49 protein-coding genes (2 of these 49 cut by a window edge) are annotated in these 57,671 nt (G+C 52.5%); 13 read left to right on the forward strand and 36 right to left on the reverse strand.

Annotated elements, in window-relative coordinates; translation table 11 throughout:
- From fliG to FLS37_RS00560, 11 genes are all read right to left on the reverse strand, one after another.
- Nucleotides 1-420 carry the start of a flagellar motor switch protein FliG gene (fliG, locus tag FLS37_RS00510; RefSeq protein ID WP_198314424.1) on the reverse strand. The gene continues 588 nt to the left of window position 1, outside the view, so the window shows 420 of its 1,008 coding nt (coding positions 1-420); the start codon lies at nucleotides 418-420; its stop codon lies off the left edge, out of view.
- A gap of 15 nt (nucleotides 421-435) precedes the next feature.
- The gene (fliF, locus tag FLS37_RS00515; RefSeq protein WP_157313973.1) at nucleotides 436-2,163 is read right to left on the reverse strand and encodes a flagellar basal-body MS-ring/collar protein FliF; all 1,728 of its coding nucleotides are present in this window, start codon (nucleotides 2,161-2,163) and stop codon (nucleotides 436-438) included.
- Between the two features lie 24 nt (nucleotides 2,164-2,187).
- A complete protein-coding gene (fliE, locus tag FLS37_RS00520; RefSeq protein WP_157313974.1) occupies nucleotides 2,188-2,511 on the reverse strand; it encodes a flagellar hook-basal body complex protein FliE in 324 nt (107 codons plus the stop codon).
- 73 nt (nucleotides 2,512-2,584) lie between these two features.
- Nucleotides 2,585-3,913 carry a sigma-54 dependent transcriptional regulator gene (locus FLS37_RS00525; RefSeq protein WP_157313975.1) on the reverse strand — a complete coding sequence of 443 codons (1,329 nt, stop codon included), beginning with the start codon at nucleotides 3,911-3,913 and terminating at the stop codon, nucleotides 2,585-2,587.
- 9 nt (nucleotides 3,914-3,922) lie between these two features.
- Nucleotides 3,923-5,002 carry a chemotaxis response regulator protein-glutamate methylesterase gene (locus FLS37_RS00530; protein ID WP_157313976.1) on the reverse strand — a complete coding sequence of 360 codons (1,080 nt, stop codon included), beginning with the start codon at nucleotides 5,000-5,002 and terminating at the stop codon, nucleotides 3,923-3,925.
- A 27-nt stretch (nucleotides 5,003-5,029) separates the two neighbouring features.
- Nucleotides 5,030-5,644, reverse strand: coding sequence for a chemoreceptor glutamine deamidase CheD (cheD, locus tag FLS37_RS00535; protein WP_198314425.1), 615 nt, complete (start codon nucleotides 5,642-5,644; stop codon nucleotides 5,030-5,032).
- Entirely contained in the window at nucleotides 5,644-6,492 is an 849-nt protein-coding gene (locus tag FLS37_RS00540; RefSeq protein ID WP_157313977.1) for a CheR family methyltransferase, read from the reverse strand. The genes cheD and FLS37_RS00540 overlap by 1 nt, the downstream gene beginning before the upstream one ends.
- Before the next feature lie 178 nt (nucleotides 6,493-6,670).
- Nucleotides 6,671-9,436 (reverse strand): methyl-accepting chemotaxis protein, encoded by a 2,766-nt coding sequence (locus tag FLS37_RS17065; RefSeq protein WP_157313978.1) that lies wholly within the window; start codon nucleotides 9,434-9,436, stop codon nucleotides 6,671-6,673.
- 10 nt (nucleotides 9,437-9,446) lie between these two features.
- The gene (locus FLS37_RS00550) at nucleotides 9,447-9,926 is read right to left on the reverse strand and encodes a chemotaxis protein CheW (RefSeq protein ID WP_157313979.1); all 480 of its coding nucleotides are present in this window, start codon (nucleotides 9,924-9,926) and stop codon (nucleotides 9,447-9,449) included.
- Nucleotides 9,927-9,936: 10 nt separating this feature from the next.
- Complete coding sequence (locus FLS37_RS00555) at nucleotides 9,937-12,015, reverse strand: chemotaxis protein CheW (protein ID WP_157313980.1); 2,079 nt, start codon at nucleotides 12,013-12,015, stop codon at nucleotides 9,937-9,939.
- Nucleotides 12,016-12,037: 22 nt separating this feature from the next.
- Nucleotides 12,038-12,403 (reverse strand): response regulator, encoded by a 366-nt coding sequence (locus FLS37_RS00560; protein ID WP_157313981.1) that lies wholly within the window; start codon nucleotides 12,401-12,403, stop codon nucleotides 12,038-12,040.
- Nucleotides 12,404-12,597: 194 nt separating this feature from the next.
- On the opposite strand from FLS37_RS00560, the gene FLS37_RS00565 reads away from it, so the two are divergent.
- Nucleotides 12,598-13,266 carry a glutathione S-transferase N-terminal domain-containing protein gene (locus FLS37_RS00565; protein WP_157313982.1) on the forward strand — a complete coding sequence of 223 codons (669 nt, stop codon included), beginning with the start codon at nucleotides 12,598-12,600 and terminating at the stop codon, nucleotides 13,264-13,266.
- On the opposite strand, the gene FLS37_RS00570 is transcribed toward FLS37_RS00565, so the two are convergent.
- The gene (locus FLS37_RS00570; RefSeq protein ID WP_198314426.1) at nucleotides 13,249-13,617 is read right to left on the reverse strand and encodes a hypothetical protein; all 369 of its coding nucleotides are present in this window, start codon (nucleotides 13,615-13,617) and stop codon (nucleotides 13,249-13,251) included. The two genes, FLS37_RS00565 and FLS37_RS00570, sit on opposite strands and share 18 nt — an antisense overlap.
- A 162-nt stretch (nucleotides 13,618-13,779) precedes the next feature.
- Here FLS37_RS00570 and FLS37_RS00575 point away from each other — a divergent pair, with 162 nt between their 5' ends.
- On the forward strand, nucleotides 13,780-14,511 hold the full coding sequence (locus FLS37_RS00575; RefSeq protein WP_157313983.1) for a YebC/PmpR family DNA-binding transcriptional regulator: 732 nt from the start codon (nucleotides 13,780-13,782) through the stop codon (nucleotides 14,509-14,511).
- A 47-nt stretch (nucleotides 14,512-14,558) separates the two neighbouring features.
- On the opposite strand, the gene FLS37_RS00580 is transcribed toward FLS37_RS00575, so the two are convergent.
- The 5 genes from FLS37_RS00580 to FLS37_RS00600 form a co-directional block, all read right to left on the reverse strand.
- The gene (locus tag FLS37_RS00580) at nucleotides 14,559-14,699 is read right to left on the reverse strand and encodes a hypothetical protein (RefSeq protein ID WP_157313984.1); all 141 of its coding nucleotides are present in this window, start codon (nucleotides 14,697-14,699) and stop codon (nucleotides 14,559-14,561) included.
- A 109-nt stretch (nucleotides 14,700-14,808) separates the two neighbouring features.
- Entirely contained in the window at nucleotides 14,809-15,375 is a 567-nt protein-coding gene (locus FLS37_RS00585; RefSeq protein WP_157314181.1) for an elongation factor P, read from the reverse strand.
- A 70-nt stretch (nucleotides 15,376-15,445) separates the two neighbouring features.
- Entirely contained in the window at nucleotides 15,446-16,672 is a 1,227-nt protein-coding gene (earP, locus tag FLS37_RS00590; protein WP_232522454.1) for an elongation factor P maturation arginine rhamnosyltransferase EarP, read from the reverse strand.
- Nucleotides 16,653-17,480, reverse strand: a complete 828-nt coding sequence (locus tag FLS37_RS00595) for a lytic transglycosylase domain-containing protein (protein ID WP_157313985.1) — start codon at nucleotides 17,478-17,480, stop codon at nucleotides 16,653-16,655. Before FLS37_RS00595 ends, earP begins: the two co-directional genes overlap by 20 nt.
- 86 nt (nucleotides 17,481-17,566) lie before the next feature.
- On the reverse strand, nucleotides 17,567-18,961 hold the full coding sequence (locus FLS37_RS00600; RefSeq protein WP_157313986.1) for a UDP-glucose/GDP-mannose dehydrogenase family protein: 1,395 nt from the start codon (nucleotides 18,959-18,961) through the stop codon (nucleotides 17,567-17,569).
- Between the two features lie 302 nt (nucleotides 18,962-19,263).
- Between FLS37_RS00600 and FLS37_RS00605 the strand changes: the two genes are divergently transcribed.
- Nucleotides 19,264-19,920, forward strand: a complete 657-nt coding sequence (locus FLS37_RS00605) for an OmpA family protein (RefSeq protein WP_157313987.1) — start codon at nucleotides 19,264-19,266, stop codon at nucleotides 19,918-19,920.
- Nucleotides 19,921-20,110: 190 nt separating this feature from the next.
- A complete protein-coding gene (clpB, locus tag FLS37_RS00610; RefSeq protein WP_157313988.1) occupies nucleotides 20,111-22,693 on the forward strand; it encodes an ATP-dependent chaperone ClpB in 2,583 nt (860 codons plus the stop codon).
- 48 nt (nucleotides 22,694-22,741) lie between these two features.
- On the opposite strand, the gene FLS37_RS00615 is transcribed toward clpB, so the two are convergent.
- Nucleotides 22,742-23,095 carry a DUF4124 domain-containing protein gene (locus FLS37_RS00615; protein WP_157313989.1) on the reverse strand — a complete coding sequence of 118 codons (354 nt, stop codon included), beginning with the start codon at nucleotides 23,093-23,095 and terminating at the stop codon, nucleotides 22,742-22,744.
- 243 nt (nucleotides 23,096-23,338) lie between these two features.
- Here FLS37_RS00615 and FLS37_RS00620 point away from each other — a divergent pair, with 243 nt between their 5' ends.
- A complete protein-coding gene (locus FLS37_RS00620; RefSeq protein ID WP_157313990.1) occupies nucleotides 23,339-24,688 on the forward strand; it encodes a leucine-rich repeat-containing protein kinase family protein in 1,350 nt (449 codons plus the stop codon).
- A gap of 64 nt (nucleotides 24,689-24,752) precedes the next feature.
- On the opposite strand, the gene FLS37_RS00625 is transcribed toward FLS37_RS00620, so the two are convergent.
- Together FLS37_RS00625 and htpG are read right to left on the reverse strand one after the other, a co-directional pair.
- Nucleotides 24,753-25,427, reverse strand: a complete 675-nt coding sequence (locus tag FLS37_RS00625; RefSeq protein ID WP_157313991.1) for a DUF4145 domain-containing protein — start codon at nucleotides 25,425-25,427, stop codon at nucleotides 24,753-24,755.
- A gap of 120 nt (nucleotides 25,428-25,547) precedes the next feature.
- Nucleotides 25,548-27,449 carry a molecular chaperone HtpG gene (gene htpG / locus FLS37_RS00630; protein ID WP_157313992.1) on the reverse strand — a complete coding sequence of 634 codons (1,902 nt, stop codon included), beginning with the start codon at nucleotides 27,447-27,449 and terminating at the stop codon, nucleotides 25,548-25,550.
- Between the two features lie 226 nt (nucleotides 27,450-27,675).
- On the opposite strand from htpG, the gene FLS37_RS00635 reads away from it, so the two are divergent.
- Nucleotides 27,676-28,470, forward strand: a complete 795-nt coding sequence (locus tag FLS37_RS00635; protein ID WP_157314183.1) for a ParA family protein — start codon at nucleotides 27,676-27,678, stop codon at nucleotides 28,468-28,470.
- 22 nt (nucleotides 28,471-28,492) lie between these two features.
- On the forward strand, nucleotides 28,493-29,395 hold the full coding sequence (locus FLS37_RS00640) for a response regulator (protein WP_157313993.1): 903 nt from the start codon (nucleotides 28,493-28,495) through the stop codon (nucleotides 29,393-29,395).
- A gap of 130 nt (nucleotides 29,396-29,525) precedes the next feature.
- On the opposite strand, the gene thrC is transcribed toward FLS37_RS00640, so the two are convergent.
- The 4 genes from thrC to FLS37_RS00660 all read right to left on the reverse strand — a co-directional run bounded on the left by thrC (nucleotide 29,526) and on the right by FLS37_RS00660 (nucleotide 34,353).
- The gene (thrC, locus tag FLS37_RS00645) at nucleotides 29,526-30,959 is read right to left on the reverse strand and encodes a threonine synthase (protein WP_157313994.1); all 1,434 of its coding nucleotides are present in this window, start codon (nucleotides 30,957-30,959) and stop codon (nucleotides 29,526-29,528) included.
- A 144-nt stretch (nucleotides 30,960-31,103) separates the two neighbouring features.
- Complete coding sequence (locus FLS37_RS00650; RefSeq protein ID WP_157313995.1) at nucleotides 31,104-31,568, reverse strand: DUF1643 domain-containing protein; 465 nt, start codon at nucleotides 31,566-31,568, stop codon at nucleotides 31,104-31,106.
- Between the two features lie 108 nt (nucleotides 31,569-31,676).
- Nucleotides 31,677-32,990, reverse strand: a complete 1,314-nt coding sequence (locus FLS37_RS00655; protein WP_157313996.1) for a homoserine dehydrogenase — start codon at nucleotides 32,988-32,990, stop codon at nucleotides 31,677-31,679.
- Between the two features lie 118 nt (nucleotides 32,991-33,108).
- Nucleotides 33,109-34,353, reverse strand: a complete 1,245-nt coding sequence (locus tag FLS37_RS00660) for a pyridoxal phosphate-dependent aminotransferase (protein ID WP_157313997.1) — start codon at nucleotides 34,351-34,353, stop codon at nucleotides 33,109-33,111.
- A 213-nt stretch (nucleotides 34,354-34,566) separates the two neighbouring features.
- On the opposite strand from FLS37_RS00660, the gene FLS37_RS00665 reads away from it, so the two are divergent.
- Nucleotides 34,567-34,935, forward strand: coding sequence for an Mth938-like domain-containing protein (locus tag FLS37_RS00665; protein WP_157313998.1), 369 nt, complete (start codon nucleotides 34,567-34,569; stop codon nucleotides 34,933-34,935).
- A gap of 189 nt (nucleotides 34,936-35,124) precedes the next feature.
- The gene (locus tag FLS37_RS00670; RefSeq protein WP_157313999.1) at nucleotides 35,125-36,138 is read left to right on the forward strand and encodes a diguanylate cyclase domain-containing protein; all 1,014 of its coding nucleotides are present in this window, start codon (nucleotides 35,125-35,127) and stop codon (nucleotides 36,136-36,138) included.
- Nucleotides 36,139-36,323: 185 nt separating this feature from the next.
- Here the strand turns inward: FLS37_RS00670 and FLS37_RS00675 are convergent, their stop codons facing one another.
- The 6 genes from FLS37_RS00675 to FLS37_RS00700 form a co-directional block, all read right to left on the reverse strand.
- Nucleotides 36,324-38,159 carry an ABC transporter ATP-binding protein gene (locus FLS37_RS00675; RefSeq protein WP_157314000.1) on the reverse strand — a complete coding sequence of 612 codons (1,836 nt, stop codon included), beginning with the start codon at nucleotides 38,157-38,159 and terminating at the stop codon, nucleotides 36,324-36,326.
- A gap of 165 nt (nucleotides 38,160-38,324) precedes the next feature.
- On the reverse strand, nucleotides 38,325-39,743 hold the full coding sequence (locus tag FLS37_RS00680; RefSeq protein WP_157314001.1) for a C13 family peptidase: 1,419 nt from the start codon (nucleotides 39,741-39,743) through the stop codon (nucleotides 38,325-38,327).
- Nucleotides 39,744-39,978: 235 nt separating this feature from the next.
- The gene (locus tag FLS37_RS00685) at nucleotides 39,979-41,931 is read right to left on the reverse strand and encodes a glycoside hydrolase family 19 protein (RefSeq protein WP_157314002.1); all 1,953 of its coding nucleotides are present in this window, start codon (nucleotides 41,929-41,931) and stop codon (nucleotides 39,979-39,981) included.
- Nucleotides 41,932-42,319: 388 nt separating this feature from the next.
- Nucleotides 42,320-44,341 (reverse strand): glycoside hydrolase family 19 protein, encoded by a 2,022-nt coding sequence (locus tag FLS37_RS00690; RefSeq protein ID WP_198314428.1) that lies wholly within the window; start codon nucleotides 44,339-44,341, stop codon nucleotides 42,320-42,322.
- A gap of 276 nt (nucleotides 44,342-44,617) precedes the next feature.
- A complete protein-coding gene (locus FLS37_RS00695; protein ID WP_198314429.1) occupies nucleotides 44,618-45,316 on the reverse strand; it encodes a TIGR01621 family pseudouridine synthase in 699 nt (232 codons plus the stop codon).
- A complete protein-coding gene (locus FLS37_RS00700) occupies nucleotides 45,295-45,765 on the reverse strand; it encodes a DMT family transporter (RefSeq protein ID WP_232522455.1) in 471 nt (156 codons plus the stop codon). The genes FLS37_RS00695 and FLS37_RS00700 overlap by 22 nt, the downstream gene beginning before the upstream one ends.
- 132 nt (nucleotides 45,766-45,897) lie before the next feature.
- Here FLS37_RS00700 and FLS37_RS00705 point away from each other — a divergent pair, with 132 nt between their 5' ends.
- Nucleotides 45,898-46,221, forward strand: a complete 324-nt coding sequence (locus tag FLS37_RS00705) for a rhodanese-like domain-containing protein (protein ID WP_157314005.1) — start codon at nucleotides 45,898-45,900, stop codon at nucleotides 46,219-46,221.
- A gap of 97 nt (nucleotides 46,222-46,318) precedes the next feature.
- On the forward strand, nucleotides 46,319-46,624 hold the full coding sequence (locus FLS37_RS00710) for an antitoxin Xre/MbcA/ParS toxin-binding domain-containing protein (protein WP_157314006.1): 306 nt from the start codon (nucleotides 46,319-46,321) through the stop codon (nucleotides 46,622-46,624).
- A 164-nt stretch (nucleotides 46,625-46,788) separates the two neighbouring features.
- On the opposite strand, the gene FLS37_RS00715 is transcribed toward FLS37_RS00710, so the two are convergent.
- Both FLS37_RS00715 and FLS37_RS00720 read right to left on the reverse strand, forming a co-directional pair.
- On the reverse strand, nucleotides 46,789-48,774 hold the full coding sequence (locus FLS37_RS00715; RefSeq protein ID WP_157314007.1) for a U32 family peptidase: 1,986 nt from the start codon (nucleotides 48,772-48,774) through the stop codon (nucleotides 46,789-46,791).
- A 45-nt stretch (nucleotides 48,775-48,819) separates the two neighbouring features.
- A complete protein-coding gene (locus FLS37_RS00720; RefSeq protein ID WP_157314008.1) occupies nucleotides 48,820-49,674 on the reverse strand; it encodes a TatD family hydrolase in 855 nt (284 codons plus the stop codon).
- A 75-nt stretch (nucleotides 49,675-49,749) separates the two neighbouring features.
- Here FLS37_RS00720 and FLS37_RS00725 point away from each other — a divergent pair, with 75 nt between their 5' ends.
- Complete coding sequence (locus FLS37_RS00725; RefSeq protein ID WP_157314009.1) at nucleotides 49,750-50,739, forward strand: TerC family protein; 990 nt, start codon at nucleotides 49,750-49,752, stop codon at nucleotides 50,737-50,739.
- Between the two features lie 86 nt (nucleotides 50,740-50,825).
- Here the strand turns inward: FLS37_RS00725 and FLS37_RS00730 are convergent, their stop codons facing one another.
- A complete protein-coding gene (locus FLS37_RS00730) occupies nucleotides 50,826-52,673 on the reverse strand; it encodes a FimV family protein (protein WP_157314010.1) in 1,848 nt (615 codons plus the stop codon).
- A 303-nt stretch (nucleotides 52,674-52,976) separates the two neighbouring features.
- Nucleotides 52,977-54,026 (reverse strand): DUF475 domain-containing protein, encoded by a 1,050-nt coding sequence (locus FLS37_RS00735; protein ID WP_157314011.1) that lies wholly within the window; start codon nucleotides 54,024-54,026, stop codon nucleotides 52,977-52,979.
- 261 nt (nucleotides 54,027-54,287) lie between these two features.
- Between FLS37_RS00735 and FLS37_RS00740 the strand changes: the two genes are divergently transcribed.
- The gene (locus tag FLS37_RS00740) at nucleotides 54,288-55,148 is read left to right on the forward strand and encodes a PIG-L deacetylase family protein (protein WP_157314012.1); all 861 of its coding nucleotides are present in this window, start codon (nucleotides 54,288-54,290) and stop codon (nucleotides 55,146-55,148) included.
- Nucleotides 55,149-55,277: 129 nt separating this feature from the next.
- Here the strand turns inward: FLS37_RS00740 and FLS37_RS00745 are convergent, their stop codons facing one another.
- Together FLS37_RS00745 and FLS37_RS00750 are read right to left on the reverse strand one after the other, a co-directional pair.
- A complete protein-coding gene (locus FLS37_RS00745; RefSeq protein ID WP_157314013.1) occupies nucleotides 55,278-56,177 on the reverse strand; it encodes a GGDEF domain-containing protein in 900 nt (299 codons plus the stop codon).
- 90 nt (nucleotides 56,178-56,267) lie between these two features.
- A protein-coding gene (locus tag FLS37_RS00750; protein WP_157314014.1) for an exonuclease domain-containing protein crosses the window boundary here: on the reverse strand, nucleotides 56,268-57,671 show its 3' portion. Its footprint extends 30 nt past the window's final position; only the last 1,404 of its 1,434 coding nucleotides appear in the window; its start codon lies beyond the right edge, outside the window; it ends in the stop codon at nucleotides 56,268-56,270.

Consider the following 57,671-nt stretch of genomic DNA (forward strand, 5'->3'; position numbering starts at 1 on the left):
AGGCTCCAGATGAACCAGAATCGTGGCAATAATCTGCGGGTGTTCGTTGCGGATGAGCTCAGCTACGGCGGCCGAATCCATCCATTTAAGTGACTCGATCCCGTTGTTGTCATTGCCCTGCAAGATACGATCCAGCAAATTGGCAGCTTTGTCGGTGCCCAGCGCTTTGGTCAGAACCGAGCGAATGTATTCATCTGCAGCGCCCAGATTGGCACGATTTTGTGTAGCGGCGATAAAATCACCCAGCACCGCATCCATCTCCTCGCGCTTGACCGAATTCATATTGGCCATTTCAAAGCCGAGCTTTTGCACCTCTTTGGGGCCCAAAAACTTGAACACTTCAACCGCAGCATCTTCACCCAAAGACATCAGCAGCAGCGCACTTTTATGTACGCCATCATCATTCAAATTGGCAGCCATGCTGTGTGCTCCCGCTTAGGATATTTTATTGGGGTTAGACTTGTCGTCTTGCGGTGTCATCCATTCACGCAGAATGGTGGCAACCATACGGGGATCATTTTTAGCCAGCTCTTTGGCCTGCTGCAGCAAGTCCGCAAAGGCAGCCATTTTGTTTTGTTCTTCAGGGCTATCATCAGCCCCGCCTTCGATAGAGAACATATTGCCTGAGCCCGGCTCACCCAAGTCAAGCTCAATCGTACGCGCTTCTTCACGCGAACGCGTAAGGTCTTTCATCAACGGCCGGATAACAAAGAACAATAAATAAAGCGATGCAATCGCAATCACAAACATTTTTAGCACATCCATCGCATTGCTCTGGATGTAGTTCAGTGCCTTATCGGGAAGTGCTTTTTCTTCCAGCGGGATGGACTCGGCAAAGGCGGCATTGACCACATTGACTGAATCCCCCCTGTCCTTGTTGTAACCGATTGCTTCGCGAACCAGATTATTAATTTGCGTCATTTCTGCCGCAGTAAATGGCACATAGGCCACTTTGCCATCCTTGTCTTTCCCTGCCTTGTAATTGAGCACAACCGCAGCGGAAAGACGCTTGACGATACCCACGGGCTGCTTGACATGCTGAATCGTTTTATCGACTTCATAATTGGTGGTAGCTTCTTTTCTACTATTGGCAGCAACGCCCGTCGTCACCGCCGATTCACCAGCTTCGCCCGGCGCGGCAACAGGAGCCGTAATCGGTGCTGCTGCAGCACCTGGCGGCTGATTGGATAAAGCGCCGGGCACCCCCATTGCGGCATCTTCCGCCGAACGACCACTCTGATCCATGGTTTGCTGACTACGAATGGCTGCGGCATTGGGCGGAGAATTGGGCTTGAAACTCTCTGAAGTTTGCTCTATTTCAGCAAAATCAACCTGCGCAGTGACTTCTGCGCGTACATTCTCTTTGCCGACAATGGGCGCCAGAATCGTTTCCAGCCGCTCAACAAAACCACGCTCAATCTGCCCGACATACTGCAATTGGCGTTGATCCAGATTACCACGTGAATTCAGGTCGGCTGATCTTGATAACAGATTGCCGTCCTGATCAACCACGGTCACATTCGCCACGGGCAGACCCGGAATACTGGAAGACACCAGATGAATAATCCCGGCTACCTGCCCGCCATCCAGTACGCGGCCTGGATGTAAAGTCAGCACAATCGATGCAGAGGGCTTTTGCTGATCACGCAGAAAGACGGTCTGCTTGGGGGTAGCCAGATGAACCCGGGCTTTATCAACGGCGGAAATTGATTCAATCGAGCGGGTCAGCTCACCTTCAACTGCCCGCTGATAATTGACTTGCTCGGTAAATTGCGAGACACCAAATTTCTGATTATCGAGCAATTCAAAACCGACATTTCCCGCCTTGGGCAAACCTTGAGCGGCCAGTTTGAGGCGTACGTCGTAGATGCTCTCTGCAGGGACAGAAATCATGCCCGCATCGAGTTTGTAGGGGATTTTCATCTGCTCAAGCGACTGGACAATCGCGCCGCCGTCTTTGTCTGGCAGATTGGTAAAAAGAATACGATAAGCTGGTTCACGCGACCATAGCAAAGACCCTGCGATGGCTGCAATAATGACCGCAACCATGACCATCGCCATCATTTTGCGCGCAGGCGGCAGCATATCGAAGCGTTGCCTCAGCCCACCGATATTACTTGCTGTCACCAAGGTGTTATCTGCTGCGACGCCCGCTTCTGCCATACCCTACCGATATCAGTGCTGCAGTTAAACCTGCATATTCATAACTTCCTGATAGGCAGTAACGAGCTTATTACGAACTTGAACCATGGTTTGAAAACTCAAACTGGCCTTTTGCAGCGAGACCATGACATCCTGCAAATTGGCATCTGGGTCACCCGCTTGAAAAGCGACCTGCTTTGTTTGAGCCTCTTGCTGCACTTGGTTTACCTGATCAATGGACTCTTTCAGCACATCGGCAAAATTCGGCCCATCCACCACCTGATTGGGCTGATTGACCGATTGGCCCGATGCCAAGGCGGACATTGATCTTAATTCACCGAGCAGCTGGTCGATTCCTTGCACGCTCATGACTACCTACCTTCCTTGCAAAATTGTAGGGGTGCAAGCCAGTTGCAGCAAGCACTTCCTACACCTTGTCGTGTTAAATTGGCAAACCACCATCTTCTTCGCGGTACTGTGCCAGCTTATAGCGTAATGTTCTTTCGCTCATTCCCAGTTTTTCTGCCGCGATTTTTCGCACGCCGCCTGCAGCCTTGAGCGCCTCAAAAATCATGTTTTTTTCCATGCCTTTGATATTACTTGGCACGGCAATTTCTTCCTGCATCAAGTCATTGGCGGCAATTTTTGCCGCCTGAGCAGGCAAAAAAAGATGCTCAACAGCAATCTCATCGCTTGGCGACAAGATCAAAGCCCGCTGAATGACGTTGTCCAACTCACGGATATTACCGGGCCAATGATATGCAACTAGCGTTTGTTGGGCCGAGGCAGACAGAACGGGTGAGCGTTTTTTCTGCACCGCTGCATATCTAGCAAGCAGATTACGTGCCAATGGCAAAACATCGCTTGATCGATCACGCAAAGCCGGAATCTGCAACGGGAACACATTCAAACGGTAATACAAATCTTCCCGGAAAGTGCCAGCGGCAACCTCTTTGGCCAGATCTCGGTTGGAAGTCGCCAACACCCGAATATCGAGTGCAATCGGCTTCACCCCCCCCACTCTTTCCAGCTCACGCTCCTGCAATACACGCAATAACTTGGCTTGCAAAGCCAATGGCATTTCAGTCACTTCGTCCAGTAAAATCGTACCGCCCTGCGCCTGCTCAAATTTGCCGACATGATGGGTGGCTGCACCTGTAAACGCTCCTTTTTCGTGGCCAAACAGGGTTGATTCGAGTAACTGCTCAGGAATCGCAGCACAATTGATCGCTACAAACGGCTTACTGGAGCGCACACTATGGCGATGAATAAAGCGCGCCATAATTTCCTTGCCAACACCCGATTCACCAGTGAGCATAATCGACGCATCGGATTGTGCCGCGCGCCGAGCTACATCAAGCAATTGCTGCATCACAGCCGATTCGGCCACCAATGCATCTTCACCCAGATCAGGCAATAGATAGCGTTGCACCTGCTCAAGCAATGCGGCAGGCTCAAATGGTTTGGGCAAGTAATGACTTGCACCTGCGTGCAGTGCGTTGACCGCCTGTTCAATCAATCCATAAGCCGTCATCAGAATGACTGGCAAACATGGATAGTGTTTTTTGATTTCGACTAGCAGGGTTTCGCCATCCATAGGCTGCATTTGAACGTCAGAAATCACCAAGCCAACTTGTTGGCTAGCCAAAACAGCCAGAGCAGAAACACCATCCTCAGCGACAACCACCCCATAGCCATCCAGCTCTAGGGTATCTACTAATGCTTCACGCAAATCATCATCATCTTCAACAATCAGTACCGGTAAAGCCATGCCTATCCTTTAAATTCTCAATGCTCGACTACTGTTGGCTGAAATCCAGGACAAGACCCTTTGCGTCATATCTTTAAGCGGCACAATTTCATCAACACCACCCGCTGCAATCGCCTCTTTGGGCATACCAAACACCACACAACTCGCCTCATCCTGAGCAAAATTATGCGCACCAGCCTGATGCATTTCCAACATACCTACCGCACCGTCCTTACCCATCCCCGTTAAAATGACGCCGACAGCATTTCGCCCGGCAATATTAGCGGCGGAGCGAAACAGCACGTCGACCGATGGGCGATGTCGATTAACCGGAGCACCATCCGATAGCTCACAAATATAGTTGGCACCTGACACCCCTAGCAGCAAATGGGAGTGTCCAGGAGCAATATAGGCGTGCCCAGGCAAGATCCGCTCTCCGTGCTCTGCTTCCTTGACTGAGATCCGGCACAATGAATCAAGTCGTTTGGCAAATGAATTGGTAAATGATTCTGGCATGTGCTGCGTAATTAAAATTGCTGGCGCATCGGGCGGAATAGGCATCAAAAAGTCTTTAAGTGCCTCAGTTCCGCCGGTAGAAGCACCAACAATAATCAACTTTTCCGACTTCAGTAGGGGTCGTGAGGTTTTGGGCAAAACTGCATCTGCAGTATGGCTGGGAGGGATTGGTTCCCGCATTAAACATTTCACCTTTGCTTTGGCTGCCATCCGGATTTTGTCCCGAATTTCATCGGAATATTCATTGATTTTACCCGCAATATTCATTTTCGGCTTAGCAATAAAATCCACAGCCCCTAACTCCAGCGCACGCAGAGCCACTTCGGAGCCTTGCTCGGTCAACGATGAAATCATCAACACTGGCGTAGGCTTAAGGCGCATTAAGCGCGCGAGAAAATCCAGCCCATCCATTTTGGGCATTTCAACATCAAGGGTAATCACATCTGGATTCAAATCGCGAATTAGCTCGCGCGCAATCAAAGGATCAGGGGCGGTGGCCACACATTGCATATCACCAGCGGTATCAATCACTTCTTTCAGCAAGCTGCGAATCAAGGCTGAATCATCAACTACCACGACTTTTATCTTTGCCATGTTCTTTACCTCAGATTTATGCTTTGATCAGGTAAATAGCTCAATTTCGCCACCTTGATCCATGTGCGTCAGGCGTGAGCCATAGATTTTTTCACGTTCCACAATGGTATTATTGTGAACTGATTTGAGTTTCTTCACTAAAACTCGGCCGGTTTTTGGAAAAAAATAAACTTTGCGCGGAAAAATGTCGAGCAAATCTTCAGCCACAATCGGTATTTGTTCAATCGACAAAAATGATTTAACAAAGTCGGCATTTTTCAAACCGACATTTGAAACGGTAAAGCCACGTAGCACATTGCCACCACCAAACACCTTAGCTTCAAGCCGATTTTTTTTTGCGCCCTGTTTAAGTAGCTGATTGATCAAAACTTCCATCGCGTAGGTTCCGTACCGCGTCGATAGCCCGTTCACAGTGGCCATATCTTCTTGTGACTCAGGCAGCATAAAGTGATTCATACCACCAATCCCGGAAACCGAATCACGCACACATGCAGCTACGCACGAGCCCAGCACGGTTACCAGCACCATCTCTCGGCACGTGACGTAATATTCACCCGGCAATATTTTGGCCGCTTCAATCGAAAAATTTTTATCAAAATAAATCGTTGGCGCTAAAATTTCTTCATAGTCAGCCATGGCCATTATGTTCTGCTCCAAGCAGCTTTGGCACGATCGGTCAAACGATAAGTTGTTTTACCAAATGAGCGGTACCACTCCGACATATAGTGCAAGTTTTCCGAATGCCCCACATATAACAGCCCATCGGGCTTGAGCAAGTGTCCAATTTTTTCCAGCAAAACCTTTTGGGTTGGCTGATCAAAATAAATCATGACATTTCGGCAAAAAATTGCATCAAACCGCCCCTCTAATGGCCAGCGCGTATCGAGCAAATTGATTTGTTTAAATTCAATTAAATCTCTGAGGGCTTTTTTTGCTCGTACTTTTCCGGCATTGGCTTGAGAGCCTTTTAAAAAAAAGCCTCGTTTCCGCTCTAGGTCCATCTTGTCAAGCTTGTCGATGGTATAGACCCCTTGAGCGGCAGTCGCCAAAACATGGGTATCCAGATCAGACGCAATAATTTCCACCGGTGGCTGCGCCATTTGATAAGCCTCGATCGCAGTCATCGCGAGTGAATAGGGCTCTTCACCCGTAGACGAAGCCGCACACCAAATCCGAAACGGTCGTGACGCACAGCTTTGCATTTGACTTGCCAAGATTTCAAAGTGATGCGCTTCACGAAAAAATGACGTTAGATTGGTAGTCAGCGCATTAATAAATTGTTGCCATTCGGGAGAATCAGGATCGTTTTCAAGCGACTTTAAATACCCCGAGAACGTATTGATCCGTAGCGCTCTCAATCTACGGGCCAGACGGCTATACACCATCTGCTCTTTACTTTCATTCAGCCTAATACCCGCTCGCTGATAGATCAGCTCCACGACTTTGGCAAAATCCGTTTTGCTGTAACTAAATTCATGGTCATTTTGCATACTTTTTCATCATTAGCATGAGGTAAATATTTAGGTACTCCAAACCCGTCATGCGTAGTCCTATTGCCTACGCTAGCCAGCCCTCTACTAGATCCAGTGAGCCATCAATACCCGAAAAAAAAGGGGCCAAACAGCCCCTTCTTTGCCGCTAAAAACAGAGCATCAAATAGGAAAGGGCTTAAAATTCTTCCCAATCATCATCTGCATTCTCTAATTTAGGAATTGTGCGGGCGGCCGTCTTGGCCGCACTGGTTGGACTAGTATGTTTTGGAATATTGCCAGGGATGGCAGACCGACTCGTCTGGCGAACTTGCATCGCCTTACCGCCCAATAATTTAAATATGCCCACTGTTTGCGTTAAATTATTGGCCTGATCTTCCAAGCTTTCAGCCGCTGCAGCAGCCTGCTCAACCAGCGCAGCATTTTGTTGCGTATTTTCATCCATGTGAGTAATAGCCTGATTCACTTGCTCGATACCGGCACTTTGCTCATTGGATGCGGCAGAAATTTCGCTCATGATATCGGTCACACGACGTACCGCGCTCACGACATCCTGCATGGTGTGACCAGCTTGATCAACCAACTTGGAACCGGCCTCGACTTTAACCACCGAATCGCCAATCAGATTTTTAATCTCTTTGGCCGCCCCCGCCGAACGCTGAGCCAGATTGCGCACTTCCGACGCAACAACGGCAAAACCACGCCCTTGCTCCCCAGCTCGGGCTGCCTCGACGGCTGCATTGAGCGCCAAGATATTGGTCTGGAAGGCAATGCCATCAATCACCGAAATAATGTCGACGATTTTTTTCGCCGAATCATTAATATCCGACATGGTTGATACAACCTGACTCACCACATCACCGCCTTTAACGGCAATATCAGAAGCGCCGATAGCTAGCTGATTAGCCTGACGGGCATTTTCCGCATTTTGCTTCACGGTTCCTGTTAACTCTTCCATGCTGGAGGCTGTTTCTTCCAGACTTGCCGCTTGCTGCTCTGTGCGACTAGACAGATTGCTATTACCCGCAGCAATTTCTTGCGAGGCTACATTGATCGTTGAAGCCGCCTCTTGAATATTTGTCACAATCTCAGCCAAACGATCACAAGTAGTATTGCAATCATCCTTCAATTGACCGAGCAAACCACGGTAATCGGCGGTAATTTTTTGCGTCAAATCTCCTTGCGCCAATGCACCCAAAACGCGTGCCACATCGCTAATTCCTGCTTCATTTGAGCTAACCAGCTGATTCATACCTTCAGCTAGCTTGAGCATAAAGCCATCTTTACCACTAGGGTCGATGCGACGGGTGAAATCGCCATTTACCGCCGCTTCCACCAGGGTATTCACTTCATTTTCAACAGCCACTTCAGCGGTTCGATCGACCCATTCAACAACGGAGCCAAGACGCTTGCCAGCCGCATCGAACACTGGGTTGGCAATCAGTACGAATGTTTGACCTGCGACGGTAATTTGTGAGCGGTAAGTGTTGGTCAAATTGGCTAGCAAGGTAGACTGATGGCTTGGATTACGATGGAAGCCATCCATATTGGTGCCAATCAATTTGCTGACATTAAAGTTAGGTAGTACTTTTCTCAGCTCAGGCTCGACGCGAGAAAGCATGGCCGTCACGGCCTTGTTCATATATACAATATTGCGATTTTCATCTGCCAACATCACGTTGGTCGAGGTGGCTTCCAGTGCCCCCAAGATACGCGCATTTTCATCGGCCAGTTTGCGTTCACGATTTTCAGCCGCAATCGCTTCCGTACGGTCTAGCCATTCAACGACATAACCTTCGCGACCATTTTTCTCATTCATTACGGGGTTAACAATTAAGGCAAAGGTGCGCCCACCAACCACAATGCTGGTTCGATGCTCGCTATTCAGACGATCGAGCATTCCGCGTTGATGGCTCGGATTTTTGTGGAAGCTATCAATATTCACGCCAATTACATTGCGCGCATTAAATTGTGGTAAATCTTTTCGAATGTCTGATTCGGCATTTTGCAGTAATTTTTCGACTGCTCGGTTACAGTAAATGATATTGCGATCTGCATCGGAAATCATTACACTGGTTGAAACTGAATCTAGTGCCGTTTTAACTCTGGCATTATCTGCATCCATTTTCGCAGAATCACGCAATTTCAATTGCAAAGTACGAATTTGTGCCAGCAAACTCGATTCTACCGCCCCTCCTAAATTCAAATCTTGGCTTAAATCACCATCAGCAATTTTTCCGACTTGAACTTGAACGTACTCAAGGTCCGCCCCCAACTGGCGACGTAAGCGGCGAATCAATAAAGCACCGATTACAACAGCTACAATCAGACCAATTGCGGCAGTCACTACGATTTGATTTTTTAAAGCCTCAGCAGAGCTTTCTAAATCTTTTGCGCTAACCAAAGCGCCATCCTTTTCTTGTTTGCCAAAATCAAGAATCACATCGCGATATCCATTAAATGAATCACGCAACTCGCCCATTACAAAACTACGGCTCTCTGCAACATTACCAGAGTCAAATAAGGATTTAAATTTCTCTTGCGATGCCACGAAGATTGATCGTTTCTCTTTAAGCTTGTTAATGTAATCAAGTGCTTCAGCATCATTGATGCTTTTTGCCTGATTTTCAATTTCTTCAACTGCTTTACCAATATTGGCTCGAGTAGCCAAAACCCTAGCCCATTCCTCATCCGATTTGGCTTTATCTTCTGGGGTGGCATTACCCAAAATTTGCATATTTCGCAAAGAACGCGCAATGGTATTGACATCATTAATTATTTCTTGCGTTTTAACCAAATGTGGCAAATGATCATCTGTTAGATCTTTCATATCCGCAGCAGTTGTTGTCGCTGCGCGGTATGACACAACGGCCAAAATTACGATAACTAAAACCAGCGTACCAATCCCAAGGCTGAGGCGGCGATTTAGTGTCATGTTCTCCATGTTTCTCTCCTTATGCTGCAACCGCGTCAACCAATGCCATATCGGCACTAGTCATGAGTTTTTCGATATCAACCAGAATAATCATTCTTTCATCCACCGTACCTAAGCCCAAAATATAAGCGGTATCTAAAGCTGCACCAAATTCAGGTGCGTTGCGTAATTGATCGGAGGCCAAGGTCATTACATCTGATACCCCATCCACGACAATTCCAACAGTACGCTGTGCGACATTTAAAATGATCACCACCGTAAACTGATCATAGCTTGGATTGCCAATATTAAATTTAATTCTCAAATCAACAATTGGCACAATATTGCCACGCAAATTAATAACACCTTTAATAAAGGCAGGAGCATTGGCAATACCTGTTACGGCATCATAACCACGGATTTCTTGCACTTTTAGAATATCAATTCCATATTCTTCCTTGCCAAGTGCAAAAACGAGTAGTTCGCGATTGACTTCGCTATCACGTAAAACTTGGTCCATACCCCCTCCGTTAAGCTGCTAATCGACTGATATCAGAAGATGAAAGATGCTGTGCTGTTTTAACTAATGCAGCAACATCCAAAATAAATGCAACATGACCATCACCCATAATGGTTGCACCAGCCACCCCATTAACGCGCCGATAATTAGTTTCTAGATTTTTCACCACCACTTGATGCTGCCCTAATAAATCGTCGACAAATAGGGCTATTTTCTGCCCTTCTGCTTCCAAAATAATAACTAAGCCTTCTTCGAAAGATTTTAATTTGGCAGGCAAATTGAAAATATCGTAGAGCGCAATTAATGGTAAATATTCGCCACGCACATTGATCACATTGCCGCGCCCAGCCATAGATTTAATTTCTTCTGTTTTCGGCTGTAGCGATTCAATAATAAATGTCAATGGAATGATATAAAGCTCATCCGATGCTGAAATTGACATGCCATCCAAAATGGCCAAGGTAAGTGGCAGGCGAATACTCATCGTGGAGCCAACACCCGTCATGGATTGAATTTCAACTCGTCCACCCATGGCTTGAATGTTTTTGCGTACCACATCCATGCCTACCCCACGCCCTGATACGTCGGTAATCTCTGCTGCGGTAGAAAAGCCAGCTTCAAAGATCAGCATCCAAACTTCGTTGTCCGACATATTGTCGTTTACGTTCATGCCACGCTCTTTGGCCTTATTTAGAATGCGTTCTCTACTTAAGCCGGCACCATCATCACTGACCTCAATGACGATATTGCCGCCCTGATGGAATGCTTTGAGCGTTAATGTTCCTTGGGCTTGCTTATTGCGGCTTAAGCGTACATCAGGCATTTCAATGCCATGATCCAAGCTGTTACGCACCAAATGCGTTAATGGATCACTGAGCTTTTCAATAAAGCCTTTGTCGAGTTCGGTGTTTTCACCAATCATGCGCAACTCAACTTGTTTGCCCAGCTTGCCAGCTAAATCACGCACCAAACGAGGATAGCGATTAAATACAAATGAAATCGGCATCATCCGAATCGACATCACCGATTCTTGTAATTCGCGCGTATTGCGCTCAAGCTGAGCAACGCCGCTAAGCAGTTTTTCGTGCAAAACCGGATCGAGTTGCAGCGAATTTTGCGCCAGCATGGATTGGGTAATGACCAGCTCGCCGACCAAATTGAGCAACTGATCAACCTTTTCCACGCTGACTCGGATTGAAGACTCCGCCGCTTTATCTGTTGCTCTTTCGTTCTGGAGACGACTGATCGGTGTTACTGCAGCAGGCGTTGAACTAACGGCAGCGACGACGGCTTCCTCTATGATAGGTTGGAAAAATCCATATCCGGCCTCCTCGGCCGTCGCTGCTGTGGCTTCAGACAAGGCAGCGCCTAGCGTGTCATCAAAAAACCCAAACCCTTCATCAACGCTTAAATCCGACTCGGCTGGCGTCAGAAAGAGGCCAAACTCAGACTGGCATTCGGCACTTGATGTAATCGAAACCCGATTTGGCTCAATCATGAACGACATTGAATCAAGTATTTTTTCAGGATTTTCAGTGGTCTTGATACGGTACAACCAAGGCGAATAAGCGTCGCCAGGCGTAAAATCGTCAATGGTGCCAAAGCGATCTAGCTCACGACACAGCAGAGTTTCATCAAACGTCTCACCGGGCTGAATCACGATGGTCAGCTCGTCCAGTTCTACCATCGTCGTGTCTTCCTGAGAGGTCAGCAATTGAGTGAGCCTAGCCTTGGTTGCGCTCATCGCCAGTTCATCAGGTTGGCCCTGTCCACGATGCGCGGACAGCATGTCCTGCAATACATCCCCAGATTGCAGGAAAGCATCTACCATTTCCGCAGTTAGCGTAATTTCGTTTTTACGAATTTTATCCAGCAGGTTTTCCAGCACGTGCGTCACATCGGTCAAATCTGCAAAACCGAATGTTGCTGCGCCTCCTTTGATCGAATGTGCAGCGCGAAAGATGGCATTCAAGTCTTCCGAATCTGGTTCAGCCACATTGATATTGAGCAGCAATGACTCCATATTGGCCAAGTGCTCGGCAGCCTCATCAAAAAAAACCAGAATAAACTGGCCCATATCAATCGACATAGCTCCCCCTCGCTAGAGACCACTAGCCGATGACTTTGCGGACAACTTCCAGCAGTTTTTGTGGATCAAACGGTTTCACCAGCCAGCCAGTGGCACCGACTGCACGCCCCTGCTGTTTCATCGCATCGCTCGATTCGGTGGTGAGCATCAGGATGGGCGTGCTGGCATATTGAGGCAGCCCGCGCAAGGTGCGAATCATCGTCAAGCCATCCATGCCCGGCATATTCTGATCGGTGAGCACCAAATCCACCTGCCCGGATTTGGCCTGTGCGACACCTGCATTGCCGTCCACAGCCTCGACCACCTCGTAACCCGCGCTACGCAAGGTGAAGCTCACCATTTGCCGAATTGATGGCGAATCATCTACCGCCAATATTTTCTTTGCCATATTGCCCCCCGTTCACACAGATAGAACCAGATACCACTTTGTACTCAGGTATAAATTTCTTGAGCCGATTCTTTTTATAGGCAAGACTTGTCATCATCGCCATTCAAAACCTACATGGAACGTCAAAATTATTTTCAGGCAATGTCATTGAAACAATATGATTTGCAATAAACAACCAGATAAAACTGAACACAATGAAAGATAATAATCAGCTGATTCTGTACTCATTCCGCCGCTGTCCTTATGCAATTCGGGCCAGGATGGCCTTGAGTCTATGCAATATCGAGGTGCAGTTGCGCGAGGTCGTGCTGCGCGACAAGCCACCCGAGCTATTACATAGCTCGCCCAAGGGGACAGTACCAGTGTTGCTGCTGGGTAATGGCCAGGTCATCGAGCACAGCCTGGACATCATGTTATGGGCTATCGAGCACACGGCAGCGGATAGCAGCCTGACTCTGGCACTGGACGCGCAGTTAGAGTTAATCGAATTGCACGATCAAAGCTTCAAACCATTGCTTGATCGCTACAAATACCCCGAGCGTCATTTGGAGCTATCCGCACAGCAGCATCAATACAACGCCATGTATTGGCTTGAAACCCATATCATTACTAGGCTGAAAGAATATACCCACCTTTTTGGTAATCACTTAAGTCTGGCTGATTTGGCGATTGTGCCTTTTGTCCGCCAATGCGCTGCAGTCGATAGTGCGGCATTTGCGCGCAGCACCAGCACAGCCTTGCAACACTGGCTGGCACGGCTGACTGAATCAGCTCTATTTGAATCGGTCATGAGCAAGTATCCGCAATGGCGTGCCGGAGATCCCCCGATCTGGTTTGGTGGCACCTCAAAGCCGCCGCTGTGAACGTCGCCGGGATAGTGGTAAATCACCATAGGCCTCGCGCTCGAAATAATTATCGCGATAAAAACGCCGCCCGCGCAGCCATTGCCAGCAGCTTGAACCCAGATACAAGGGCCAGAACATCAGGCCCCAGCGTTCATACTGACGGACGTGTACCCGCTCGTGCACACGCAAGCGCGCCATTTGACTGGCATCGGCAGCAATCACCACATGACCTACAGTAATCGCAGCGAAACGCCAGCGTGCACAGCGCCAACGCGCAGGCGCGCTTACTTCGCATACGCCGCAATACCAGACACAACGCGCACCCAACAGACGCAGAGGCAAGGCGAGCAGCAGACCGATCAAGGTCATCGGCAAAGCCCATACATATCGCACCACACGCTGACAACGCCAATTCATCATTTGTCCCTAATCAAAGCCAGATGCTGTTAACCCCGCATGCGATATTTTGACCTGCTCACGCTCATGCTAGAATAGCGCCCAATTAATTAAACCAGATTGAACGGGTGCAGCATGGCAGGTCATAGCAAGTGGGCAAATATTCAGCATCGCAAAGGTCGTCAGGACGCCAAGCGCGGCCAGATTTTTACCAAGCTGATCAAGGAAATCACCGTTGCTGCCAAAATGGGTGGCGGTGATATCACGATGAACCCGCGCCTACGTCTGGCAATCGACAAGGCCAAAGCGCAATCGATGCCGAAAGACAATATCGAAAGCGCTATCAAGCGTGGCACCGGCTCGCTTGATGGCGTTGATTACATCGAAACCCGTTATGAAGGTTATGGCCTAGGCGGCGCAGCAGTGATGGTCGATTGCCTGACCGACAACCGCACCCGTACCGTGGCCGACGTACGCCACGTATTCAGTAAATACGGCGGAAATATGGGCACCGACGGCTGCGTGAGCTTCCAGTTCAAGCACTGTGGTTATCTGATTTTTGCGCCGGGCACTGACGAAGACGCACTGATGGAAGCGGCGCTCGAAGCGGGTGCAGATGACGTAACGACCAACGATGACGGCTCAATCGAAGTGATCACGCCGCCGTACGAATTCGTGAACATCAAGGAAACGCTAGAAGCAGCCGGTTTCAAAGCCGAAATGGGCGAATCAACGATGAAACCGCAAGGCGAAACCGAGTTAACCGGCGACGACGCGATCAAAATGCAGAAATTGATCGATATGATGGAAGCGCTCGACGACGTACAAAGCGTTTACACCACGGCGGTATTTGACGAAGAAGAATGATTTCACGCTTCGTTTGAAAAAGAAAGCCGGCTTTAACACGCCGGTTTTTATTTAAACAAAAAATAATAAATCACATAAAACCAGCTACAAAAGCCATGAAGAATGGCCCACAGGATGGAGTGATTGGCGCTCCAAGATAACGCTACGGCAATCACGGTGCCCAGACTAAAACCGCCGAAAATCTTCATGATTCACTCCTTGCAAATCGTGGTTGCCGAATGTGGTCATCCGCGATCAAATGGGGTCAGACAGAAAAAAAGCCACCGGGTTCGGTGGCTTTTTTGCGTTTCATCACGCTTAGTTAGCGCGTTTTTTGAATTCCATGGTGCGAGTGTCGATCTCGATTTTGTCACCGATATCGATAAATGCAGCCACCTGGATGTTCATTTCTGAACCCACCAGTTTTGCTGGTTTCATTACTTTGCCTGAAGTGTCGCCACGTACTGCTGGCTCGGTGTATTCAACTTCACGCACTACCACGGTTGGCAACTCAACAGAGATCGCTTTGCCGTCGTAGAAAGTCACTTGGCATTTGTCTTCCATGCCGTCAACGATCAGACCCAGCGTGTCGCCCAGGTTGTCAGCTTCAACTTCGTACTGATTGAACTCTTCGTCCATGAACACGTACATTGGATCAGCAAAGTAGCTGTAGGTGCAATCGAGGCGGTCGAGTACAACCACTTCCATTTTGTCATCTGACTTGTAAACGACTTCAGAACCAGAACCTGACAACAGGCCTTTGGATTTGATTTTAACTACTGAAGAGTTACGACCTGATTTTGAGAATTCGGTTTTTTGAACAACCAGAGGTTGGCCGTCAACCAAGATAACGTTACCAGCGCGAACTTCGTGTGCAGTTTTGATTGCCATTGCGTATTACCCGAGTTTTAACGATTCTGATGCAAAATCGCTGTTTGAAAATAGAAAAATCCCGCTATTTTACCTTGGAATTGACGAATCTGACCAGATTAGTCGCGACATCCCCCAGTTCAAGCAAATTTTTCCGCCAGGCGTGAGCGTGCTCTTGCAAGAGATGCCGTCCGGCAACAAGCTCTTGCCACGCAGCACTGAGATCTCCACCGTGATTCCACGCTTGCATCATTGCGGCCAGCGCCATGAGCGCTGGCGTGGGCTGATGGCCCAGATAACGCACCAGAAACGCGTCCAGTTTGTCGCGATGTGCATCATCTTCCTGCGGATAGATATGCCAGACAAACGGCTTGGCCGCCCATTGCGCACGCAGGAAAGAATCTTCTCCGCGCACAAAATTAATGTCGCAGCTTAGCAGCAGGCGATCATAGTCATCCTGTGCCAGCATGGGCAGGGGAATGATCTCCAGTGCGCCGCGCCTAGATACACCACCAGTGTATTGCCCTGCAGTCAAATCCAAATCCTTCATAGCAAGCAATACCCTACCCTCTGGCACAAAAAGCCGGATGGACTGACTGCTGTTTTCCAGCACCGACAACCATTGCTTCAATGCAAGAGGCTCATAGGCAAAGAGCGAAATATTCAAAGCAGGTGCCAGATGCTGCGGGCATGCGGGCGACAGGCTGACCAGAAACTGCGCAGAATCAGCGTCACGCCAGGCCAGCTGCAAGGCTCTTTGCCTTTGCTCGCTAAACACACCGCCTGTGCGCTTGGTAAAACCCGGAAAGAAAAAGTACTTGCTCAAGCCCTGCACCGGCGATGGCAAACCGTGGCAACCTTCAACCCAGTCTTCGGCGCTCAGGTATTCCAGATTAATCCAGACCGGAGCTGTGGCTCTGGCCTGCATCTGGGCCAGATAAGGTGCTGGAATCTCGCAAGCGAATGCTTCAATCACCACGTCGGCGGCATGGACAAGAGGTGGGAAATCGGTATCCCAGCGCAGCACCAGTACGCCTTCCAGCTGCTGGCGCGCTTGAGTCGGATCGATTTCGGGGCGGATTTGCGCAAAACTGGCCAGATCATCGACCCAAAGTGTGACAGCAAGGCCAAATTCCTGATGCAATTGCCGGGCAAGCCGCCAGCACACGCCAATATCGCCAAAATTGTCGACCACACGACAAAAAATCGCCCACGCAACTGCTGCTGTCATCACCATGACCTGCTTGACCCACTCAAAGCGGTAGTTTACCAGCAGGGCGATGGATGGCGACCTAGCGCCGCTGCACTGCATAGCGTTCGCGATCAGGAATATGGATCAGCGATGGGTAGAGGCGCTGGATTTTGATGACATACTGGCGGGTTTCTTTATAGGGCGGAATGCCACGATAACGATCTACTGCGCCCTCGCCGGCGTTGTACGCCGCCGAAACCAGATCAATCCGCCCCTGATAGCGATCGAGCAATAGCCGCAAATAGCGCACCCCGCCTTTGACATTTTGACTGACATTGAAAACATCCTGCACATTAAACCGTGCGGCAGTGCCCGGGATCAGCTGCATCACGCCCATTGCCGATTTGGGCGACACCGCATAGGTTTGCAAGCGCGATTCCACCAGAGCAATACTGAGCGCGAAATCCGGGTCTACCCCGTGCCAGCGGGCAATCTGGGCAATAATGCGCGCGGTTTTCTTTTGCTCGTGGCTTAAGGTAATCCGCTGAACGGCACCATGGGGTAAGGGTGATTTCTCCGGTTGAACGTCGGCCAGCAGACAAGCGGGTAGCTGATGATTTTTCAGCAGAATGGTATCGAGCATATCCTGCGCCTGCCTATGACCTTGCTCGGCGGCAATCGAAAACAGGCTGGCGGCAGCTTGGCGATTTTCCGGCACGCCCAGACCAAACGCGTACAACACGCCCAGCCGGTATTGCGCTTCGGTATTGCCATGGCGTGCGGCAACACAATAATGCACCGCCGCTTGCCACGGATCGCGCGATTCCAGATCAGGCCGGGGCAGAAACTCGACAATCCCCCCCCTTGCAGTCACGCTCAGGACAGCAATACCCAGCAGAAGCAATAAAGATCGAATAATCAACGACATAATTGACAACTACGTCAAGCAGATTCTTCAGATTATGCCAATCGAGCAACGATGTCAGCCCGGCAAGACCAATGGTCTTCTGCGCTTTAGAGCACTGAGACGACATCGCCACTCGGTAAGGGCGTCGCTTGCGACACAGTGCTGGATCGGACCGCAATCTGCTCGCGACCAATCGGGAAATAGCTGATTTCTTCGGCCTTCATCCGTTTGGGTTCGTACAGATTGCGCCCATCAAAAATCGTCGCCGAACGCAGCGATTTCTTGATGCTGGCAAAATCCGGGCTGCGAAATGCTTTCCACTCGGTCGCAATCACCAGCGCATCGGCATTGTGTAATGCATCCATATGCATAGGCGCAAAACTGATTCCCTCGAACCCGGCAAACAGTTGCTGGGCCTTGGTATTGGCCACCGGATCATGCGCGCAAACTGTTGCGCCCCGAGTTAGCAAGCCCTGAATCAGCGTCAGGCTAGGCGCTTCGCGCAAATCGTCGGTATCGGGCTTGAAAGCCAAACCCCAGATCGCAAAGTGCAGGCCACGCAAATCCGGGCCAAAATGCGCCTGAATCTTATTCAGCAGCACATGCTTTTGCTGATTGTTCACCTCATGCACTGCCTGCAGGATTTTGAGCGGCTCGCCGCATTGCTGCGCAGTTTGCTGCAGTGCCTGCACGTCTTTTGGAAAGCATGAGCCACCATAACCCACGCCGGGATACAGAAAATGATAGCCAATACGGGGATCAGAGCCGATGCCCTTGCGTACCAGCTCGATATCCGCCCCCAGCACTTCGGATAGATTGGCCAGCTCGTTCATAAAGGAAATCCGCGTCGCCAGCATGGCATTGGCCGCATACTTGGTCAGCTCGGCCGAACGCAAATCCATACATAAAATACGGTCATGATTGCGCACCAGTGGCGCATAAATGGCCTGCATCAGATCTTTGGCCGTTTCGTCCTCGGTGCCAATCACAATCCGGTCCGGGCGCATAAAATCATCCACCGCCGCACCTTCTTTCAAAAATTCGGGATTGGAGACCACGCTAAAACTGCTGCGCTGCCCACGCTGATCAAGCTGCGCCTGCACCGCGCGCCGCACCAGATCGGCCGTACCGACGGGAACGGTCGATTTATTCACAATCACTTTGTACTCGTTCAGGTGATGACCGATATTGGCTGCAGCCGCCAGCACATATTGCAAATCGGCCGATCCGTCTTCACCGGGCGGCGTGCCGACGGCAATAAACTGGATCGTGCCATGCGCCACCGATTGCGCCACATCGCTGGTAAAGCGCAAGCGATTGGCCTGCACATTGCGCCGGATCAGCTCGTCCAGCCCCGGCTCGTAGATGTGCACAATGCCTTCCTGCAGCTGCTGTGTTTTCTGAATATCCAGATCCAGACACAGCACATGATTGCCGTATTCCGCCAGACAGGCACCTGTGACCAAACCGACATAACCCGAACCAATCACCGTAATCCGCATTTGAGCTACTCCACTGTAGGCTGATGCGTTTTTACCGGACTTGAATGACGGTTCTGCGACAAAATTGGGAAATCTCGATGACAAGCGCCCAGAGTCAGGCGGTAATTGAACTTCACACCCACCCTTTCATCCAATTGACAACACGGACATGACAAGTAAAGCTAGATTGAATTTGCTGGAAGGTAATCAACAGATGTGAGTTCATTCACCGGCAGAGCGGCAATTTGATACAGATTATGTCATCGCAATATGTTTAGATTCGCCTACCCACTTGGATTGGATTTTTAATAAGGATGCACACAATGAAAAAACTCATGATGCCAGCTCTGCTGACCATTAGCCTGAGCATGGCTGGCTGCGCGAATATGACACCCGAGCAGCAAGGCGCCACCATTGGTGCTGTCGGCGGAGCGATAGCTGGTGCGGTCATCAGCTCGGCCACGGGCGGCAAACACGTGGCGCGTGATGCAGCCATTGGTGCAGCGATTGGCGGCATTGGCGGCTACGCATGGTCGGCGCATATGGAAAAGCAGCGCAAGGAAATGGAAGCGGCCACGCAGGGCACCGGCATTGAAGTGAGCAAAACCGCCAATAACGAGCTAAAGATTGACGTTCCGAGCGATTTTTCGTTTGATACCGGCAAATACGCCATCAAACCGAATATGCGCCCGGTGCTCGACAAGCTGGGCCAGACGCTGAATCAAAATCAGGTGACGCGCGTACGCATTATTGGCCACACCGACAGCACAGGCACGGACGCCATCAACAATCCGCTCTCGGTCAATCGCGCCGGTGCAGTGCAAGCGTATCTGGTCAACCGTGGCGTGGCGGGCAACCGGATGAGCATTGATGGTCGCGGCTCGTACGAGCCCGTGGCGGACAATAACAGCGCAGCGGGCCGCGCACAAAATCGCCGCGTCGAGATTTTTGTCGCCGAACCGGCACCAGCCAGCAAGTAAGCCCGTTAGCTCAACCGAGCAAGCGCAATCTCCAGAAACAGTCTGCCATGGCAGGCTGTTTTTTATTTTCAAAATATTTATTTTAAAATCATTTACTTAAGCAATATCAAACTCAAGCCGCTCTGCGCTTGAATTTCAAATGCCTTGCATCCATGTATGGGTTAATCAACCCAATACCTGGAGACGCAAAATGCGTATCGACAAACTAACTACCAAGTTTCAACAAGCGCTCGCTGACGCGCAAAGCATGGCTTTCGCCAATGACAACGCCTATATCGAGCCACAACATTTATTGCTTGCGCTGCTAAACGATAACGATTCGGGGGCCGCCGCCCTGCTCGCCCGCGCTGGCGTCAATATTCACCCACTGAAATCGGCACTGGAAAGCGCAGTGCAGCGCCTGCCTAAAATCTCCGGTGGCGATGGCGATGTCACCGTCGGCAAGGACCTGGGTCGCCTGCTCAACCAGACCGACAAAGCGGCGATGCAGCGCAATGATCAATTCATTTCCAGCGACCTGTTTCTGCTCGCACTCGCCGACGACAAAGGCGAAACGTCACGACTGCTGAAAGAAAACGGCAGCAAGAAAGAAGCCATCGCCGCAGCGGTGGATGCCGTGCGTGGCGGTGAAAACGTCAGCAGTGCCGATGCCGAGCAACAACGGGAAGCGCTCAGCAAATACTGTCTCGATCTGACCGAACGCGCCCGCGCCGGCAAGCTCGACCCGGTGATCGGTCGCGATGACGAAATCCGCCGCGCGATTCAGGTTTTGCAGCGCCGAACCAAAAACAACCCGGTATTAATCGGCGAACCCGGCGTCGGCAAAACCGCGATTGTCGAAGGCCTCGCGCAGCGCATCATCAACGGCGAAGTGCCCGAATCGTTAAAGCACAAGAGGGTATTGTCTCTGGACCTAGCTGCGCTGCTGGCTGGCGCGAAATACCGGGGGGAGTTTGAGGAACGCCTCAAAGCTGTTCTGAATGAACTCGCAAAAGACGAAGGCAATAATATTGTCTTTATCGACGAGCTGCACACGCTGGTGGGCGCCGGCAAAGCCGAAGGCGCAATGGACGCCGGCAATATGCTCAAACCCGCGTTGGCGCGCGGCGAGCTGCATTGCATCGGCGCGACCACACTCGATGAATACCGTAAATACATCGAAAAAGACGCCGCGCTCGAGCGCCGTTTCCAGAAAGTGCTGGTTGGCGAGCCAAGCGTTGAAGACACGATCGCGATTTTGCGCGGCTTGCAGGAAAAATACGAAATCCACCACGGCGTCGATATTACCGACCCGGCGATTGTCGCTGCGGCCGAGCTGTCGCACCGCTATATCACGGATCGTTTCTTGCCCGATAAGGCCATCGACTTGATCGACGAAGCGGCGGCCAAAATCAAAATGGAAATCGACTCCAAACCCGAAGTGATGGACAAGCTCGATCGCCGCATTATTCAGCTCAAAATCGAGCGCGAAGCGGTGAAACGCGAGAAAGATGAAGCGAGTAAAAAACGCCTTGGTCTGATCGAAGAAGAAATTGCTAAGCTCGACAAAGAATATTCCGATCTGGAAGAAATTTGGAAAGCCGAAAAAGCCAGCGTGCTCGGTAGCCAGGCGATTCGCGAGGAAATCGACAAGCTGAAAAATCAGATGGAAGCGCTCAAACGCGCCGGCGAATGGCAGAAAGTCTCCGAGCTGCAATACGGCGAATTGCCAGCGCTGGAAGCGAAATTGAAAGCGGCCGAAGCAACAGAAACCGGCGGCGAGAAGGCCAATAAACTGCTGCGTACACAAGTCGGTGCCGAGGAAATCGCCGAAGTCGTTAGCCGCGCGACTGGCATTCCGGTCAGCAAAATGCTGCAAGGCGAGCGCGAAAAATTGCTGCATATGGAAGACGTATTGCACGACCGCGTCGTCGGCCAAGATGAAGCTGTTCGTTTGGTGTCAGATGCCATCCGCCGCTCGCGCGCGGGTCTGGGCGACCCGAACCGGCCGTATGGCTCATTCCTGTTCTTAGGGCCAACTGGCGTCGGAAAAACCGAGCTTTGCAAAACGCTGGCGAATTATCTATTCGACTCGGAAGACCACATGATTCGCGTCGACATGAGCGAGTTCATGGAGAAACATTCGGTCGCCCGCCTGATCGGCGCGCCGCCGGGATACGTTGGCTACGAGGAAGGTGGCTATCTGACCGAGCTGGTGCGCCGCAAACCGTACAGCGTCATCCTGCTCGATGAAGTCGAAAAAGCGCATCCGGATGTATTTAATATCCTGCTGCAAGTGCTCGACGATGGCCGCCTCACCGACGGCCAAGGCCGCACGGTGGATTTCCGCAACACCGTCGTGGTGATGACATCGAACCTAGGCAGCGATCATATCCAGCGCCTGGCCGATTCGGATTATCAGGTCATCAAGCTGGCGGTGATGGCTGAAGTGAAAACCCATTTCCGTCCCGAGTTCGTCAACCGGATCGACGAAGTGGTCGTGTTCCATGCTTTGGCGCAGCAACACATTCGCAATATCGCCAAAATCCAGCTCGAAAAACTCGTTGGTCGTTTGGCGCATATGGAAATCGGCATGGAAATCTCTGACGCCGCGCTTGATCTGATCGCCGAAGCGGGTTTCGATCCGGTCTACGGCGCGCGGCCACTGAAACGTGCGATCCAGAGCGAGCTGGAAAACGTCTTGGCCAAACGGATTCTTGCCGGTGATTTTGGCGCCAAGGATACGATACGTGTCGACGCGAAAGATGGCGCAATCCTGTTTGGCAAAGCCTGAATCTGGCTAAGCCATCAACAAAGCCCGCATCAGGCGGGCTTTGTTCATTTAATCAGGCAGTCGGCGCACCGGGCGGTTACTGATTTTGTCCGATGGCCCACGCGTGGTGTCGGTTTTGCTCGATGGACTGCTGACCGAGCCCCCACCCGCTGGCTTGGCGGCCTCTCCCATACTGCTCACCGTGCCGCCCTTGCTATTGTCCTGATAAGCCGGAACAAACTGTCTTTCCGGAATATCCACGGTACTGATGGTGCCCTGATCGTCCATCGGCACTTCGACACCAGTACAGGGCCGATCCGAATAAACCACGCGCCCTTTTTCATCTAGACATTTAAATGGCTCTGCCCAAGCCAGCCCCGGCAACAGCAGCACAATCAACAGCCAGCACATATATTTCATCATGCACCTCCATTCATCCACATTTGAAGCGTGGCTGCGATCTGACGGATATGCGAGTGTATTGGCCGATTCGTATAGCCAAACGGTCATTACATGGCACACTTGATGACTAGCCACCATTAAAACCACAGGTATACCTCTAGAAGCAAAGCTTGAATTGACTCGCATGGACATACCCAACAGCTACCTGATAAAAGCAAAATCCATTACCATTGCCGTCCCCCACCGTGAACGCAAACAGACTTTATGCATACTCTGGCGCAATTGCAGCAAGGACAGCTTAAAGGCCTGAGCCGCCTCGATCTCAGCTGCAATCTGCGCGAGTTTCCGCGCGAAATTTTTGCGCTGGCCGATACGCTGGAAATCCTCAACCTCTCCGGCAATCAGCTTGCCAGTCTGCCAGACGATTTGCCGCGACTACACAAACTGAAAATTATTTTCTGCTCGGATAATTGTTTTACCGAGCTGCCCGCCGTGCTGGGGCAATGTGCCAATCTGGCAATGATCGGTTTTCGCGCCAACCAGATTGCCCACCTCCCCGCCGCCGCGCTGCCGCCCAAGCTGCGCTGGCTCACGCTCACCGAAAATCAGATTACACAATTGCCCGATGAGATCGGCCACTGCACGCAGCTGCAAAAGCTGATGCTGGCTGGCAACCGCCTCAGTGCCCTGCCCGCCACGCTGGCCAATTGCCACAATCTGGAGCTGGTGCGCATCGCGGCGAACCGATTTGAAGTATTGCCAGAATGCCTGCTGAATCTGCCCAAATTGGCTTGGCTCGCTTTTGCTGGCAACCCGTGTGCCGATCGTGTTGAAGCAGCGATGGTGGCGTGCAATAGCGTGCCGAAAATCGATTGGCAGCAAATTCGCTTGGGCGAGCTGTTGGGTGAGGGCGCTTCGGGGCAGATTTTTGCGGCTGACTGGTATGAAAATGGCCAGCGGTCTGGGTTTGAAAACGGCGATTCGCTTGGGCGAAAGGTCGCGGTGAAACGCTTTAAATCAGCCGTCACCAGCGACGGCGTACCGCGCAGCGAAATGGACGCCTGCATTGCCGCAGGCGCGCACCCCAATTTAATTCCGGTACTGGCTCAGATCGACGATGTGGCAAACCCCGCGCTGGTGCTGGGGCTGATTGATCAAGACTACAAAACCCTCGCTGGCCCACCGAGCCTGCAAAGCTGCACCCGCGATATTTTCGCACCCGATGCGCAATACAGCGTGCCGGTGATTTTAAATATCCTAAAGGGTATTGCCTCGGCGATGATGCAGCTCAATAGTCACGGGCTAATACATGGCGATGTATATGCGCATAATATCCTAACCCACGCCGATGGTACTTGCCTGCTCGGCGACTTCGGCGCCGCATCCTTCATACCGCCCGAACACCAAGCAGCCCTCGCCGCGATCGAAATGCGAGCATTTGCTTGCTTGATTGAAGATCTGATTAGTCGTTGCAATTCCGTAGAGCCAGCTGATTTGCAAAGACTCGCTAAGCTTCAAGGTTTACATCTGCAATGCGTGAATAACTCCCCAGATCAACGACCAAGTATGGTGCAGGTGGTAGAGCAATTGACTGAAACCGCCAGCTCCATTTGACGCCACAAGAGGGAGTGTGAAAATCACACAGAGGTTTGCGCACTTCTAAAATCTACGACCGAACTTATACCGCTTTATTTTTTGCGTCTTTATCCTCTGCTGCTTTTCTAAGCCGCTCAGGCGTTTTTTCATAAAGAGCTTGAAGCTCTTTGGGCTCAGATATGCCTTTTTTTACAATAAAATTTAAGAGATCAAACATTTTTTCTGCCACTTGATCAAAGTCCTCGTCCGACATTTCTCCCGGATGAACCGCATTATTTCCAGTAATTCTGAGTGTATCGGCAACTTTAATGATCATTGGGGGGAGTGTGTTTTTTGCAGCTAAAGAACGAATATCGGTATCAATATTCTTGCCTGGCTCCCCCAAGTGTTTGCATAGCTTTTGTAGTCCAAGTCTTAGTAGAGCTGCTGCTCCTCGTGGTGAACGCGAAAAAATGCGGGCCGCTTCTTCATAATCTCGCTTCACATCAGCTGGCATGTCTACATCTGCCTCTGGGGCGATAGAAGAATCTGGGTAAATCATTACGCCATTCACTAATTCCTCAAGGGGGATATAAGGAGAGTAAGTTTTTCCTTGCTCAGCACTCCATATAGAACGTGAGTGGCATTTCGAGCACTGGGCAGCAGCAAACAATAATGGTTCTGTGGTAAAAACTCTATTCCAGTGCATATGTGAGAAAGTTGCACAAAAGGGGCAGTGAAATGCATCCGCTTTAAACCGTGGTACTGTGTAGTTCATTTGACTGTTCTCAAAGCTATCACCGTTAAACTGCTAGATTTAAAAAACCGACCCGCAGGTCGGTTTTTGTGTGGGTATTGCTCTGTAGTCCAATAATAGATTGAGCTACAGACTTATACCTTAGTTGTGCAACGCCAGCATCAAACCATTCAGGCGTTTTACGAACGCAGATGGGTCTTCCAGTTGGCCGCCTTCGGCGAGTAGCGCTTGATCGAACAGCAATTGCGTCCAATCGCCAAACTTGTCGCCAGTCGCTTCGGCTTTCAGTTTGCCCACCAGTGGGTGCGTTGGGTTCACTTCCAAGATGGGCTTGCTGCCTTGTACGTCTTGGCCGGCGGATTTGAGCAAACGCTCCAGATTCGCGCTCATATCGTTGTTTTCAACCACGAGGCACGCTGGGCTGTCGGTCAGGCGGTGCGTCACGCGAATGTCTTTGACAGAATCGCCCAACACGCCTTTCATTTGCTCCAGCACGTCTTTCAGTTCGGTCGCCGCAGCTTCTTGCTGTTTTTTCTCTTCTTCGTCGGTAAATTGCTCCAGATCGAGTTCGCCTTTAGCGACTGATTGCAGTTTTTTACCTTCGAATTCGGTCAAACCGCTAAACGCCCATTCGTCAACGCGGTCGCTCAGCAACAAGACTTCGATGCCTTTTTTGCGGAAGACTTCGAGGTGCGGGCTGTTTTTCGCCGCCGCGTATGAATCGGCGGTGATGTAGTAGATCAGCTCTTGGCCTTCTTTCATGCGGCCCAGATAGTCTTTTAGCGATACGGTTTGATCGCTATTGTCGTTGTGCGTTGATGCAAACCGGCACAGACCAGCGATGCGTTCTTTGTTGGCAAAATCTTCGCCGACGCCTTCTTTCAGCACTTTGCCGAATTCGCGCCAGAACGTCGCGTATTTCTCTTGGTCTGCCGCTTCTTCCGAATTGGCCAAGCCTTCGAGCATGCCGAGCACTTTTTTCACGCAGCCCGATTTGATTTGCTCGATGTCTTTGCTGTGCTGCAAGATTTCGCGCGATACGTTCAGTGGCAGGTCAGACGAATCGATCACGCCGCGGATAAAGCGCAGGTATTGCGGCAGCAATTTTTCGCTGTCTTCCATGATAAACACGCGGCGCACGTACAGTTTTACGCCGTGACGACGCTCGCGGTCGTACAAATCGAACGGCGCGCGTTTTGGTACGTAGAGCAGCTCGGTGTATTCCTGACGGCCTTCGACTTTGGCGTGGCTCCACGCCAGCGGATCGTCGTAGTCGTGTGCGACGTGTTTGTAGAATTCGGTGTATTGTTCGTCGCTAATTTCCGACTTGCTGCGCGTCCACAAAGCATTGGCTTGGTTAACGGTTTCTTCGCCTTCAGCAGGCTTAATCGAGCCGTCTTCGTTGTAACCGGCTTGCGCTGGCATCAAGATTGGCAGCGTGATGTGGTCGGAATATTTGCGGATGATTGAACGCAGTTTCCAGTCATTCAGGAATTCGTCTTCACCTTCTTTCAGGTGCAGCACGATTTCAGTACCGCGGCTGTCTTTCGCCACGTCTTCGAGCGTAAATTCGCCATCACCGGCAGAAACCCACTGCGTTGCGCCAGTTTCACCGGCACGGCGCGTGGTGAGGGTGACTTTGTCGGCGATGATAAACGCCGAGTAAAAACCCACACCAAATTGACCGATCAGGTGCGCGTCTTTTTGCGCGTCGCCTGAGAGCTGGCTAAAGAATTCTTTGGTGCCCGAGCGCGCGATCGTACCGATGTTTTTGATGACTTCTTCGCGGCTCATGCCGATGCCGTTGTCGGCGATCGTGATCGTTTTGGCGTCTTTATCAAAAGACACGCGGATTTTGAGTTCGGAATCGTCGCCGTACAGGCTGTCGTTATTGATCGCCTCAAAGCGCAGCTTGTCGCAAGCGTCGGACGCGTTGGACACCAGCTCGCGCAGGAAAATCTCTTTGTTCGAATACAAAGAGTGAATCATCAACTGCAGCAGTTGTTTAACTTCGGCCTGAAAGCCTAGGGTTTCTTTACTCATGGTTTTATTTCCCTAATCGTGGGTTGCAGACAATGGTGGATAAATGGGGCTGGTCGGCAGCTCTTCAAGACCCTGTATGCAGCAGGGAGATTGATTTGGGCTGATTGGGGCTAGGTAAATGATTTAAATCGTTGTTTTGTCGCGCACTGGCACTTTACTGACAAGAGTTGTGAGCAAAAGCTTGATATAGTGTCGTCAATCGAGGAAAACGGCAGAGGTCGGTATGTTGCGACGCGTGGTATTTAATCAGAAAGGCGGAGTGGGTAAATCCACCATCACCGTCAACCTAGCGGCAGTGGCCGCAGCGCAAGGTAAGCGCGTATTAGTCGTAGACCTAGACCCACAGGGCAATAGCAGCCATTACCTCCTGGGGGCATCTGCGGGTGAAGCCACACCCACGCTGGCCGATTTTTTCGAGCAGGTGCTTAATTTCTCGCTGTATGCCAAAGGGCCAGCGGAATTTATCCACGCCACACCGTTTCCCAATCTGTATCTGATGCCCTCGCATCCGGGCATTGCCGAGCAGCAGGTTAAGCTTGAATCACGCTACAAAATCTATAAATTGCGCGAAACGCTGGCCGAGCTCACCGGCCAGTTTGACGAGGTGTATATCGATACGCCGCCTGCACTTAATTTCTTTACTTTGTCGGCCTTGATCGCCGCCACAGGCTGCCTGATTCCGTTTGACTGCGATACGTTTTCGCGCGATGCGCTGCTGGGCCTGATCGCCCGCGTCGAGGAAATCCGGCAGGATCACAATGATCAATTGCAGATTGAAGGCATTGTGGTCAATCAGTACCAGCCACGCGCCAGCTTGCCGCAGCGCCTGGTGCAGGAGCTGGAAGCGCAACATTTGCCGGTACTCAAAACCCGGCTTTCCAGTTCGGTTAAAGTGCGCGAATCGCACGACAAGGCCGCGCCGCTGATTGCGCTGGATGCCAAGCATAAACTGGCACAGGAATTTGCCGCCCTTTACGGCGAATTGTCAGCTGCGGCGCAAGGCGAGTATATTAACGAATAATGATATTGAGTGGGCTAGCGAGATGACACCATTGAGCAAACCGGGCCGCGTCCTGATTGTTGACGATGAACCGTTTAATCTGGAAATCCTGTCCGAACACCTGAACGATGCCGGCTACGAGACCGCCACCGCAATGGACGGCGAAGAAGCTTGGGAAGTATTGCAGGCCGACCGCGTCGGCTTTGACACCATCCTGCTCGACCGGATGATGCCGCGGATGGATGGCATGCAGGTACTGGCCAAACTCAAGCAGCACCCCGAGTTCCAGCATATCCCGGTCATTATGCAGACCGCCGTTGGGGCCGCCGAAAACGTGCAGGAAGGCCTGGCCGCTGGCGCGTATTACTATCTGATCAAGCCATTCCAGCGCGAAATGCTGCTGGCCATTGTGGCCGCTGCCGTTGGTTTTCATACCGAGCGCAGCCAGCTGGAACGCGAGATTTCGGAGCACGCCGACTCATACAAGCTGCTGGTCAACGGGCATTTTCGCTTTCGCACGCTCGATGAAGCACGCCAGCTCACGCTGCTGCTCTCGCGCGCCTGCCCCGACCCGCAGCGCGTTGCACTGGGCTTATCCGAATTGCTGGTCAACGCCGTCGAACACGGCAATCTGGCGATCAGCTACAGCGAAAAAACCCGCCTGCTGCAAACCAACCGCTGGCAGGACGAAGTGGAAGCACGCCTGATCGATCCGAAATACAAGGATCGCATCGTGAATGTCAGCTTTAATAGCAACGCCGAAGAAGTACAGATCCGCATTCAGGACGAAGGTGCCGGTTTTGAATGGCAACCCTTTCTGGAATTCTCACCCGAGCGAGCGTTCGACCCACATGGCCGCGGCATCTCGATGGCACGAATGATGTCGTTTGATAGCGTTGAATATCAGGGCAAGGGGAATGATGTACTGGTGCGGGTGAGGAAGTGACCGTAGGATGGGTTAGGCGGAAAGCCGTAAGCCACCATGATTGCTGGCGCACAAAAGTTAAAGTAAAAAAAACCCGCAAATAGCGGGTTTTTTTATTGGGTATTGCCTTGCAGATCAATCTGCAATTAGCTTAGCGGGCAATACGTTCGACCAAATACGCTTTAATCTGAGCTGCATCCGCATCAATCGCATCAAAACGCTGTGGCAAATCTTCCAGACCAACCAGACCCGCTGGGCGTGCTGGTGGTTGGTTCAGCGCTTCCACCATTGTCGTTTCGAATTTGGCTGGCAGCGCCGTTTCCATAATCACCATCACCACGTCGTTGCGGCGGTGTGCTTTAGCGGCTTTGTAGCCATCGGCAGTGTGCGGGTCGATCTGGATGCCGAATTTTTCGAATACTTCACGAATGTGCGCTACGCGGTCGGCGTGGGTGCTGGCTTCAGATTTAAAGCCGTATTGGTCGCGCATTTGTGCGAACAATTGCTCGCCAATCTCAAAGCCGCCGCCGGTTTCGACCGATTTCCACAGCGCCGCCAGTTTGCCCGCGTCGCGACCAACCAAGTCGAACACAAAGCGCTCCAAGTTCGATGCTTTGGTGATGTCCATTGATGGGCTAGAGGTTTCGTAAGTGCGATCCAGACCACGCGGATGGTAGCCGCCGGTTTTGAAGAATTCGTCGAGCACGTCGTTTTCATTGGTCGCGACGATCAATTGGCCGATCGGCAAACCCATCTGGCGCGCGATGTGGCCGGCGCAGATATTGCCGAAATTGCCCGACGGTACGCAGAAATCCACCACGTCGCCGACGTTTTTCGCCGCTGCGAAATAGCCTTTGAAGTAGTAAACGACCTGCGCAACGATGCGGCCCCAGTTGATCGAATTCACCGCGCCAATTTTGTATTTGGCTTTAAATTCGGCGTCTTTATTAACGTCTTTGACGATGTCCTGGCAAGCGTCGAAAAAGCCATGCACCGACAAGTTGTAGATATTTTCGTCTTGCAGGCTAAACATCTGCGCGCGCTGGAAGGGGCTCATTTTGCCAAACGGGCTGAGCATAAACACATTGACGCCCTTCTTGCCGCGCATCGCGTATTCCGCCGCCGAGCCAGTATCGCCCGAGGTCGCGCCCAAGATATTCACTTGCTCGCCTTTCGCAGCTAACACGTACTCGAACAAATTGCCGAGCAATTGCATCGCCATGTCTTTAAACGCCAGCGTCGGGCCGTTCGACAATTCTTGGATCACTAAGGTGTCATCGAGCTTGATGATCGGCGTGATTTGGTCGGCATCAGCGGCATTGCGGCCATTGCAGTACACGGCCGCGGTGTAGGTTTTTTCGATCAGCGCTTTTAAATCCGCCGCTGGAATATCGTCAACAAAACGGCTGATCACGGCAAACGCCAGATCGCGGTAGTTTAGTTTGGACAGCGCTACCAGTTCGTCTTGCGAGAATTGTGGGTAGCTTTCCGGAATCGACAAGCCGCCATCGGCCATCAAGCCACCAAGCAGGATATCGCTAAATTGTTGGGCGGCAACGCCACCACGGGTAGAAATGTATTTCATGGGTATAGGCCCGTAGATATTTATATGATTGGTCTGCGTGTTTATACCCATTTGGGTATTTTTCGTAGGGTGTGAAACGCGAAGCGTTGCGCAACAAAGATGGCTCATCTGCGTGCGCGAATCAAGATTCGCACACCCTATTGGCTAACTCCAGTCGATAGGCTCCAGTTTATTGGGTAGATACAAGGGATGAGCTGGCTCACCTGATTTATTTAGTCGCAATATTTTTAATTTGATTGGAAAACCTCTAACTTGGGCTGAGCGCGATAAATGCTTTCCATCATTTCCCCAAGCGGCCACAACAACACCAGCATTTTTTGCAACTCTTAGTATCCACTCATCGTTCTCGGATCCAATTGGTTCTTCATTGCAAAATAAATTCGATGGATCTCTGGAACGATATGCAAATAAATTCACCATGCATAGGCCACCATAACCCCATCCTTTGGCAAAATTAACGCAGCGCCTAATTGTTGGATCGTCTTCCGTTTCATCTGCAATTGATGGATTTAACCCAATAAATACCGCATATGGTTTATGTTCATCCCAAATGCGCCACAAAACATAACGATATTTTCTGCAGGATGACAACGTTGCCGTTGATTCCATTTGGACTCTCCGAAATCAAGTTACGTAGGGCGTGTTAGCATCGCATAACCCACCTTTCATCTCAGGTGGTGGGTTACAGCCTTCGGCCTAACCCACCCTACGATGCAATCAACCGTTGAGGTGTTCCAAACGCAGCTTCACCACTTTGCCATTGGTGCTGCTCAAGGCTTCAATTTTGGCTATCGCGGCGTTAACGTTTTTCTCAACCGCAGTGTGAGTCACGATAACAATCTCGGCAGCTTCTTCAATTGTTGCGGCTGGTTTTTGCAGCATTGCATCCACCGAAATTTGACCGTCGGCCAAGATGCCGGTGATTTCGGCCAACACGCCCGGCTGATCTTTCACTGACAAGCGCAGGTAGTAGCAGGTTTCCACTTCGTCGATCGACAAGATCGGCAAGTTTGCCATCGCCGTTGGCTGGAAAGCCAAATGCGGTACGCGGTGTTCTGGGTCGGCGGTGTGCAGACGGGTGATATCGACCAGATCGGCAATTACTGACGATGCGGTTGGCTCAGCGCCAGCGCCCGGGCCGTAGTACATTGTGGCGCCAACCGCATCGCCTTTGACCAGCACGGCATTCATCACGCCATCGACATTGGCAATCAAGCGGCCAGCAGGAATTAGCGTTGGCGACACGCGCAATTCGATACCGTTAGGGCGGCGGCGTGTCATGCCGAGCAATTTGATGCGATAGCCCAATTCGGCGGCATATTTGATGTCGGCAGCGTCAAGTTTGCTGATGCCTTCCAGATACGCTTTGTCGAACTGCACTGGAATACCAAATGCAATTGCGCTCATGATGGTGAGCTTGTGCGCGGCGTCGTGGCCTTCGATGTCGAAAGTCGGGTCAGCTTCAGCGTAACCGAGGCGCTGTGCTTCGGCCAGCACGTCGGCAAACGCCGAGCCTTTGTCGCGCATTTCGGTCAGGATGAAGTTCGATGTGCCGTTGATAATGCCGGCTACCCATTCGATTTTGTTCGCGGTCAGGCCTTCACGCAGCGCCTTGATCACGGGAATACCGCCAGCTACCGCCGCTTCAAAAGCGACAATCACGCCTTTTTCCTGCGCTTTAGCGAAGATTTCATTGCCGTATTCGGCGATCAGTTTTTTGTTGGCTGTGACTACGTGTTTGCCATTTTCGATGGCGGCCAGCACCAAGTCTTTGGCAATCGTGGTGCCGCCGATCAATTCAACAACGATGTCAATGTCGGGATTGTTCACCACATCCATCGCGTTATCGGTCAAGGCCACGCCTTCGCCGACGAGTTCGCGCGCGCGATCCAGATCGCGGTTCGCCGCCATCGTCACCACAATCGGGCGACCGGCGCGGCGGGCGATTTCTTCGCCGTTACGCTTCAAAACGGTGGCAGTACCGCCACCTACAGTCCCCACGCCACACAGGCCGACATTGATTGCTTTCATTGTTGATCCCTCGTAGGTCGGGTTAGCGAAGCGTAACCCGACAAATGATTAAATTACTATTGATGACTTACTAATTGATAACGGTGGGTTACGCCTTCGGCTAACCCACCCTACGTGATTATTTCGTGGCAAATTCGCCCGTGCTGTGGCGTTTTCGCCAGTTCTGCAAGAAGCGTGCAACACGGTTGATCGCTTCGGTCAGATCATCCAGATTGGGCAAAAACACCACGCGGAAATGGTCGGGCTGATGCCAGTTAAAGCCGGTGCCTTGCACCAGCAGTACTTTTTCTTCGGTCAGCAATTCAAGCATCAATTGCTGATCGTCGCTCACCGGATAAATCGCCGGATCAAGGCGCGGGAACATATACAGCGCGGCTTTGGGTTTGACGACGCTCACGCCCGGAATCTGGCTGAGCATCTCATAGGCCAGATCACGCTGCTTGGCCAAGCGCCCGCCTTCGCGCACCAGATCGTCAATGCTCTGATAGCCGCCCAACGCAGTCTGAATCGCGTATTGCGCCGGTACATTGGCGCACAGGCGCATCGTCGCCAGCATATTGAGGCCTTCGATGTAATCCTTGGCTGGTTTTTTATCGCCCGACACAATCATCCAGCCCGCGCGGTAGCCGCAAGCACGGTAATTTTTCGACAGGCCATTGAAGGTGAGGAATAGCACGTCGTCGGCCATCGAGGCAATCGAGGTGTGCGTTACACCGTCGTAGAGCACTTTGTCGTAAATTTCGTCGGCGTAAATAATCAGGCCAAATTCACGCGCCAGATCGACGATTTGCTGCAGCAGCTCGTCCGGGTACAGCGCGCCGGTCGGGTTGTTCGGGTTGATCACCACAATCGCGCGCGTTTTATCGGTGATCTTGGCGCGCATGTCTTCAATCGACGGATACCAGTGATTTTGCTCATCGCACAGATAATGACGCGGCTTGCCGCCCGCCAGGCTGACCGCTGCAGTCCACAACGGATAATCAGGCGCAGGCACCAGCACTTCGTCGCCATTATTGAGCAGCGCCTGCATGCTCAGCACGATCAGCTCGGACGCGCCGTTGCCGATGTAAATATCATCCACCGTCACATCTTTGATGTTTTTCTGCTGCGTGTAGTGCATCACCGCTTTGCGCGCCTGGAACAAGCCCTTGCTATCGACATAACCAGCGGCGTTGGAGAGATTGCGGATCACGTCTTGCACCACTTCTTCGGGCGCATCAAAACCAAAGTTGGCCAGATTGCCGATATTGAGCTTGATGATGCGGTGGCCGTCTTCTTCCATCTGCCGGGCTCGCTCTGGAATTGGCCCGCGAATTTCGTAGCAGATATTCAGTAATTTGTTCGATTTGAGGATGGCTTCCATCGTCACGGCCCACGCAGGATTATTTTAGGGGAAACCCCGTATTCTATCGAAAGATTCGCCCGTTGGAACAAACAATTAAGTATCAAAACGCACAGCACAGCGCTTTTGCAATGATTTAAAATGCACAAAACAATGTAAAGGCCAAAAGTTCTCGCGCAAGGCGAAGCAATAATGCGAGGGGACATGGCCTGATGACTTAACTCAAGGATCACCATGAAGCTGCATCAGTCCAAAGTCGATCATCTGAACCAGATTACCGCCTACGATCACGAATCTGTTCATGTGAATCAGGAGCGTTTTGCCGGCAGCCTGCTGGTACTGCCCGACGCAGTGCATGTCTGGCGACCAAGCTCATTTAGCGATCTGAGCGAGGCCGATTTTGCCGCGCTGCTCGAATTCAAACCCGAGCTGGTACTGCTTGGCACTGGCGCGAGCATCCAGTTTCCGCACCCCAAACTTTACACCGCCCTCTCCGCCCACCATATCGGCGTCGATACCATGGGCACGGGCGCGCTGTGTCGCACATTCAACGTGCTGGTAGCCGAAGATCGGCGCGTGATGGCGCTGGTGTTGCATAGCTAGGGGTATAAAGCCAAAGCCATTAACCATACTGGCGTTCAAGAATATACCCTAGATGATGTCGGTTGAGCATCTGCTACAGTATTCAAGACGCTGAATCCCTTGCTTTCAAGCAGGTGCTAGAGAATACTTACAAAAATGTAGCAGTCAGAAATTCATCCCCGCCTATCCATTGCAATACGGGATTTGAAAATGCAGGAAAATGTGATTCCCACGCTGGCCACTGCGCTTGAAACCGAGAAAACGTTTGAAGGCGTGGTACGTCAATTGCTCGGCATGCTTGAATTAGTCACCGATCTTGAATCAAGCTATCTGACTCAAATCGATCTGGACAAAGGCGTGCAAAGCATTTTGTATTCCCGCAACAGCAAGGCGATGCAGATTCCCGAAGGATTGTCCGTCCCCTGGGGCGACACCTTATGCAAACGTGCGCTGGAAGAGAAAACCCCGTACACCGATGACGTCGCCCAGTGCTGGGGCGACTCTGAAGCCGCCAAAGCCCTGGGCATTGCCACCTATGCCAGCACGCCTATTTATCTGGAAGATGGCAGCTTATACGGCACCTTGTGCGCTACCAGTGCTGAACCCAAGCCGCTGACGGGCAAAGGCCAGCAGTTTCTAGCGCTATTTGCCCAGCTTATTGCGCAATACGCGCAAAAAGAGCGACTGGTGCAGCAACTTCAATCGGCCAACTCGGCGCTGATCACCTATTCCTACACCGATCCATTAACAGGCCTGCATAATCGCCGTGCCATTATGGAAGAGCTCACGCGGCTATTCGCGCAAGCCCAGCGCAGTGGGCAACATATCGTGCTGGCCTTTATTGATCTGGATGGGTTTAAACAGATTAACGATGTGCACGGCCACGACGCGGGAGATGCGTTTCTCGTGCAAGTTGGGCAACGCCTCACCACCGGGCTTCGCGGCGGCGATTTGCTGGGGCGTCTGGGTGGCGACGAGTTTGTCGTCGCCGGGCTGGCTGCCACGGCAAGTGCTGCGGCTGGCGACGTCGTGGCCAGCCTGCAAGCACGCATTGGCCCGCTGCTGATCGGCCACTATGATCTGGGCACCAGCCAGTTGCAATATCAGGGCGCCAGTATCGGCGTGGTCATGGTCGACCCACACATCCACACCCCACAACAAGCCATGCAACAAGCTGATGCCGCAATGTACGTCAGCAAAAAACAAAGGAAAATGATGCATTAACACGACAATCTGCCGTACTTGATGCGCTGGCCCTAGATTGGGACGACCAGCTACTGGGCCTATACCTCGCCACGTATAGGCTCATAAAGCATATTTTTTATTATCTACAGCAAGATACCCAACAAAAGTATATTCAATTACAGTGATCAGGCGAAAACATGGCACACGCGATCTGAACACAAAGCTTAATCCTCTTCCCCCAAAAATCCACCGCTCTGGTGCGCCCACAGTCGGGCATAGATGCCATTGTGTGCGAGCAATTCGGCGTGGGTGCCTTGCTCGACGATGCGACCTTGGTCAAGTACGATCAGTCTGTCCATCGCCATAATGGTCGAGAGCCGGTGCGCGATGGCGACGACGGTTTTGCCTTCCATCAGCGTGTAAAGGCTGGCCTGAATGGCCGCTTCGACTTCGGAATCGAGCGCGCTGGTGGCTTCGTCGAGCAGCAGAATCGGCGCGTCTTTTAAAATCACCCGCGCAATCGCAATGCGCTGGCGCTGGCCGCCCGATAGCTTCACGCCCCGCTCGCCCACATGCGCGTCGTAGCCGCTACGCCCTGCCGGATCGCTCAGGCTGCTGATGAAATCATGCACTTCGGCGCGCTGCGCGGCGCGGATCATGGCCTCCTCGCTGGCGTCAGGCTGCCCATACAGAATATTGTCGCGCACCGAGCGATGCAGCAAGGAGGTATCTTGCGTCACCATACCGATCTGGTGGCGCAGGCTGTCTTGCGTTACTTGCGCGATGTCCTGGCCGTCGATACGGATCTGGCCAGACTGAATATCGTAAAAACGCAGCAGCAGATTCACAATCGTCGATTTGCCCGCGCCGGAGCGGCCAACGAGGCCGATTTTCTCGCCGGGTTTGATGGTGAGTTGCAGCTGATCGATCACCGCTTTGGCTTGACGATCATTGCCGTAATTGAAACGCACCTGATCAAATTCGATCAGCCCTTGCGTCACTTGCAGCGGCTTGGCGTCCGCAGCGTCAAGCACCGTGGAGGGTTTGGATAGCGTATTGATACCGTCCTGCACCGTGCCGATGTTTTCAAACAGCCCGGCCATTTCCCACATGATCCAGTGCGACATGCCGCTCAGGCGCAAGGACATCGCAGTGGCGGCGGCTACTGCGCCCACCCCGACTTCACCTTGCGTCCACAGATACAGCACAGCACCAGCCGTCGAAGCAATCAGCAACATGCTCAGAATATGATTGGTGATTTCGAACAAGCTCACCAGCCGCATCTGGCCATGGACGGTATGCATGAATTCTTTCATGGCCGATTTAACAAACCCGGCTTCGCGCTGCGTGTGCGAGAACAATTTGACCGTACTGATATTGGTGTAGGCGTCGGTAATCCGGCCGGTCATCAATGATCTGGCGTCCGCTTGCGCGCGCGACACGCGACTCAGGCGCGGCACAAAATAGATCATCGCGACGATATAGAGCGCCAACCAGGCAAAAAACGGCAGCATCAGCCGCAAATCAAAACCGCCAGCCACCGCCGCCATGGTGACAAAGTAGATGGTGACAAAGACCAGAATATCAGTGGTGGTCAGCACCGTATCGCGCACGGCCAGCGCGGTTTGCATCACTTTGGCCGAAATGCGTCCGGCAAATTCATCCTGATAAAAACTCATACTCTGGCCGAGCATCTGGCGGTGAAACTGCCAGCGCAAACGCATCGGAAAATTGCCCGCCAAGGTCTGGTGCTTGATCAGCGTTTGCAGCGCGATCAGCAGCGGGCTGGCGAGCAAAATCCCGAGCAGGAGCAGCAGATTGTGCTTTTCGTTTTGCCACAACAGGTGCGGTGATGTGCGACTCAGCCACTCGACGACATTGCCAAGCATGCTGTAGAGCAGCGCTTCAAACGCCCCGCACAGCGCGGTAAACAGCGCCAGTAGGGCAATATAAAGCCGCATGCCGCGTGTGCAGCTCCAGACAAAACCGATAAACGTCGCCGGATGCTTGGGCAATTGATCCGGATAGGGGTGGATGAGTTTTTCAAAAAAGGCAAACATACGGCGACCATCGCAAGACAGGAATGGGATTGATTCTAAGCGATAAGCGCGATTGAAAGCGATGAGTAAATTTTACTTTTTCCAGCGCACAAGAAAAAGGCAATACCCAATTGGGTATTGCCATGTAGATCATATCTGAAAACACCTGTAGCGATATACCCTTTACTAAGGTTTAAAGCGCGCTTCCAGTTGCGCCAGCTTGGCGCGGATATTGGCGCCCATGCTGATTTGCGGATTGGAGTAGCCATCGTCTTTGCCAGCCGCGATTTCGCGCTGGCGAATCAGCTCGCGGGCACTGTGATGCGCAGCTTCAAACGAGCGCGTTTTGCTGCGCAATTGCTCGTCAAACATGGCGCGGCCAAAAAAAGTCAGCTCGGATTTGCGGCCACAACCGTAGGAGGTGTTATCCGCGTCGGCGGCGGTCAGCACCAGCGTATCGGCACTGGCCAGCGGCGCAATCCAGCTGCCCGAGTAACACGCCGAAACGGCAATCACCCGGTGGCGCACGCCCGCCTCGTCCAGCCAGCGTTTGAGTTGCTGCGGCGTCACGCTATCGACCTGCATCGGCCAGAATCCCGCCGCCAGTTGCCCATCCTGCCCGCCGTGCGAAGTGAGATACACAAACAGAATATCTTCGTTCTGATCCATTTTACCGGCGATGGCGGTAATGCTACGCCGCAGATTCAGCGGCGTTGCCCACGGCCACTGCCCCAGTGTTTCAACGTGATTGATTAGCTCGATCCCGCGCCCGGCGGCGTCAAAGCGTTGCGCCATCACGCTGGATACCATGCCCGCTTCCCGGCGGAAAACGTCTTCGTCGGCTTCGGGGGCAAAAGCAATGGTATAGAGATCCACCACACCAGCGCGTTGGGGGGCAACTTCGCCCAGCTTGGCATGCAGCAGCGCAGGCTGCGCTTCCATCACTTCCTGCGTCAGCACCAGACTTGGGCGATCGGCATAGCCCTCGGCATCGGCATCCGGGGCGGGATACCAATAGGACATGGCCACGCCGGAGAAATACAGCGCCGAGAGCGCCAGTAAAATCAGCAACACCAGCGCAAAACGCAGCGAGTGGTGATTGCTGGCGTGCCAGAACACGGCCAGCTCGGCGACGGTGATCCATAAAAATGGCAGCGCATAGATGATCCACTGCGCGGTGTAGCTTTGGGCAAGGCCGTAGCGAGCCAGCAGCTGCGAGACGGCGTAAACCAGTCCCCACAGCAGGCTGGAAAACACATACAGCAATAAAATCAGGCTGAGCATTTTCACCTGCCGCGGCGGCACCGGCGCAGGCGGCTGCGCCACATACGCGAGCCAGCAAATCACCAAAAAATAGGCCGCGTTTTGCAGCCCGGTGATCCAGGCAAATTGCTGCGGCCCGCTGCTGCCCAGCCACGCCATCAGAATGCTAACCCCCTGATCCAGAGCAAATAGCAAGAAAATCAGCCACGGCGAAGCAGGCAATTGCTCCCAGTGCGGTGCGCGAAAGATCAGGCTGCGTGCCGTCTCGCGCCATAGGGCGTGCAGCGTGGGATGGGTCGTGGCGGTCTGGATGGGCAAACTGGCATTCAGCGTGTCGGACATTGTCATTTCCATGCTCAATCGAAATGCCAGTTTATAACAAACCTTGTCAGCAATTGAGCTGCTCACTCATTTGCTTCAGGAGTGTGGCGTTTTGGGTATTCATGGGTATACCCTGCCAGCAATTACTGGATATGGCCCACATAAATATACATGGCTATGTATGTAACTACATCAGCCCGCTGGTCAAAAAAACGGCAGCCTAAGCTGCCGTTTTATCATCAATCACCGGTCGTGATTATTTGGTGTTATCAATCACAATCTGGCCATTGTGTTTCACCTGACCACGGAACATATAGTCAACGCAGGCTTTGTAATCGCCTGGGTTAGCCAGGCTAAATGGCATCTGGTAATCAACCAGCGAGCAAGCCCACGATACGCCGCCCGGATTGTTGGCGTTGTAGCCCCAGTTTTTATCCAAGTAAGCTTTGGTTGCCGCTGCAGAACCAGGCTGGAAGCCTTTCATTGCGGCGCAACCCAGTGCTTCGTTGGCCGGGATGGTGACGCCCATTTCACGAGCAAATTCGCGGTAAGCTGCGATCCGGTTCTGGACTTGCGGTTTCTCTGCACCGCCGCCGCCACATTCGATACCGCCATTAATGATGTGCACCGTCGCGCCAAAGCCCGGGCTCATATTATTGGCCACGTCGACTGCATTCGGCACCCAAGTACCATCAACAACCCAGGTCATCGGTGGTTTTGGCGATTGTGGGTAAACCGCGAACCAGATTGCTGAAGCAAAGTTCAACCAGGTATCAGCAACGCGGCCTGGGTTGTCGAGCAAGACATTGACATCACCGTACAATGATTTGCTGAACGCGCCAAAGTTATAGTTCCATGACAATTGTTTGCTGCCACGGCCGAAGTAATCGATGTTTTTACCTTGGGCATTTTGTGCACAAGGATAGAAAATCGAGAAAATCGAGCTACCCGCGCCACTGAAGCAGTCTTGGTAGCTACCAACGGCCGAGCCTTCGTTGTAGCCATTTTCACGCAGATACCACAGCGCCTGTTTATACGTAGGCAGCGCGGTGTTTTGCTCCATCGTCGCCAGTACGGCGTTATTGTGCTCTGGATAAGTGCGTGCCGTCGCAGGCGTCAAAGCAGGCCAGTTGGCGCCGGTTTCTTGCGTGAAGTGAGCAAACGACGTGGCGAGCAATTTGCGGCAAATCGCATCGGCATCGCGGCCGTCGCTGTAGTTATCGCAATACGCCGGGAATTTCGCGACACCTTTGATGAAGTTCAAATAGGTGTAGTTGATATGACGAGCCGGAAACAGCGCGTCAAATTTGGCTTGACCCAGTACGCGTTCAACGCGTTTCACATTGTCTGGATTATTGGCTCCGCCGACGGTGACAGCTTCTACCTGGGCATCAGGCAAGACCCGCAAGGCGGCGCGAATACGGGCGATTGCACCAGCGTCAGTACCGGCCTGGCTGGCCAGTGCGTTTTCATCGGCAGTGAATTTCGCATTCGTTGGGTAACCCGCCGGAGCGGCGATATACATAATTTGCGGCTTGTACGCTGCAACTGGGCCTGGTGTTACGGGTGCCGTTGGCACCGGAGTTGCAGTACCGACTGGCGTTGCCGTTGGTATGCTCACTGGTGTTGCAGTCGGTGCTATTGTTGGTGCTGTAGTCACTGTTGGTGCTGGTGTGGCCGTTGGTGCAGGCGTCGTTCCGCCACCACTACATGCCCCCAGATCCTGCCATGGCGAATCCCATGAATTGGCCACTGTTTTGGGTACGTCGCTGGCTGAGGCGTACCACTGAGCTTTCCAGGTGCGGCCGTTATAGCTCACGGTGCTATTGGCGCTGTAAACCTGAGCAGTCCACGCGGGTGCGCTGCAGCCGCCGGCTACCGGTGTCGCTGTTGGCGCGCTGGTCGGCGTCGCGGTGGGCGCTGTTGTTGGTGTTGCTGTTGGTACTGTCGTGGGCACTGCAGTCGGCGCTACTGTTGGCGCAGCAGTAGGTGCAGCGCTTGGTGTTGCCGTCGCGACTGGCGGTGGCGTTGTCGTACCACCGCTCGTTACAAGCTTCCACAGCGTAGGGGTTGAGGCCGGATTCCAGTTCGCGCCAACATAAGCGGTATGTGTAACCAGTGCGGTGTAGTTCGACCCCAAATAATTAACTTGGGTACCTGCAGTATACGTTTGGCCTTCTTGCCAGTTGGCGGCAAAAACGGCGCTCATACTGATAGCAGCCATAGTTGAAACTGAAATAAAATGTAATGTTTTCACTCTTCCATCCTCTTGTTTTTATTGAAAATAATCAGAAATACAGAGGCATTCTTTAATGAACAAATTGCCATGTCAAACAGTATGTCGATTGAATTTACACCGTGTGGCAAGTGGCATTAACTTACATTTATCCGCCAACGAGCGAACGCTTGTAAGCTATAGTAGGAAGAGCGCTGCATGGCCAGCAGGGTGATGGAGTGGATTTATAGTCGCAATGAATTGGATACCAGTTGGCTGTTGTAGTTTGTCGATAAGACGCTACAGATTTTTCCGTGAATTTGCTCAGCATCAAGACAAAACGGCAGCCAAGGCTGCCGTTTTTGTTTGGGATGAAAGCAAATTACTTGGTGTTATCCACCACTACCTGACCATTGAACTTCACCTGGCCGCGGAAGAAGTAATCCACGCAGGCTTTGTAGTCGCCCGGATTGGCCAGGCTAAATGGCGTTTGGTAAGTGGCCAATTGGCAAGACCAGGACACGCCACCCGGATTGTTCGGGTTGTAATTCCAGCCCTTGTCAAGATAGGTTTTGGTCGCAGCAGCCGAGCCATCGGTGAAGCCTTTTGACGTACCGCAAGTCAGTTGCTCGCCGGTAATGTCAACGCCCAGCTCTTTGGTGAACTCTTTGTACGCCGCAATGCGGTTCAGCGATTGCTGTGACTCAGAACTACCTACGGTGCCGCCGGTTTTGCTACTTCGTCCGCATTCAATGCCACCGTTGATGATGTAAGTCGTCGCACCAAAACCAGGTGACATGCCGTTGGCTACATCAACCTGATTTGGCTGCCAAGTACCATCAACCACCCACGTCATTGGTGGTTTTGGCGATTGTGGATACACCGCAAACCAGATCGCTGACGCGAAGTTCATCCAGGTATCTGCCACTAAGCCAGGCTTGTCGAGCAAGACGTTCACGTCGCCGTACATCGATTTGCTGAATGGGCCGTAGTTGTAGTTCCAAGACAATTGCTTAGAGCCACGACCGAAGTAGCTGAAATACTGGCCTTGTTCGTTTTTACCGCATGGGTAGAAGATCGAGAAGATCGAGCCGCCCGCGCCATTAAAGCAATCTTGGTAGCCACCTACGCCTGAACCTTCTTGCATGCCTTGTTCACGCAGGAACCACAGGCCTTGACGGAAGGTTGGAATCGCCGTGTTTTGCTCCATTGTTGCCAACACCGCGTTGTTCTGATCGGCGTAGCCGCGTGCGGTTGCAGGCGTCAAAGCTGGCCAGTTCGCGCCGGTTTCTTGCGCAAAGTGAGCAAATGACGTTGCCAACAGTTTTTTACAAATCAGGTCTGAATCGCGACCATCGGTGTAGGTCTGGCAATACGCTGGGAATTTCGCCACGCCTTTGAGCAAGTTCAGATACGTGTATTTCACGTTGCGTACAGGGAAGAAGTAATCAAACTTCGATTCAGGCAATACACGTTCAACGCGTTTGACGTTGTCTGGATTGCCCGCCGCACCTGGCACGACGGCATCAACCACCGAATCAGGGCGAACCTGCAAGGCTTCACGGATGCGCTCTATTGTTTTCGCGTCCGAGCCAGCCTGGCTGTATAGCGCTTGTTCGGCCGCCAGGAATTGCGCATCGCTTGGGTAGCCCGCAGGTGCCGCCACAAAGGTGATTTGCGGTTTATACGCTGCCGGTGCAGTAGTTGGCGCTGCAGTTGGGCCTGCGCTTGTCACTGGTGTTGAACTTGGCGTTGGCGCTACCGTCACGGCAGGCGTTGGGCTGGCAGTGGCAACCGGGCTGGCCGTTGGCTTCACCGTCACCACGGGGGTGGAAGTTGGTTTGGCGGTGACGACCGGCGTGGCAGTCGGTACTGGCGTGGCGCCACCGGTGCCGCAAGTACCGCCCGCTTTCCACAAAGTAGGCGTTGCCGCCGGATTCCAGTTGGCGCCAACATATGCTGTGTGTGCTGAAAGGGAGGTATAGCTCGCTCCGCCATAGCTGACAACGTCTCCAGCCTTATACGTATTACCTTCTGCCCATACTCCACAAGAGCCTGGCAGGGCTGTAGGCGCTGCTGTTGGTGCCGTAGTTGGTGCGGCGGTCGGTTTGGCGCTTGGCGCTGCCGTAGGCGAAACAATCGGCGTACTCGTTGGCGCGCTGGTCACATTGGCAGTCGGTGCTGGCGTTGCACTGCCAGCCTGCAATTCCCAGGGGCCCCACTGCTCGGTGCCGGGCACATTGCCCTGCGTCCACCATTTTGCTTTGTAATCTTTACCCTGATAGCTCACCACCTGACCACCGGTGTATACCGTTTTGCTATCCCAGGCCGTTGCCGCCATCACTTGCACCGAGCAAATGGCTGCGGGAATAGCCGCCAACATCCAACGATTCAATTGGAACATAGATCCAGTCTCCATCCTTTTATGGGTGTCACCGATCCGGCGCACCTTTGGTTTAGGCGGCTATTTGCCGCTGCCAAATACTAACGAATCAGGATGGAAATTGCCTAGTGCCGATTGTCACATCTGTTGCATTATTTTACTTTTTTTCGTTTATTACACTCTTGTAATTTCAAAAAATAAAAGAGTCAATAATTCATTTGATCTAGCGCAAAAAACTGCTGTTTCTTTCCACTATATCAATAATTTAGATTTTTCTAATTTACTCAATCCATTCTTTTATTTGGGCCAGGCCAATTGGGCTGGCTGCGCAATATTTTCCAATTGGGCACAAAATAAATCGGAATGAAAATGAATTCCGCACTCGGGCAATGCGGTATAGCAGTAGGTATGCCCGGCAAATTCAAACTCCAGCGAATAGGCGTGCAGATACCCCCGGTCAGCATCGGTACCACCATAACGCGCATCGCCCAGAATCGGGCTACCCAGGCTTTTCATCGCCACGCGCAGCTGGTGCGTGCGCCCACTCAGGGGTTTGAGCACAAATAGGCGCAAGCCATTGCCTAGGCCAAAGCTGAAAAATTGCGTCGTCGCCAACAGGCCGCCTTCGCGAACGAGCTTCCAGCAGCCATTGCGGCCTTTGTCCATGCCACCCTGAATTTTGCCCTGCTTTTTGGCCGGTTTTTTATCGCTGAGCGCCAGATAATATTTCTGCATCCGGTGTTCGCTAAACAGCGCCGAAAACTGCCGCGCCGCTTCGGCGTGCCGGGCCAGCACCAGCAGGCCGGAGGTCATTTTATCGAGCCGGTGTACCGTCAGCAGCCCGGAGAAGCCACTTTGCTCACGCACCAGATCAATCAAGCTTTCCTGCGCCTCGTTCTGGTGAAAATCCAGCCCGGCAGGCTTGTTGATCACAATAAAATCATTTTCAACAGCAATTACCGTGATGGCCGACATCAGGACGATTTCCCCAGCCATTGATCGCCAAAATTAACCAGCAGCGCACCCAGCACAATCAGCCCGGCGCCCAGCAGACGCGGCCAGCTTAAATCGCGCAGCGGCAGACCCAGCCAGCCAAACCGGTCAAACAGCAGCGAGGCCACCACCTGGCCACCAATAATCAGCGCCATCATCGACGCCGCCCCGAGCTTTGGCGCAATCAGCGTGGTACCAAATACGAACATCGCGCCCATCACGCCCCCCAGCAGCATCCAGGGCTCGGCTTTGGTGATCGACAACAAGCCGCTCATTTTCTGCCCGGTCAGCGCCGACATCAGCAGCAAAGTCAGAATACCAACGGCAAACGACACCAGCGCAGCAAGCAAGGTGCTGCCGCCAATCACGGTTTTCAGCTGGTTATTCACAGCAGCTTGCAGCGGCACGATCAGTCCGATCAGCAAGGCAAACAGGGCATAAAAAGATTGCATGCGCACAACGTCCATACAGGGAGGAGCGCCAATTCTACTGTGATCACGGCGCTTTGCCGCAGAATTTGCTATTCATTGCGGCCGGAAAAAGTAGAATAAGGGGATTCTCTCATCGAGCTACAGGTTTTTTTCATGCATCATATTACGGCTGTCGAACTTAAAAACTGGCTGGACGACACCACGCTGGAAGCACCCAAATTGCTGGATGTGCGCGAAAGCTGGGAGCTGGCGCTATGCCAGATTGCGGGCAGCGAGCATATTCCTATGGGCAATATCCCCGGTGATCTGGCCCGGCTGGATCCGGATGCCACCTATGTGGTGATCTGCCATCATGGCGTACGCAGTTATCAGGTTGCTGGCTTTTTGGAGCGGCAAGGTTTTGAAAAAATGATTAATCTGGATGGCGGCATCGCCGCATGGGCCGAGCAGGTAGACCCGGCGATGGCGAGATACTAAAATGGAATGGCGGTTTTTTTCTAGCCGCCCCACTATACCCATCTGGTGTATAAACCAAAAACTCAAGCAAGGAAAGCTCCTCGGAGCTATACCCCATATGAATCGTATACCGGAATTTCTGGCTCTCCTTGAGAGCGAATTGGTCGATCAGCCGGATTTATACGCCGATCTGCGCGCCGTCATGCAGTTTGAGCCCTATAGCCTGCTACCCTGGCTACCCCTGCTGGACGCCGCCGCTCACAAGCTGGGTGATATGCCCACCGTCGTCAAATGGCTCACCTGCCCGCATATTGATCTGGATGGCGCAGCACCAGCCTCGCTCGTCGGTAGCGACAACGGCGTCGCCCGCGCCCGCACGCTGCTGGAACAATACGAGCCGCTGCCACCATGGCGACAGCCATGAAAATCAAACATCAGCGACAGCCATGAAGATCAAACATCAGTGGCAGTCATAAAGGTAAATCCACGCGACAGCGCTTAAGCCATCAATAGGCCTAGCCACCACCAGCCGGATTAGCCAATCAAATGCCCCGACTGTTGCTGGCGTGGCTTTGGCTAGCTAAAATTTTAATGCCCATAGCCTTCGGGCTTGGCTTTGTAAAACTCAATGGTTTGCACATTGGCGGTGGTTGGTGGCGGCGCTTTTAGAATATGCGGTTTCATCTTGCCGACCACGTGCATCTCACAGGGTTTGCAGTCAAAATCGAGGCGATAGCTTTCCGAGCCTGAGCTTAAAGTCATCGAATCGGCCTTGATCTGGCCTTTAACGCCAATCACACCTTTGGCCTGTTTCGGGCACAAATTAAAGCTAAAGCGCAGGCAGTGTTTGGTCACCATTAACGGCACTTCACCCGCTTCTTCGTGCGCTTCATACGCCGCAGCGATCAATTTAACGCCGTGCTGAGCATAAAATTCGCGCGCTTTGGCATTGTACACATTGCCCAAAAATGACAGCGTTTCATCGGGGTATTGCGCTGGAGGCTCAACTGGCGCTTTGCGTTCAGGCCTATACCATGCTGCAATTCGCGCAGCTTCCAATTGCTCAACCGCATCGCGGCGCAAGGCGTTAATCACCGAAGCTGGCGCAAACCAAGGTTGCGATAAATTGAGTGCGACGTCTTCCGCATAAAACATCGTATTACCGAGCTTGGCCAGATTATCACGCAGCGTGCTCCACGCTTTGTCGGCGTTTTGGGCGACTTCTAGCGTCAGTGGCGCGGCCACTGTGGCGCTACAGCCGTCGGCGTCGGTGATATTGAGCGACAAGCCCGATTCGGTCTCGCTGAGGGTCAACCAGACGCCGATTTTGCGCTCAGCCGATTTTTTATTTAGCGCCTGCTCCCACGCGTGATCGCGGTTGCGGTGGATTGGCGTGCCGGCTTTCAAACCGACCAATTCACTCATCATTTCATTCGGGAACACCCGCCAGATACCCGCGGCTTTATTCGCGGCTTCGACTGTATTGGCTTGCACGCCAACCACTTCACGTTTTTTCATGAAGTTTAATCCGTCGCCATTGCTCATCGCGTCGTTCTGATCGGCGACTTCCAGCTCGAAATACTTGTCGGTGACTTTGGTCACGGTACCCAGCGGCACGCCGACGTATTTGGGCGAATCAAACGCGCCGATGTCTTCTTTGCGCGCGGTGGCAAAATAATCGGTGTGGCCGCGGTGGAATGATTTATCAACATCGGGGCGAAAGAATATATCGCTGCGCCCGCTGGAGGCGGGCGCGAATTCGCTGCGCTGCTCCATGATTTCGTCGAGCAACAAGCGGTAATGTGCCGTGATGTTTTTGACGTACTGCATGTCTTTATAGCGGCCTTCGATCTTGAACGAGCGCACGCCGGCGTCGATCAGCGCTTCCAGATTATTGGTCTGATCGTTGTCTTTCATCGACAGCAAATGCTTATCAAACGCGACGACACGGCCGTTTTGGTCGGTCAGCGTGTACGGCAAACGACAGGCTTGCGAGCAATCGCCACGATTGGCGCTGCGGCCGGTGTGCGCGTGGCTGATATTGCATTGGCCCGAAAACGCCACACACAAAGCGCCGTGAATAAAATATTCAATCGTTGCTCTGTCGCCCATGTAGTCGCTGATTTGCTTGACCTTGCCCAAGCCAAGCTCGCGCGCCAAGACGACTTGCGAGAAACCCACATCAGCCAAAAACGCCGCTTTTTCCGGCGTGCGAATATCGCACTGCGTGCTGGCGTGTAGCTGAATCGGTGGAATATCGAGTGACAGTACGCCCATATCTTGCACGATTAGCGCGTCAACACCGGCTTCATACAGCTGAATAATCTGCTGGCGCGCCGGTTCTAATTCGGAGTCATGCAAAATCGTATTGAGTGTGACAAAAATACGCGAGTGATAGCGATGTGCAAATTTGACTAGCTCGGCGATGTCTTCAATCGAATTGCTGGCGTTATGCCGCGCGCCAAACCCTGGACCGCCGATATACACCGCATCCGCACCGTGCAAAATGGCTTCGCGGCCGATTTCGGCGTTTTTAGCAGGAGACAGCAGTTCGAGTTGGTGGGGCAGCAGCATGGGTGATTCCGGAATGAAACTTCAAGGCGCGGAAGTATAGCGGAATCAAGGGCTTGTGCGGCAATTTATGCGATCAGGGGGACAGGAAAGAAGGGAAAAAAGGGGCAGCCCCAGAATTCGATAGGTGTTTTCACGGCTTTGTTTGGCTACCTCAGCCAGAGTGCATTGGCGCAGATCAGCTAAGGTCTGGGCGATTCTTGGTAGCTGGGCTGGCTCGTTCCGGCCGGGCGGGCTTCCTGGCTGCCCACTTGCCAGCCAGCTTGGCGCAATATCGGGCGAATCGGTTTCCAGCACGATGGATTCAAGCGGCAAACTTTGCGCCAAGCGGCGAATTCGTTGCGAACCGTTGTAAGTCATCGCGCCACCAAAGCCCAGTGCGAAACCCAGCTTGATAAATTCATCCGCCTGCTGCTCGCTGCCATTAAAGGCGTGCGCGATGCCGCCCTTCACCCGCCATTTGCGCAGGTATTTCAGCACCTGATCCTGGCTGCGCCGGATATGCACGATCACCGGCAAGTCAAAATCACGGGCGATTTTAAGCTGGGCTTCAAAAAAATGGATTTGTCGTGTCGGATCAAGTTCGGGCAGATAAAAATCCAGGCCGATTTCCCCCACGGCCAGCGCCAGACCCCGCTGCAATTGTTCGCGCAGAATCACCAGGTGCTCGTCACGGTGCTGCACTTCATAAATCGGGTGCAGGCCCAATGCGATCAATGCGCCATAGCGCTGCTGCATCAGCAAGGTTTGCGGGAAGGTCGCAGCGGTAATTGCCGGTACCAGCCATTGCCCTACCCCTTGCTCACGCGAGCGCGCCACCACACTATCGCGGTCATGCTCGAACTCGGCGGCGTCAAGATGGCAGTGGCTATCAATGAAACTTATTGTATATTCTGCACTCATAGCGTGAATAATACGCACGCGCGCTTTATAGATAAACCAACACTGATTAAAAATGCCGTACGGCAAGGGATAGATATGGAATTTTTTAGTGCTCTGTGGGTTGGCTACCCACTATGGGTCTGGCTGATGTTTTTTGGCTTGGTCATCGGCCTGCTGGCTTTTGACCTAGGCGTGCTGCACAAGGATCAACATGAAATCAGTGTTAGCGAAAGCCTGAAGCTTTCGGCTTTCTACATTTTTATGGGTCTGGCTTTTGGTGGCTGGCTGTGGTGGTACAAAGGCTCGACAGCCGGCATGGAATACGTGACCGGCTATCTGATTGAAAAATCCCTGTCGATGGATAATGTCTTTGTAATTGCCCTGATTTTCACCAGTCTGGGCGTACCACGGATGTATCAGCACCGTGTTTTGTTCTGGGGCATTCTGGGCGTGATTCTGATGCGCGCCGTGATGATCGGTCTGGGCGCAGTGCTGGTAGCCAAGTATCAGGGTGTACTGGTGCTGTTTGGCGCTTTCCTGATTTTCACCGGGATCAAAATGCTGATTGCCGACGACGAACACGGCAAACTGGAAGACAACAAGTTCTACCAGTGGATACGCAGCCATATGCGCTTTACCCCGACATTGCACAATGAAAAATTCTGGGTGCGCGGCGAGGACCACGGTCTGGCCAAAGGCTGGTGGGCAACACCGCTGTTTCTGACGCTGATTCTGGTCGAAACAGCCGATCTGGTTTTTGCAGTCGATAGTATTCCGGCCATTTTCGCGATCACGCAAGATCCGTTTATTGTCTACACGTCGAATATTTTTGCGATTCTGGGCTTGCGTGCGCTGTACTTTGCGCTGGCCGCAATGGTGCATCGCTTCCATTATCTGAAATATGCGCTGTCCATCGTACTGGTATTTATCGGGGTCAAAGTCGGTCTAGTGTACTTCAACCATGAAGGCCTGGTTGATTTCAAAATCCCGACAGGCGTTTCATTGGGCGTCACCTTCGGCTTGCTGCTGGCAGGTGTACTGTACTCGCTGTGGAAAACGCGTAACGAGCCGTTTCCGGAAGCCTGATCGGTCAGCCTTGAAAAGCACATAAAAATGAGCAGCCTTGGCTGCTCATTTTTTTTCATCCGTGTTCGGCCAGCAAATATTGAGAATCAGCTTTTCTTTGCTTGCTTCTCATCGTCAAACTGGATGTCTTCAACGTTAAATTCAAACTGATCCAGCGATGACATTTCGCTGGGGTTTTTCAGCACCGCAACGGGCGGAATCTGCGGTACATCAGCGCCTGTTTCAATCAACGGGGCTGCCGGAGGCGCTTTGTAAGCGGCCTTGGCCTGTGGCTGGGGCTGCAACAAAGCCATCAGATCAGCCTGATCCTGTCCCGCTTCGTTGACGACTGGCGCGGATTCAATCATCGATTCAGCAGCAGGCTCTGTCACGGCGGCGCTCAGCCCGACAATCGCTAGATCAACCTCTGCCGGCTCGGTTTTTTCAGCTGGTTCAAGCCGGGTAAACAGCGGGCATTCCGGTGCAAGCTTAAAGCCAATACTGCGCACCAGCTCCCAATCGTCGTCTGCCGGAGTTGGCGTTTGCGCACGGAATTTGTGCGCCAGCTGGATATAGTCCGACTTCATGCCTTGCTGGCGATAAACGCGGAACAGCATCAGCCAGCGTTCAACGTCAAGCGGGTCGGCATCCAGCAATTGCTGCATCAATTCAATCGCACGCAAGGTATCGCCTTGCACCAGATACAGTTGAACCTGATCCATACCGTTCACGTCTTCGTCGATCACTTCAAAAGCCGAATCGGCGTGACGCACCAGGGACAACTGAGTTTGTTCGGGTGTACGCGGAACAAAATTGGTTTTGAGCACGCTCATGATACTGTCGCTGATACTGACTGAGTCGGCATCATTTCTTTCATTACGACGCAGCCACCACCAGATAGCAGCCCCCAGCGTGCCCAAACCAATGAATAAGGGCCAGTGCCAGCCGCCCTCTTCTTCGGTGCTGCGTTTTTTGACGGCAGGAGCAACCTGGATTGCGGACGCAGCAAGCGGCTGCGCCGGTAATGCAGTAGGCGTCTGGGTCACGACGGCACTAGCTCCCTTCATCGCCAGCGCACTTTGTGCCAGGCGCTGATCCAGCGCTTCAATTTCCAGCTGCAGTTTTTTCCTTAACTCGCTCAACTCGGCAATTTTGGTTTCCAGCTCTTTGATTTGCACATCAGGTCTGGCCTGATCCGACTTGGGTGCGACAGCTGCGCTGCGTTCTTCGCCTTCAATCCGCAATTTTCCTGCCACATTCGAATTATCGGCCAGCCCCATGGGTCGATTGTCCATGGCGACGGGTTTGGCTTTGTGCCGCACCGGAATATTGACGCGGCTACCGGCGGCGACCGTATCCATCTCGGCCAACTCGGGGTTGCTGCGTTTGAGCCTTGCCAGATAGCGTTGGTATTCCGGTGAATGGGTCGGGTAATAGCGCTGGGCAATATCTTCCAGACTGGTATTTTGCCGCACGGTAATTGCCGTCGTGCCTTTGGTTGCGCGACGCCCTTCTATCGAAGTGGGCAACTTGCTGATGGCCGTTCTGTCGCTGACCACGGGCACATCAACAATGGGCGCAGGATCAAGAAACACCAGAAAATCACGCGTTAGATTGATATTGTTGCATTCAACATGAAAGGCAAAGCCCACAATGGGCTCGTCGGCATTTTTGCCAGAAACCAGCCTGATAACCCCACTGCTGCCATCGCCGTACGGAATCAGCTGGATGCTGGCAGCTCCGATATAGCTGGCGTCGCTGCTGCCTTGCCGTAACTGATAGCAATCTTCCAGCAATTGCTCGTCGCTACCCAAACGGTAAGGAATATCAGCCATAAACCGCTGACCAATATAGGATTTGAGCTGCAGTTCACCCAAAGTCATGGCGTGGCTACCTTGCATGGCCAGAAGCAAGGCAATGGGGGCAAAGATCAATGGCGAGAATGTTTTGTTCATTTTGACCCACCTGCTTGAGCAAATTTGCATCCCTTTGTTTTTAGCTGACGTATTCAAAAAGCCAAAGCCAATATGTGGATAATTTTCAAGGCCAGCCTGCGTGTAATGGCGAGTCCAAACGCCGCACACAGCAGCAAGCTGCAGCGCAATACCGGCCATCGGCAAGTCGGCTTGAAAATCGCAACGTGGGCCGAATTACGCCTATATGTGCGGGGTAAAAATGCCAAAAGCGGCATCGCTAGCCGCTTTTGTCTATTACATACTCCACTCATGTATATGAATAGAGAAAATAATTATCAATCCTCAGGAAGATATACCCCCTTCTTTATTGCGAACAGCCCAGGAATGCAGCACGGCCAGCACAATCAGCAAGGCGGCGACACCGCCGGTGATGACTTCCGGAATATGAAAGCGGGCGGCGAGCAGCATCACCAGAGCGAGCGCACCAATTGCCCAGAATGCGCCATGCTCCAGATACTTGAAGGCATTGAGCGTTTCTTTCTCAACCAGCATCAGCGTAAAGCTGCGCACAAACATCGCCCCGATCCCGAGGCCAATGGCGATCAGAAAGATATTTTTGGTCAGCGCAAACGCGCCCAGCACACCGTCAAATGAAAACGATGCGTCCAGTATTTCCAGATAAATAAAGCCACCCAAGCCGGTTTTAACCGTGGTTCCTTCATCGCCAATCAAGCCACCCAAGCCATCGACCAGCACGTAGACAATCACGCCCCAGATACCCGCTTCCAGAAAACGCAGGCCCTGCGCCGCTGGCAGGCTGGCCGTCATCAGCAGCAAAAGCAGCATGGCCAGCAAAACGGGCGCCATCTCCAGCTTGCCCAAACGCGAAAGCAACTGCTCTACCGGTTTGAACCAGTGCGTGTCCTTTTCGTAATCGAGAAAGAAATTCAGAAACACCAGCAATAAAAATGCCCCGCCAAAAGCCGTTACCTCGATATGCGCCGAAGTCAGAATAGCGGCATAGCGATCAGGCTCGACCATGGCCAGCGACAGCACATCATTCACCGGCCACGCGCCAGTACTGAAATAATCAAACAAGGCAATCGGCCCAGGCATGGGCGCCATGCCAGCGATGATCGCGACAATCAGCAAGGGGAAAATCACCCGCATGCCAAACACGGCAATCAGCATGCCCCACAGCAAAAACCGCTTGCGCCATTTCTCATCCCAGTGCTTGAGCACCGAAGCATTGACCACGGCATTATCAAAACTCAGGCTGGTTTCCAGCAGCGCCAGATTAAAGGCAATCCACAAACCAGCCCAGCCACCCAACATCCACGCGCCCAGCAAGCCACCCAGCGTGACTAGCAGCGAAGAATAAAAATATTTCATGGATGTAACAGCCCCTGTATGACTTATAAATTGAATTTTTCCCCCATTATGCCACTGCATCGCCAACACCTAACGTCAGCTCAAGCCGGTACAGCGGATTAAAAACTGCGCTACATCAGTGCATCGGGGTTTGGCGGCGAAAAGCGCTTGGTTAGCGCCGAAAGATCGGCCTATACTCTTGCTCATTCTTACGGTAGTCAGATGACTGCGATACACCTACAATAAGACGCAACTTTCTCCCACATTTGGAGCGATTATCCAATGAGCAATCCCTACCTCGCACTCGTTCAAGCCCACAACGAGCTATTACAAAAACAAGATGCCCCGCTTTTTGCCGATTTGAGCACGCTGGGTAGCGCAGCCACCGCAGCCGCCGCCGATGCCCCGGTGGCAATGATTTTCGCCCCCCATCCTGACGACGAATGCATTATCGGCGCATTGCCATTGCGTCTGGGCCGTGAAGCCGCTTTCAAAGTGATCAACGTTGCCGTCACTCAGGGTTCCAACGCAAAACGCCAACCCGAGCGCTGGGTTGAAGTCAAAAATGCCTGCGACTACCTTGGCTGGGGTCTGCTGGAAACCATCCCGGGTGGCCTGATGAGTGTGACCACCAAAACCCGCAACGATGATCCGGCCGCCTGGGCCGAAAAAGTGGCGGTGGTCGCCAAAATCATCAGCGAACACAAACCACAAGTGGTGGTATGTCCGCATGACAACGATTACCACTCGGCACATATCGGTACGCACTATCTGATCGTTGACGCCCTGAAAGCGGCCAATCACAGCTGTGTGCTGGTGCAAAGCGAATTCTGGCGCCAGATGGAAGCGCCCAATGCACTGATCGCGACCAATCTGCAAGACACGGCAGATTTGATCGCTGCACTGGCTTGCCACGTTGAAGAAGTTCGCCGCAATCCGTATCACCTGCGTCTGCCAGGCTATATGGCCGACAATGTCCGCCGTGGCGCCGAAGTGTGCGGCGGCCAGGGTGCTGCAGCGCCAACGTTTTCGTTCGGCACGATCTACCATGTAGGTCGATTCGATGGCAGCGCACTGCAGCCTAGCGACAAAAAATTCACTATCAGCGAAAGCGATGACATCAAGGCGGTGCTGGCGGTTTAAGCAGATTCAGTGCCAAACAAAAAACGGCGCAGATTGCGCCGTTTTTACTTTTTGTCCGTCAAAAAACATATCCGAGCACCGCGCAGTACCAACGCGATCTGCACACTCAACCTCAAGACATCCTGATATTTAAGCAGAAGCAATCCGGTTGCGCCCCAAGCGTTTGGCCTGATAAAGTGCAGCATCCGCGCGCTTAAGGACGTCATTGGTGCTGGTATCGGCCAGGTTCAGTGCGCTTAAACCACCGCTAATCGTCACATCGCGGCCCGCCAGCAGGCCGTGCAATGAGGTTTCAATCTGCCCGCGCAAGCGTTCGGCTAAGGTCAGCGCGACATCCGGTGGGGTATGCGACATCAGAATGACAAACTCGTCGCCGCCAAAACGCAGCGAAACATCGGTATTGCGCAATTCGCGCCGGCACACGGCGGCGATCTCGATCAAGACTTTGTCGCCGGCATCATGGCCAAAACTATCGTTAATCGTCTTGAAGTGATCGACATCGAAAATCAGCACCGATAAAGGCGAGCCGTAGCGCAAAAACACCTCCAGATAGTCCTGCAGCACCGCCGTCATATGCCGGCGGTTCGCCAGGCCAGTCAGCGGATCGGTCTGGCTTTGCTGGCGCAACTGCACTTCCAGATCGTGCCGCTGCGAAATATTGCTGGCCACCCAGATGACTGCGTCTTCGCCATCGACCTGAAAATCCAGTGCCTGCACCCGGCCTTCAAACCAGATTTCGGTCACCGGCCCTTCGCTGGAGAGCCCTTTGACGTCGCGAGCCGAGAGCGCGTATTCAACCACCAGCAAGGCGCGCTGGACCAGCGCCTGCCCGATCACCTGCAAAAACCAGGCGGTTTTTTCATCGGACAGCACATCGGACATCGATTGCCCCACCAGATGACTGCCATCATGGTAGTAGCGCGTATCGATCCCGCCAAAAATGGCGGCGTAGCGCCCGCTACGCGTCAGCACAAACACCGGATCGGGCAAAGCCTTCAGAATGGATTGAATCTGCACCAAATCCAGCATAGCGTCTCCAGTGTTTTAATGTGTGCACTGATGTCCAAGTTGATCGGCTGTCCTGCGCCTGATCTGCCTTGCCCTGTCCGGCATCTTGCTTCAGAGCAGCAATTGCACCGGATGTTTTTTAATTTCACTGCGAATCAGCTTGGCCATATCCAAATCATAAGCAGGGTATGGTGCCGCAAGCAAATCAGCTAGCTCGCTCTGATCATTTACCTGCCCAAGGTATGTCCATTGGTCGATCACGTGCAGCACCTGTGCCCATTCCGGGCCTTCGCGAATCCCGATCGCGCCTGCATACGGCCAGTCGGCCAGCTTGTGTTTGGCCAGCGACGCCAGCAGCCGTGCATTATGCAGGCTGATCACCTCTCGCCCGACACAGGCTCCGCGACACTCGCCTTGCGAGAGCGCATTGCAGGGGCTGATCTGTTGCGCTTTACGCGATTTTTCCAGCCCCAATAGCTGACGGCACAAGCCCTGCCCTTTGATGATCCGGTTTAGCACATTCTGCGCTTCGCGCGCACCGCGAAACGGGCCGAACAAATCACCGCGCGCATTGGCGATCTCGCTCAAAGGAATCAATTTGGGCTGGAGTGGCGTATCCATCGCGTCACTGCCAGGTTCGGGCAGCACGATTTCCCACACCGACTGGGTCTGATCCACCTTACCGCGTGTCGAGGGATTAAACCGAGGGCGCAGCTGGCTGAGCAATTGGCGTTCGAGCAGAGCCGAGCCCAGATCACCCGAGGTTTCCACCCAATCAATCCGGCGCAGCGCCACAGCCAGCATCGCAGCTTGCCCATCGGCCGATTTTTTGCCGAAATGCTGCAAAACGCGGCGGCGCAAATTGCTATTGCTGCCGACAAACAGCGCCTCATCGTGCTCGCCATAAAAAATATACACGCCGGCGGTGTCGGGCAAATCGTCGATGATTTTTTCATCAATGTGCGCTGGCAAAGCAGGCGGGCGAATCAGCTCATCAATCGCTTCCTGCACCCGTGTGGCGCCCAGATCTTGCACCGCAGCATTTAAAAACTGGTAAATCAGCTCGGCGTCGGTCAGCGCACGGTGGCGCTCGCCGTGGTATTGCAGCCCATGCCGCGCGATCAGCGCGTCGAGACTGTGCTTGAATTCGTCGGGATAAAGTTTGCGCGACAGCTGCACCGTGCAGAGCACTTTGGCGCGAAACGTGATGCCGATGCGCTTGAATTCATTGCGCAAAAAGGTGTAATCAAAGCGCGCATTGTGCGCGACGAAAATGCGGTCTTGCAGCTTGGGCAACACTTTATCGGCAAGCTGCGCAAAAGTCGGCGCGTCGGCGACCATCGCATTATCGATACCAGTTAAATCTTGAATAAATGGGGGTATAGGCTGGCAAGGATTAACCAGATTACTCCACGTAGCAATACCCTCACCTTCGACATTCACCTGAACTAGGCCGATTTCGGTAATGCGATCAACCGCCGGTTTGGCGCCGGTGGTTTCCAGATCGAGCAGCAC

This window comes from Chitinibacter sp. GC72 (assembly GCF_009760905.1).
GTDB lineage: Bacteria > Pseudomonadota > Gammaproteobacteria > Burkholderiales > Chitinibacteraceae > Chitinibacter.

Bases quoted from the DNA above. Each gene is read 5' to 3' on its own strand.
- fliF (WP_157313973.1), bottom strand. From the start codon at position 2,163: ATGGCAGAAGCGGGCGTCGCAGCAGATAACACCTTGGTGACAGCAAGT.
- fliE (WP_157313974.1), bottom strand. From the start codon at position 2,511: ATGAGCGTGCAAGGAATCGACCAGCTGCTCGGTGAATTAAGATCAATG.
- FLS37_RS00525 (WP_157313975.1), bottom strand. From the start codon at position 3,913: ATGGCTTTACCGGTACTGATTGTTGAAGATGATGATGATTTGCGTGAA.
- FLS37_RS00530 (WP_157313976.1), bottom strand. From the start codon at position 5,002: ATGGCAAAGATAAAAGTCGTGGTAGTTGATGATTCAGCCTTGATTCGC.
- cheD (WP_198314425.1), bottom strand. From the start codon at position 5,644: ATGGCCATGGCTGACTATGAAGAAATTTTAGCGCCAACGATTTATTTT.
- FLS37_RS00540 (WP_157313977.1), bottom strand. From the start codon at position 6,492: ATGCAAAATGACCATGAATTTAGTTACAGCAAAACGGATTTTGCCAAA.
- FLS37_RS17065 (WP_157313978.1), bottom strand. From the start codon at position 9,436: ATGGAGAACATGACACTAAATCGCCGCCTCAGCCTTGGGATTGGTACG.
- FLS37_RS00550 (WP_157313979.1), bottom strand. From the start codon at position 9,926: ATGGACCAAGTTTTACGTGATAGCGAAGTCAATCGCGAACTACTCGTT.
- FLS37_RS00555 (WP_157313980.1), bottom strand. From the start codon at position 12,015: ATGTCGATTGATATGGGCCAGTTTATTCTGGTTTTTTTTGATGAGGCT.
- FLS37_RS00560 (WP_157313981.1), bottom strand. From the start codon at position 12,403: ATGGCAAAGAAAATATTGGCGGTAGATGATTCGCCATCAATTCGGCAA.
- FLS37_RS00565 (WP_157313982.1), top strand. From the start codon at position 12,598: ATGAAAGATAATAATCAGCTGATTCTGTACTCATTCCGCCGCTGTCCT.
- FLS37_RS00570 (WP_198314426.1), bottom strand. From the start codon at position 13,617: ATGACCTTGATCGGTCTGCTGCTCGCCTTGCCTCTGCGTCTGTTGGGT.
- FLS37_RS00575 (WP_157313983.1), top strand. From the start codon at position 13,780: ATGGCAGGTCATAGCAAGTGGGCAAATATTCAGCATCGCAAAGGTCGT.
- FLS37_RS00580 (WP_157313984.1), bottom strand. From the start codon at position 14,699: ATGAAGATTTTCGGCGGTTTTAGTCTGGGCACCGTGATTGCCGTAGCG.
- earP (WP_232522454.1), bottom strand. From the start codon at position 16,672: ATGCAGTGCAGCGGCGCTAGGTCGCCATCCATCGCCCTGCTGGTAAAC.
- FLS37_RS00595 (WP_157313985.1), bottom strand. From the start codon at position 17,480: ATGTCGTTGATTATTCGATCTTTATTGCTTCTGCTGGGTATTGCTGTC.
- FLS37_RS00600 (WP_157313986.1), bottom strand. From the start codon at position 18,961: ATGCGGATTACGGTGATTGGTTCGGGTTATGTCGGTTTGGTCACAGGT.
- FLS37_RS00605 (WP_157313987.1), top strand. From the start codon at position 19,264: ATGAAAAAACTCATGATGCCAGCTCTGCTGACCATTAGCCTGAGCATG.
- clpB (WP_157313988.1), top strand. From the start codon at position 20,111: ATGCGTATCGACAAACTAACTACCAAGTTTCAACAAGCGCTCGCTGAC.
- FLS37_RS00615 (WP_157313989.1), bottom strand. From the start codon at position 23,095: ATGATGAAATATATGTGCTGGCTGTTGATTGTGCTGCTGTTGCCGGGG.
- FLS37_RS00620 (WP_157313990.1), top strand. From the start codon at position 23,339: ATGCATACTCTGGCGCAATTGCAGCAAGGACAGCTTAAAGGCCTGAGC.
- FLS37_RS00625 (WP_157313991.1), bottom strand. From the start codon at position 25,427: ATGAACTACACAGTACCACGGTTTAAAGCGGATGCATTTCACTGCCCC.
- htpG (WP_157313992.1), bottom strand. From the start codon at position 27,449: ATGAGTAAAGAAACCCTAGGCTTTCAGGCCGAAGTTAAACAACTGCTG.
- FLS37_RS00640 (WP_157313993.1), top strand. From the start codon at position 28,493: ATGACACCATTGAGCAAACCGGGCCGCGTCCTGATTGTTGACGATGAA.
- thrC (WP_157313994.1), bottom strand. From the start codon at position 30,959: ATGAAATACATTTCTACCCGTGGTGGCGTTGCCGCCCAACAATTTAGC.
- FLS37_RS00650 (WP_157313995.1), bottom strand. From the start codon at position 31,568: ATGGAATCAACGGCAACGTTGTCATCCTGCAGAAAATATCGTTATGTT.
- FLS37_RS00655 (WP_157313996.1), bottom strand. From the start codon at position 32,990: ATGAAAGCAATCAATGTCGGCCTGTGTGGCGTGGGGACTGTAGGTGGC.
- FLS37_RS00660 (WP_157313997.1), bottom strand. From the start codon at position 34,353: ATGGAAGCCATCCTCAAATCGAACAAATTACTGAATATCTGCTACGAA.
- FLS37_RS00665 (WP_157313998.1), top strand. From the start codon at position 34,567: ATGAAGCTGCATCAGTCCAAAGTCGATCATCTGAACCAGATTACCGCC.
- FLS37_RS00670 (WP_157313999.1), top strand. From the start codon at position 35,125: ATGCAGGAAAATGTGATTCCCACGCTGGCCACTGCGCTTGAAACCGAG.
- FLS37_RS00675 (WP_157314000.1), bottom strand. From the start codon at position 38,159: ATGTTTGCCTTTTTTGAAAAACTCATCCACCCCTATCCGGATCAATTG.
- FLS37_RS00680 (WP_157314001.1), bottom strand. From the start codon at position 39,743: ATGTCCGACACGCTGAATGCCAGTTTGCCCATCCAGACCGCCACGACC.
- FLS37_RS00685 (WP_157314002.1), bottom strand. From the start codon at position 41,931: ATGAGCGCCGTTTTTGCCGCCAACTGGCAAGAAGGCCAAACGTATACT.
- FLS37_RS00690 (WP_198314428.1), bottom strand. From the start codon at position 44,341: ATGTTCCAATTGAATCGTTGGATGTTGGCGGCTATTCCCGCAGCCATT.
- FLS37_RS00695 (WP_198314429.1), bottom strand. From the start codon at position 45,316: ATGGCTGGGGAAATCGTCCTGATGTCGGCCATCACGGTAATTGCTGTT.
- FLS37_RS00700 (WP_232522455.1), bottom strand. From the start codon at position 45,765: ATGCAATCTTTTTATGCCCTGTTTGCCTTGCTGATCGGACTGATCGTG.
- FLS37_RS00705 (WP_157314005.1), top strand. From the start codon at position 45,898: ATGCATCATATTACGGCTGTCGAACTTAAAAACTGGCTGGACGACACC.
- FLS37_RS00710 (WP_157314006.1), top strand. From the start codon at position 46,319: ATGAATCGTATACCGGAATTTCTGGCTCTCCTTGAGAGCGAATTGGTC.
- FLS37_RS00715 (WP_157314007.1), bottom strand. From the start codon at position 48,774: ATGCTGCTGCCCCACCAACTCGAACTGCTGTCTCCTGCTAAAAACGCC.
- FLS37_RS00720 (WP_157314008.1), bottom strand. From the start codon at position 49,674: ATGAGTGCAGAATATACAATAAGTTTCATTGATAGCCACTGCCATCTT.
- FLS37_RS00725 (WP_157314009.1), top strand. From the start codon at position 49,750: ATGGAATTTTTTAGTGCTCTGTGGGTTGGCTACCCACTATGGGTCTGG.
- FLS37_RS00730 (WP_157314010.1), bottom strand. From the start codon at position 52,673: ATGAACAAAACATTCTCGCCATTGATCTTTGCCCCCATTGCCTTGCTT.
- FLS37_RS00735 (WP_157314011.1), bottom strand. From the start codon at position 54,026: ATGAAATATTTTTATTCTTCGCTGCTAGTCACGCTGGGTGGCTTGCTG.
- FLS37_RS00740 (WP_157314012.1), top strand. From the start codon at position 54,288: ATGAGCAATCCCTACCTCGCACTCGTTCAAGCCCACAACGAGCTATTA.
- FLS37_RS00745 (WP_157314013.1), bottom strand. From the start codon at position 56,177: ATGCTGGATTTGGTGCAGATTCAATCCATTCTGAAGGCTTTGCCCGAT.